The sequence below is a fragment of the Psychrobacter sp. I-STPA10 genome (assembly GCF_021012795.1).
In the GTDB taxonomy this organism is placed as follows: Bacteria; Pseudomonadota; Gammaproteobacteria; order Pseudomonadales; family Moraxellaceae; genus Psychrobacter.
In genome coordinates this window covers 115344-173014 of the sequence record NZ_VFYU01000025.1, presented here as the reverse complement: position 1 = coordinate 173014, position 57671 = coordinate 115344, and the positions used below count along the sequence as shown (strand labels likewise).

General features: G+C 39.9%; 42 protein-coding genes and 5 tRNA genes (1 of these 47 only partly in view). 38 read left to right on the top strand and 9 right to left on the bottom strand.

The annotated features are described in order from the left end of the window. Window positions 1-54 precede the first annotated feature (54 nt). Window positions 55-879: a class D beta-lactamase gene (blaOXA, locus tag FHK89_RS12520; protein ID WP_230659087.1), complete on the top strand. Its 825-nt coding sequence runs from the start codon at window positions 55-57 to the stop codon at window positions 877-879. Window positions 880-1001: 122 nt separating this feature from the next. Here blaOXA and trhO read toward each other — a convergent pair whose 3' ends face one another. The 4 genes from trhO to metX form a co-directional block, all read right to left on the bottom strand. Next, complete coding sequence (gene trhO, locus FHK89_RS12515) at window positions 1002-2072, bottom strand: oxygen-dependent tRNA uridine(34) hydroxylase TrhO (RefSeq protein WP_230659089.1); 1071 nt, start codon at window positions 2070-2072, stop codon at window positions 1002-1004. 334 nt (window positions 2073-2406) lie between these two features. Then, window positions 2407-3021 carry a tetratricopeptide repeat protein gene (locus tag FHK89_RS12510; RefSeq protein ID WP_230659091.1) on the bottom strand — a complete coding sequence of 205 codons (615 nt, stop codon included), beginning with the start codon at window positions 3019-3021 and terminating at the stop codon, window positions 2407-2409. A 459-nt stretch (window positions 3022-3480) separates the two neighbouring features. Beyond that, window positions 3481-4089 (bottom strand): methionine biosynthesis protein MetW, encoded by a 609-nt coding sequence (gene metW, locus FHK89_RS12505; protein ID WP_230659093.1) that lies wholly within the window; start codon window positions 4087-4089, stop codon window positions 3481-3483. Beyond that, window positions 4086-5321, bottom strand: coding sequence for a homoserine O-succinyltransferase MetX (gene metX / locus FHK89_RS12500; protein ID WP_230659102.1), 1236 nt, complete (start codon window positions 5319-5321; stop codon window positions 4086-4088). Before metX ends, metW begins: the two co-directional genes overlap by 4 nt. A gap of 355 nt (window positions 5322-5676) precedes the next feature. On the opposite strand from metX, the gene hemH reads away from it, so the two are divergent. Together hemH and FHK89_RS12490 are read left to right on the top strand one after the other, a co-directional pair. Further along, complete coding sequence (gene hemH / locus FHK89_RS12495) at window positions 5677-6702, top strand: ferrochelatase (protein WP_230659095.1); 1026 nt, start codon at window positions 5677-5679, stop codon at window positions 6700-6702. A 243-nt stretch (window positions 6703-6945) separates the two neighbouring features. Then, window positions 6946-7788: a DUF898 domain-containing protein gene (locus tag FHK89_RS12490; RefSeq protein ID WP_230659097.1), complete on the top strand. Its 843-nt coding sequence runs from the start codon at window positions 6946-6948 to the stop codon at window positions 7786-7788. A 185-nt stretch (window positions 7789-7973) separates the two neighbouring features. Here FHK89_RS12490 and FHK89_RS12485 read toward each other — a convergent pair whose 3' ends face one another. Beyond that, the gene (locus FHK89_RS12485) at window positions 7974-8201 is read right to left on the bottom strand and encodes a hypothetical protein (protein WP_230659099.1); all 228 of its coding nucleotides are present in this window, start codon (window positions 8199-8201) and stop codon (window positions 7974-7976) included. A 1037-nt stretch (window positions 8202-9238) separates the two neighbouring features. On the opposite strand from FHK89_RS12485, the gene FHK89_RS12480 reads away from it, so the two are divergent. From FHK89_RS12480 to FHK89_RS12460, 5 genes are all read left to right on the top strand, one after another. Beyond that, window positions 9239-10621, top strand: a complete 1383-nt coding sequence (locus FHK89_RS12480; protein WP_230660932.1) for a glutamate decarboxylase — start codon at window positions 9239-9241, stop codon at window positions 10619-10621. A gap of 30 nt (window positions 10622-10651) precedes the next feature. Continuing rightward, window positions 10652-12181: a putative glutamine/gamma-aminobutyrate antiporter GadC gene (gene gadC, locus FHK89_RS12475; RefSeq protein ID WP_230660929.1), complete on the top strand. Its 1530-nt coding sequence runs from the start codon at window positions 10652-10654 to the stop codon at window positions 12179-12181. A 66-nt stretch (window positions 12182-12247) separates the two neighbouring features. Next, entirely contained in the window at window positions 12248-13180 is a 933-nt protein-coding gene (glsA, locus tag FHK89_RS12470) for a glutaminase A (protein ID WP_230660927.1), read from the top strand. Between the two features lie 142 nt (window positions 13181-13322). Next, the gene (locus FHK89_RS12465; RefSeq protein WP_230660924.1) at window positions 13323-14603 is read left to right on the top strand and encodes a right-handed parallel beta-helix repeat-containing protein; all 1281 of its coding nucleotides are present in this window, start codon (window positions 13323-13325) and stop codon (window positions 14601-14603) included. 151 nt (window positions 14604-14754) lie between these two features. Then, window positions 14755-15774: a hypothetical protein gene (locus FHK89_RS12460; protein ID WP_230660921.1), complete on the top strand. Its 1020-nt coding sequence runs from the start codon at window positions 14755-14757 to the stop codon at window positions 15772-15774. A 93-nt stretch (window positions 15775-15867) separates the two neighbouring features. Here FHK89_RS12460 and FHK89_RS12455 read toward each other — a convergent pair whose 3' ends face one another. Further along, window positions 15868-16653: an SDR family NAD(P)-dependent oxidoreductase gene (locus tag FHK89_RS12455; RefSeq protein WP_230660919.1), complete on the bottom strand. Its 786-nt coding sequence runs from the start codon at window positions 16651-16653 to the stop codon at window positions 15868-15870. 100 nt (window positions 16654-16753) lie between these two features. Continuing rightward, a complete protein-coding gene (gene polA / locus FHK89_RS12450; protein WP_442966595.1) occupies window positions 16754-19750 on the bottom strand; it encodes a DNA polymerase I in 2997 nt (998 codons plus the stop codon). Window positions 19751-20264: 514 nt separating this feature from the next. Here polA and FHK89_RS12445 point away from each other — a divergent pair. From FHK89_RS12445 to FHK89_RS12405, 9 genes are all read left to right on the top strand, one after another. After that, window positions 20265-21875: a helix-turn-helix transcriptional regulator gene (locus FHK89_RS12445; RefSeq protein ID WP_230660913.1), complete on the top strand. Its 1611-nt coding sequence runs from the start codon at window positions 20265-20267 to the stop codon at window positions 21873-21875. 126 nt (window positions 21876-22001) lie between these two features. After that, complete coding sequence (locus FHK89_RS12440; protein WP_230660911.1) at window positions 22002-22799, top strand: SH3 domain-containing protein; 798 nt, start codon at window positions 22002-22004, stop codon at window positions 22797-22799. Between the two features lie 228 nt (window positions 22800-23027). Beyond that, window positions 23028-24875 (top strand): hypothetical protein, encoded by a 1848-nt coding sequence (locus tag FHK89_RS12435; RefSeq protein ID WP_230660909.1) that lies wholly within the window; start codon window positions 23028-23030, stop codon window positions 24873-24875. A 243-nt stretch (window positions 24876-25118) separates the two neighbouring features. Further along, on the top strand, window positions 25119-26666 hold the full coding sequence (locus FHK89_RS12430) for a carboxypeptidase-like regulatory domain-containing protein (RefSeq protein WP_230660907.1): 1548 nt from the start codon (window positions 25119-25121) through the stop codon (window positions 26664-26666). A gap of 220 nt (window positions 26667-26886) precedes the next feature. Further along, a complete protein-coding gene (locus FHK89_RS12425; protein ID WP_230660904.1) occupies window positions 26887-28401 on the top strand; it encodes a hypothetical protein in 1515 nt (504 codons plus the stop codon). A gap of 458 nt (window positions 28402-28859) precedes the next feature. Next, a complete protein-coding gene (locus FHK89_RS12420) occupies window positions 28860-29366 on the top strand; it encodes a hypothetical protein (RefSeq protein ID WP_230660902.1) in 507 nt (168 codons plus the stop codon). A 61-nt stretch (window positions 29367-29427) separates the two neighbouring features. Beyond that, complete coding sequence (locus FHK89_RS12415) at window positions 29428-29925, top strand: hypothetical protein (protein ID WP_230660900.1); 498 nt, start codon at window positions 29428-29430, stop codon at window positions 29923-29925. 119 nt (window positions 29926-30044) lie between these two features. Further along, window positions 30045-30545, top strand: a complete 501-nt coding sequence (locus FHK89_RS12410) for a hypothetical protein (protein ID WP_230660898.1) — start codon at window positions 30045-30047, stop codon at window positions 30543-30545. Window positions 30546-30601: 56 nt separating this feature from the next. Beyond that, window positions 30602-31435 (top strand): hypothetical protein, encoded by an 834-nt coding sequence (locus FHK89_RS12405; RefSeq protein WP_230660895.1) that lies wholly within the window; start codon window positions 30602-30604, stop codon window positions 31433-31435. Window positions 31436-31569: 134 nt separating this feature from the next. Here FHK89_RS12405 and FHK89_RS12400 read toward each other — a convergent pair whose 3' ends face one another. Next, the gene (locus FHK89_RS12400) at window positions 31570-31974 is read right to left on the bottom strand and encodes an Ohr family peroxiredoxin (protein WP_230660893.1); all 405 of its coding nucleotides are present in this window, start codon (window positions 31972-31974) and stop codon (window positions 31570-31572) included. Window positions 31975-32268: 294 nt separating this feature from the next. On the opposite strand from FHK89_RS12400, the gene FHK89_RS12395 reads away from it, so the two are divergent. The 18 genes from FHK89_RS12395 (at window position 32269) to FHK89_RS12310 (ending at window position 52562) form a co-directional block, all read left to right on the top strand. Beyond that, window positions 32269-33864 (top strand): peptide chain release factor 3, encoded by a 1596-nt coding sequence (locus FHK89_RS12395; RefSeq protein ID WP_230660891.1) that lies wholly within the window; start codon window positions 32269-32271, stop codon window positions 33862-33864. 45 nt (window positions 33865-33909) lie between these two features. Then, window positions 33910-34761 carry an RsiV family protein gene (locus FHK89_RS12390; RefSeq protein ID WP_230660889.1) on the top strand — a complete coding sequence of 284 codons (852 nt, stop codon included), beginning with the start codon at window positions 33910-33912 and terminating at the stop codon, window positions 34759-34761. Window positions 34762-34850: 89 nt separating this feature from the next. Further along, window positions 34851-35981 (top strand): FHA domain-containing protein, encoded by a 1131-nt coding sequence (locus tag FHK89_RS12385; RefSeq protein ID WP_230660887.1) that lies wholly within the window; start codon window positions 34851-34853, stop codon window positions 35979-35981. A 164-nt stretch (window positions 35982-36145) separates the two neighbouring features. Next, window positions 36146-36221: transfer RNA gene (locus tag FHK89_RS12380), tRNA-Thr, on the top strand. Between the two features lie 67 nt (window positions 36222-36288). Further along, window positions 36289-36372: transfer RNA gene (locus FHK89_RS12375), tRNA-Tyr, on the top strand. A 65-nt stretch (window positions 36373-36437) separates the two neighbouring features. Continuing rightward, window positions 36438-36511 (top strand) — tRNA-Gly (locus tag FHK89_RS12370). Between the two features lie 105 nt (window positions 36512-36616). After that, window positions 36617-36691, top strand: a tRNA-Thr gene (locus FHK89_RS12365). Between the two features lie 456 nt (window positions 36692-37147). Continuing rightward, the gene (tuf, locus tag FHK89_RS12360; protein ID WP_230657875.1) at window positions 37148-38338 is read left to right on the top strand and encodes an elongation factor Tu; all 1191 of its coding nucleotides are present in this window, start codon (window positions 37148-37150) and stop codon (window positions 38336-38338) included. Window positions 38339-38587: 249 nt separating this feature from the next. Then, a tRNA-Trp gene (locus tag FHK89_RS12355) sits at window positions 38588-38663 on the top strand. 161 nt (window positions 38664-38824) lie between these two features. After that, window positions 38825-39298 (top strand): preprotein translocase subunit SecE, encoded by a 474-nt coding sequence (gene secE, locus FHK89_RS12350; RefSeq protein ID WP_230660885.1) that lies wholly within the window; start codon window positions 38825-38827, stop codon window positions 39296-39298. Between the two features lie 107 nt (window positions 39299-39405). Then, window positions 39406-39936, top strand: coding sequence for a transcription termination/antitermination protein NusG (gene nusG, locus FHK89_RS12345; protein ID WP_230660883.1), 531 nt, complete (start codon window positions 39406-39408; stop codon window positions 39934-39936). 113 nt (window positions 39937-40049) lie between these two features. Then, the gene (gene rplK, locus FHK89_RS12340; RefSeq protein WP_230660879.1) at window positions 40050-40481 is read left to right on the top strand and encodes a 50S ribosomal protein L11; all 432 of its coding nucleotides are present in this window, start codon (window positions 40050-40052) and stop codon (window positions 40479-40481) included. Then, window positions 40482-41183 carry a 50S ribosomal protein L1 gene (gene rplA / locus FHK89_RS12335; RefSeq protein WP_230660876.1) on the top strand — a complete coding sequence of 234 codons (702 nt, stop codon included), beginning with the start codon at window positions 40482-40484 and terminating at the stop codon, window positions 41181-41183. Between the two features lie 396 nt (window positions 41184-41579). Further along, window positions 41580-42107: a 50S ribosomal protein L10 gene (gene rplJ, locus FHK89_RS12330; protein ID WP_230660874.1), complete on the top strand. Its 528-nt coding sequence runs from the start codon at window positions 41580-41582 to the stop codon at window positions 42105-42107. 107 nt (window positions 42108-42214) lie between these two features. After that, complete coding sequence (rplL, locus tag FHK89_RS12325; protein ID WP_230660871.1) at window positions 42215-42592, top strand: 50S ribosomal protein L7/L12; 378 nt, start codon at window positions 42215-42217, stop codon at window positions 42590-42592. A gap of 667 nt (window positions 42593-43259) precedes the next feature. Further along, entirely contained in the window at window positions 43260-47372 is a 4113-nt protein-coding gene (gene rpoB, locus FHK89_RS12320) for a DNA-directed RNA polymerase subunit beta (protein WP_230660868.1), read from the top strand. A 323-nt stretch (window positions 47373-47695) separates the two neighbouring features. Continuing rightward, window positions 47696-51916: a DNA-directed RNA polymerase subunit beta' gene (gene rpoC / locus FHK89_RS12315; RefSeq protein ID WP_230660865.1), complete on the top strand. Its 4221-nt coding sequence runs from the start codon at window positions 47696-47698 to the stop codon at window positions 51914-51916. A gap of 133 nt (window positions 51917-52049) precedes the next feature. Next, window positions 52050-52562 (top strand): DUF6586 family protein, encoded by a 513-nt coding sequence (locus FHK89_RS12310; RefSeq protein WP_230660862.1) that lies wholly within the window; start codon window positions 52050-52052, stop codon window positions 52560-52562. Window positions 52563-52722: 160 nt separating this feature from the next. Here FHK89_RS12310 and FHK89_RS12305 read toward each other — a convergent pair whose 3' ends face one another. Next, complete coding sequence (locus FHK89_RS12305) at window positions 52723-55446, bottom strand: penicillin-binding protein 1A (RefSeq protein ID WP_230660860.1); 2724 nt, start codon at window positions 55444-55446, stop codon at window positions 52723-52725. A gap of 304 nt (window positions 55447-55750) precedes the next feature. On the opposite strand from FHK89_RS12305, the gene FHK89_RS12300 reads away from it, so the two are divergent. The 3 genes in view from FHK89_RS12300 to FHK89_RS12290 are tightly spaced (at most 2 nt apart) and all read left to right on the top strand, a layout consistent with a single transcriptional unit that may run on beyond the window. After that, the gene (locus FHK89_RS12300; protein WP_230660857.1) at window positions 55751-56806 is read left to right on the top strand and encodes a pilus assembly protein PilM; all 1056 of its coding nucleotides are present in this window, start codon (window positions 55751-55753) and stop codon (window positions 56804-56806) included. Next, the gene (locus tag FHK89_RS12295) at window positions 56806-57465 is read left to right on the top strand and encodes a PilN domain-containing protein (RefSeq protein WP_230660854.1); all 660 of its coding nucleotides are present in this window, start codon (window positions 56806-56808) and stop codon (window positions 57463-57465) included. Before FHK89_RS12300 ends, FHK89_RS12295 begins: the two co-directional genes overlap by 1 nt. A gap of 2 nt (window positions 57466-57467) precedes the next feature. Next, window positions 57468-57671 carry the 5' portion of a type 4a pilus biogenesis protein PilO gene (locus tag FHK89_RS12290; RefSeq protein WP_442966594.1) on the top strand. The gene runs 519 nt beyond the window's last position, so the window shows 204 of its 723 coding nt (coding positions 1-204); its start codon is at window positions 57468-57470; its stop codon lies off the right edge, out of view.

The window sequence follows — 57671 nt, the reverse complement described above, 5'->3', positions numbered from 1 at the left end:
ATCACTTATCTATGTAAGTTATACTATATAAGAAACCAACTTAAGTGACGCACCATGAACGCATTAAAATCTTTACTCATCTTATTTGCCATTTTTAACCTGACTGCGTGTCAAACTTTAATTATTCAACAAAAAGAAATCACTACGTCTCAACAGCAGATAAATAACTCAATTATCAGTAACTTATTTACTGAAGCCAAAACCAATGGGGTAATTACCATTTATGATGGTAATCATTACGCCTCTTATGGCAATAATGTTGCTAGAGCCAATACTTACTATGTACCAGCTTCGACCTTTAAAATGCTCAATGCCGTTATTGGCATAGAAAGTGGACTGACCAATCCAAATGAAGTGTTTAAATGGAATGGGGAGAAAAGACCTTTAAAGGCTTGGGAAAAAGACTTAACCTTAACAGAGGCAATCAAGGTATCAGCAGTACCAGTTTATCAACAGCTTGCTCGAAGAATAGGCTTAGAGAAAATGCGTTTGGAAGTAGAGCGTATCGGGTTTGGTAATTCTAATATTGGTAATAAGGTCGATGATTTTTGGTTGGTAGGACCTTTAGAAATTACGCCTAAGCAAGAGGCTGAATTTGCATTTAGATTGGCGAATAAAGAATTGCCTGTTTCTTACCAGACTCAAAAGCAGGTCAATGAGATGTTATTTGATGATGTCATCAACGGTAGCAGAATTTATGGAAAAACTGGTTTAGCCATCAATACAGAGCCAAAGATTGGTTGGTTTACAGGTTGGGTGGTTAAACCTAACAATCAAGTTATTTCATTTTCTTTAAATATGGATATGACACAAGATATTGCATTTTCTAAAAGAAAAGAAATCGCTTATGAGAGCTTAAAGCAATTAGGAATTATCTAGTTTTCACCCTTTTTAGTGCGTTGCTAATTTTAGCAAGGAATAATAAATAATATAGGGCAGATTAGTAATAGCATAACCCACCCTACAAAACTATTTTTTCAGTACAAAAACTATCTATTTAACTACTCACCCGCATTTTCCAAACTTGCCTCTAGTTTCTTTTGCAGTTTTTCTTGACGGCGGGCTTCAATAATTTCATTCACCTCACCGCCAATATGTGCTTCACCACGGGCTTTTGCCAGTTGTACTTGGCGTTCACGCTCACGGAAGCGTTCTTTTTGCTCTTCGGTGGCTTTGTCGATGCAATGTGGGCAAGACTCTCCTTTGACATACGCAGGGCTTTGCTTGTCCTCATCGGTGATGGGCATACGGCAGGCATAGCATTGGTCATATTCACCTTTTTCAAGGTTGTGATTGACCGCCACGCGATTATCAAACACAAAACATTCCCCTTGCCACAAAGACTCTTCGGCTGGGATTTCCTCTAAGTATTTGAGAATACCGCCTTCAAGATGATACACCTCATCAAAGCCTTGCTCACGCAAATAAGCGGTGGATTTCTCACAGCGAATACCACCTGTACAAAACATCGCTACTTTTTTATGTTTATTTGGGTCAAGCTCTTGCTGCACATACTCAGGAAATTCACGGAAGGTTTGTGTTTTGGGGTTGACCGCATTTTTAAATGTGCCAATTTGTACTTCATAGTCGTTACGAGTGTCGATAAGTAATACATCTGGGTCGCTAATTAAATCATTCCATTCGCTAGGTTTTACATAGCGTCCGACAGATTCTAATGGGTCGATGCCTTCGACGCCCATGGTGACTATCTCTTTTTTGAGCTTTACTTTGGTGCGATAAAATGGCGCAACATCGGTATAAGATTCTTTGTATTCAAACTCGCCAATTGCAGGCAAGGTACGCAGATATTTTAGTACCGCATCAATACCTTCACGGCTGCCTGCAATTGTGCCATTAATACCTTCAGATGCCAGTAATAACGTGCCTTTGACATCATTATCTAGCATGATGTTTAAGATGGGCTCACGATACTGCTCAAAGTCATCAAAACGGATGAATTTGTAAAGGGCAGCAACGACAATGTTATTGACTTCACTATCGTATGCGACAGGGTTTTTGTTCGGGTTGGTGTTGCTTGTATTATCTGTTGTATTGCTCGTTGTGTTACTCATATTGCTATCTCCTGCTGGCTAGGACGTAAACCTAGTGCGTTTATGATAAATAAAAAACAATGTTATGGCTGATGGAATCTCTGCTATGTAGTCTCTGAAGATATTAGCTTGACTATATTTAACCATAACCTGACTATTTTATAAGATTTGAGTAGATTTTATAAGGGGAGAGAGGATATTAGTATTCGCTTTTAGGTTTTATAGGTAAAGATATAGATAAAGTACCTGTCCAAACCAACTAAGTTAAAGCCGTAATGTGAAATATATAAAAAAACCCAGCATGATACTGGGTTTTGTTTTCTTAAATTGATATTAAAAGTATGGTAATGGAGTGTTACTGTGTTTGAAACCAACTTTCAGCTTGAGTACGGGCTCTTTCCATATCTGAACTAGATAAGTTCAGTGCCAATCGACCAATTCTACCACGTGCTTTGTTACGTATTTGTTCATTAAGCATACCATCACGTGTTGCCAAGTCATACCATTTATAGGCATCGACAAGTTTTTGTTGTTTCTCATCAATTAAGGCAAGTGCATAGCTGGCACGATTATCACTACGTTTTGCTGCTCTCTCTAGCCAATAGCGGGCTTTTTGTTCATTAACAGCAACGCCATCTCCCTTAGCATACATAAGACCTAAGTTAAGTTGCGCAGGTGTGATGTCTTCATTGGCTGCTAGTGTGTACCATTCGATGGCTTTTTGGGTATTTTGAGCGACACCATTGCCTTTATGGTAACGTCGTCCTAGGTAAAATTTGGCTTCGTTATAGGCTCTTTGCTGAGTTGCATTAGTAGATGTTTGCAGTGCCATGTTTGTTAGGGAACTAATGTTCATTAACTCAAAGCGTGAGGTGTCAAGTGGTACATTTGAGATAAGTTCAGCGTTAGCAGCACTAATCGCACCACAGGATAACATGGTGGTAAATAAGGCGGCTTTTAACAATTTCATAGCAACAGCTCCAGTTTAGAATTTGTTTCAGATGGATAGAGTAGGTAGTTGAAGTATTAGTTAAGTCTATTTAATAAATATAAAAGTAAAAACTGGCTCAATTAGCTGTCATATTGCCACTATCACTATTGAGTAGGCTCATTAAAAAACACAACAATTAACATGATATTATGTTAACAAGTTGCGTGAGTTTTGGTCGCACTTTTATTTATTTGATAGTGTGACAGCAAAGTGTTATCTAAGCCATAAATATAACAGGTAAAAATAAACAGTAATTGAATTAGCTTAACATCACTATTTACGAAACTCAAATATTAATTACCCAAGCTAACCCATGTTTATGGGTGACTTTGCTAGATAGTTTGTAAGTGAATATGACAGCAAGACTATGGTGATATTAAAGTAATAAATTGGTAACAATATACGTATCTGAATAGTAGATATGATAAATACAGCGTCTTAAACTTTCGTTACTCGATAAATCGCCACATCTGCCAGCAAGTTTGGCATACGTCTTATTAATGAAGACTTTAACGGGTGATACGTTTGCAAGCTATCACTGACGGCAAAGCGATTTAGAATACGGATATCATTGTTTGTGCACAGTTTTTCAAAATCTTTAAAGGTGCATAGATGAATGTTTGGTGTGTCATACCACTCATAAGGCAATGCTTCAGAGACAGGCATCAGTCCTTTGATGCCTAAATGGATACGGTTTTGCCAATGCGCAAAGTTAGGAAAGGTAATGACGGCTTCTCGTCCCACTCGTAGCATATCTAGCAGTAGGGTATCAGGGGATTTTACTGCTTGTAGCGCCCGTGCCATCACTACAGTATCAAAGCTATTGTCGGCAAATCTCGCCAGCCCATCATTGAGGTCTTGCTCGATGATATTTAAGCCTTTGCTGATACCTTGATTAATTTTATCTGTATCCAGCTCCAGTCCATAGCCTGTGACTCCAAGCGTCTTTTGTAGGTGTGCCAATAATGCGCCATCCCCACAGCCTAAGTCTAAGATACGTGAGCCTTGTTTAATCCAGCGTTCTGCAAGTATGTGATCCATTCTCATAGAGCATCTCCTGAATCAGCTGCCAGTGCAGTATCGTGACACTTTTTAGCGTCTGCTGTGGTGGCATGGTTGGTGTTATGGGATTGATTCGTTTGTGTCGTCAAAAAAGGAGCTGTCAAAAAACCATGTACCGCTGCCATATAGCGTGGAATATCAAACAAAAATGAATCATGACCATGTGGGGCATCAACATTCACATAGCTGACAGGTTTGTTGTTTGCGATGAGGGCATCGACAATCTCTTGTGAGCATTCAGGAGCAAAACGCCAATCAGTAGTAAATGACACCAGCAAAAACTGACATTGGGTATGTGCCAGTGTCTGTTTCAGCGCATCAATATCCGACATACTATCGGCTTCTACATAACCTCGAGTCGGATCAAAATAATCGAGTGCTTTGGTCATTAGTAAGTAAGTGTTGGCATCAAAGTTTTCACTAAAACGCTCACCTTGATAACGCAGATAGCTTTCTACCTGAAACTCAACATCATAGCCATACATAAATTTGCCAGATTTGAGGTCACGACCAAACTTAGATTTCATCGCCTCATCGGTGAGATAAGTAATATGCCCAACCATACGGGCTAAGACTAGCCCTCGCTTGGGATAGGTGTTGGCTTCAAGATAGCGTCCTTTTTTGAAGTTGGGGTCAGATAATATCGATTGACGTGCCACCTCATTAAAAGCAATATTTTGTGCTGAGAGTTTGGGTGTACTGGCGATAATGACGCAGCGTTTAAGTCTATCAGGGTAATCCACTGCCCATTGTAAGGCTTGCATACCACCCATTGAGCCACCGACCACCGCATGCCATACATTGATGCCTAAGCGGTCGGATAACAGTGCTTGTGTGCTTACCCAATCTTTGATGGTAATCAGCGGAAAATCTGGACCATACGGTGCGCCAGTTGCGCTATCAGGATTGGGAGAAGTAGGGCCTGTTGAGCCGTGACAACTGCCAATGTTATTAAGACACACCACAAAAAAGTGATTGGTATCGATGGCTTTGTTAGGGCCAATCATATTGTCCCACCAACCAGGTTTTTTATCATCAGCACTGTGGTAGCCAGCAGCGTGATGGCTACCAGAGAGTGCGTGGCAGATGAGTATGGCATTGGATTTATCGCTATTTAATGTGCCATAAGTCTCTACCATCAAATCAAATGCTGGTAGGATGCGGTTACATTCTAGTGTCAGCGGAGTGTCAAAGTGCAAACACTTTGGGGTGACAATACCGACAGAAGTTTCTGTACTAGCGTGACTATTGTTATCACTATTAGCATCACGGGTTGTATCAGTATTAGCGTCAGTGTCAGAAAGTTTGGAATACGTACTCAAAACCACCTCATACAATCTCATAGTTGAGTTAGGTTATTGTTAGGGTAGTATTGTAGGTTGATAGACGCAGAAGTACAACTTGATTACGTCAGTTCCTCTTGATGATTGCATAAAAATGTTAAACTAATGCCCAATCTATCTATTTAAACCTTGTCTTGATAAATGAAATTAATCTTGATGAAGGTGATGACATAAAAAGTTAAATGATGGCTGCATAATAGAAAATAAATGTTAACAATATGGGGTCTATATGAAATCTGCTCAATCGCCACGCATTGCCGTATTATTGGTCAATCTTGGTACACCCGATGCACCAACCACACCAGCAGTACGTCGCTATTTGCGTCAGTTTTTGTCCGACCCACGTGTGATTGAAATACCGCAATTTTTATGGGCAATTATCCTAAATCTATTTGTTTTGACCACCCGCCCGAAACGGGTCGCCCATGCCTATGCAAGTATCTGGGAAGGGGATTCACCAATTCGTAAGATATTAAATAGCCAAGTTGACTTATTACAAACGAAATTGGATAAATTAGATAATACAACCTTACCTGTCGGGGTGAGTGTACATGCGGCGATGAGCTATGGTAATCCTGCTTTGCCTGAAGTGATGAGCCAATTACAAAATGAGGGCGTAGAGCATTTTGTAATTTTGCCCTTATTTCCACAGTATTCTGCCACCTCGACAGGAGCGGTATATGATGCGGTGAGTAAATGGGCATTGCAGCAGCGTAACTTGCCGAGTATAAGCATTGTTAAAGATTATTTTTCCCATCCGTTATATATTGCAGCGTTGGCAGATTCGATACGTCGTTATCAAGCAGAGCATGGTAAGCCAGATAAATTGATGTTTAGCTTTCATGGTATTCCACAGCCGTATGCTGATAAAGGCGATCCCTATCCTGAGCGTTGTAAACATACTGCCATGCAAGTGGCACAAAGTTTGGAGCTAAGTGATGATGAATGGATCATCAGTTTCCAGTCTCGTTTTGGTAAGCAAGAATGGGTAAAACCTTATACCGATGTCACTTTAAAAGCATGGGGGGCATCAGGTGTGTGCTCAGTACACGTGGTCAGTCCTGCATTTTCTGCAGATTGTCTGGAAACACTTGAGGAGCTGGCAATAGAAAATCGAAAGTATTTTTTAGAGGCAGGCGGGCAAGAGTATCATTATATTCCTGCGCTTAATACCGATGCGGCGCATATTGAATTAATGGCTGCATTGGTGACACCACTGGTGCAAGGATGGTCACAGGTAATGGCGCACACATAAACGATATCTTAAATACCGTTTATATAAGGATAAATACCCACACAATGGACGTTAAAAATATAGTAATAATTTTTAATAATAATAACCTCACTCTCAACTTATTTTACTAATTTGATATATGACCCCTCCCAAACCCTCCCCTTGAAGTAAGGGGAGGACTTAAAAGCCAGTTTCTCCCTCTTTTTTAAGAAGGAGGTTAGGAGAGGGTTGAAGTTGAGAGTGAGGTAATAATAAGGATACTTTATGACTTCGCCGTATGCTCCACCACCCTCGTCTTCATTACAAAAGCCGCCATCCTTGGTTGCTACAGATCAATTTGGCAATCCGTTACCACAGCTATTAGACCAGCCTCGATGCTGCTCGGCAGGATTGGGTTGGACTTGGTTAGTCAATGCATTTGCACTACTTAAACAAGAGTTTTTATTATGGGTAGGCATGGGTTTTGCGCTGTTGCTTATCTTGATTTTTGCTAATTTCATTCCTTTTATTGGTGGTATGGCTGGCTATTTTATATTGATTTTTATCGGTGGTATGATGCAAGGGTGTGCGGCCCAAGCACAAGGAGAAGAGCTGCGGTTTGATCATTTATTTGCGGGCTTTAAAACCCATATAGAGCAACTATTAATATTGTGCTTATTATATTTTGCCGCTTCACTTGCGAGCATTGTGATTGCGCTTATTGTTGTCCTATTATTTGGTGGTTTTTCATTGGCTATGTTTAGTGGTGGCCTCGATAGCATGATGCTAAATATGGACGATCTGAATCTGTTTTTGTTTGTTATGATCATAGTGTTATTTATGTTATTGTTGATGATACCGATCATGATGGCAATATGGTTTGCACCCGCACTGATTGTTTTACATAACATGGATGCCATGACGGCTATGAAAAAAAGCTTTCAAGGCTGTTGGGTTAATATGCTGCCATTTACAGTTTATGGTTTGATATTAATGGTCGCCTTGCCCTTATTGGTGCTATTTACATTGGGACTAGGGTTATTAATCATCACACCTTGGATGATTATTGGCTATTACACCAGTTACCGAGATGTGTGGACAGATCAACCCATGGTTGAGATTTCTTAATATTATTTTCTACGTGTTTTGTAACATTTAATAAAAAGCCCTGATTTTTCAGGGCTTTGTGTTACAGGTAAGTACTGATATCGGAATAATTGTAGGGTGCGTTTTACGCACAGTTAAATAAAAGGTCATGAGATAAAAAATAAGCGTTCTTTTTATAAGAGCAGTTATTGCTATTGCTGGATGGGTTACAACTCCTTTCCAAAGCTGTGCTCGACAGCATCTTCATCAGCAATATCACGGATGGTTGGATAATCTTTATCATCTAAATTATCTTCTACCAATACTTCATCGATACGCGCATCGTCTATGTTTTGTGGTTGTGATGGTGTTAAGCCCTCATTAACCAGATTCTCATCAGTTGCGATGGTTTCTAAATTATTTGTGCTGACATTAGTAGAAGATGGGTGTGTCATGTTGTTCTCCTTGATATATGTGCATGTTAAGGTATGGATTAAAATCTATTGTTAAATGCTATTAAAAACTTTGGGCTGTTAAAATTTTGACTTTAAGGTGTGGGTCTATTTATATCATAGGTAATCAGCATAAAAAAATAGACTGACTTTTGTCGTATCCATGTTGGATTTTGTTTAACTGAGAAAGACTTTGTTTTATTTGATATCGACAACAACAACTTAGCTTAGCATTCACACTCGCAAACCTATATATAATAGTGGATTATGCCTAAAAATATCTCGATTTTTTGGATTATGAATATATATTATTAAAAATAATTAAACAGTAAGTGATATAAAAAGAATTAATGTAGAACTTACGCAAGTTTATAGATAATCGGCGACTGGTAATCATTGTTTTTTGTTTTTCGTTTTTTATCAAGTGGACTGGCTGTACGTAGTTCCAGAGGTTTTGTAAATAACTCCCAGTCGCTTTATAAGACTAATATGACAATTTTACGTAAGTCCTATAATGTTAACAAATTTTAATATTAATAATAAATAAATTATAAAAAATACTATCTATTGATACATATTGTTAAATTAATAAAATTAGAGTATAAATTTTTATAAAAAAATAAACTTATGTTTACTATTTTTCTGCTAGAAATTATTGGGAATCACTTAAAAGTAATGCCAACCTACGTGTTTAATATAATTAACAAAAATTATGAATATTTCAATCTAGTAGAAATAATTTTGTTATGCTATATTAAAAAAGTGATTAAGTAGTTTAAGTTTAAAAATATCACACTCATGAAAATATGATAAAAAGTAAAATAATATTAAATATAAATTAGTACGGGTTAATAATAAAAAAACAGGTTAAGCTAATTTGAATTGAACTAAAAAAATAAAAATATAGAGACTGTTACAAATGACCCTTATTTGTAATTATCGGCTGTTGTTTCATTTTATCTTGTATTAAGTTATATAAAAGTTTTTTTGCTTTTTATCTACATAAACTAATAATAAATAATTGATAAGGAGCTTTTGCCATGAAAAAAGATAACTCACTTTACGACTCTCGTTTTGCCTCTCATTCTATTCGCCTAGCTGCTGAAAAAAATCATTTTCCAAAAGAAGAAACTCGTGATGATGTCGTCTATCAGATGATTGAAGATGAGCTGTTTTTGGACGGTAATGCCCGTCAAAACTTAGCCACGTTTTGTCAGACATGGAACGATGACAACGTGCATAAACTGATGGATTTATCTTTAAGCAAAAACTGGATTGATAAGGAAGAATATCCACAATCTACAGAAATTGATGCCCGTTGTACTCGTATGCTCGCTGATTTATGGCATGCCCCAGTCAAAGATGGTGAGCCTGCGGTGGGAACCAATACCATTGGCTCGTCAGAGGCTTGTATGCTTGGGGGTATGGCGATGAAATGGCGGTGGCGTAAAAAGCGTCAAGCTGAGGGTAAGCCCACCGATAAGCCCAATTTAGTCTGTGGCCCTGTGCAGGTATGCTGGCATAAGTTTGCCCGCTATTGGGACGTAGAGATTCGTGAAATTCCTATGGCTCCTGGCAAGCTATTTATGGATACCGAGCGTATGCTTGCCGCTTGTGATGAAAATACCATCGGCGTTGTGCCGACCTTTGGGGTGACTTATACGGGCAATTATGAGTTTCCAAAAGAGATTTGTGATGCGTTAGATAAGTTGCAAGCTGATACTGGCTTGGATATTGATGTGCATGTCGATGCAGCCAGTGGTGGGTTTTTAGCCCCATTTTGTGCCCCTGATATTGTGTGGGATTTCCGTTTGCCTCGGGTGAAGTCAATCAGTACCTCTGGACATAAGTTTGGCTTAGCACCGCTTGGCTGTGGTTGGGTATTGTGGCGTGATAAAGAGGCATTGCCTGAAGAGTTGATTTTTAATGTGGATTATTTAGGTGGTCAAGTTGGTACGTTTGCGATTAACTTTTCTCGCCCTGCAGGTCAGGTTATTTCACAATATTATGAGTTTTTACGCTTAGGTCATGAGGGCTATCGCAAAGTACATACTGCCTCATATCAAGTGGCACAGTATTTGGGTGAGGAGATTAAAAAGTTAGACCCTTATGAGTTTATCTGTAATGGTAAACCAGAGGAAGGTATTCCTGCGATTTGCTTTAAGATTAAAGATGGCGAAGAGGTGGGCTATACACTTTATGATGTGTCAGAACGTCTGCGTCTGCGTGGCTGGCAAGTACCTGCATTTGCGTTAAGTGGTGAATGCTCTGATGTGGTGGTGATGCGTATTATGTGTCGCCGTGGTTTTGAGATGGATTTTGCTGAGCTGTTTATGAAAGACTTTAAGGCGGTGCTTGAGTTTTTAAAAGCCCACCCTGAAGCGACAGGTCACAGTCAAGCCAGTGGCTTTAAACACACCTAATCCTTCACGCTACCACAAGGAGTTGTCATCATGTCATCTCAATCACCTAGCACTCAGGCGAGTGCCAATAGTAATGCCAAAAAATTGGGCATTACCACGTTAGTGATTATGAACATCGTGGCTGTGGTCAGTCTTAGGGGGTTACCTTCTGAGGCTGAATATGGTCTAAGCTCGATATTCTATTATATTTTTGCGGCGATATTTTTCTTAATTCCTGTGTCATTGGTCGCTGCAGAGTTGGCGACAGGTTGGTCAGAAAAAGGTGGGGTGTTTCGCTGGGTCGGTGAGGCGTTTGGCCCTAAGTTGGCATTTCTTGCCATGTTTATGTTGTGGATCGAGGTGACCGTTTGGTTTCCGACTGCATTAACCTTTGGGGCAGTGTCGCTTGCTTTTATTGGTCCTGACCAGACGTGGGATCAGGCGTTATCCGCCAATAAATTCTTTGTCCTTGCCGTTGTCCTTGCCATTTATTGGCTGGCGACGTTTATTGCCTTTCGGGGGGTAGATGCGTTTGCCAAAGTGTCCAAATGGGGTGGTATTATCGGGACGATTATTCCAGCCATTATCTTAATTGTACTTGGTTTTGCGTATTTGTTTTCTGGACAAAAGCCCCAAATCGACTTGTCGTGGGGCAAGTTGATTCCTGATTTTACCAAGTTTGATAATATTGTGTTGGCAGCCAGTATCTTCCTGTTTTATGCAGGTATGGAGATGAATGCCATTCACGTTAAAGAGGTTGATAATCCAAATAAAACTTACCCCATTGCCATTATGATTGCGGCAGTGTGTACGGTGTCTATCTTTGTGATGGGTACATTGGCGATTGCCTTTGTCATTCCTCATGCTGATATTAACTTAACTCAAAGTTTGCTAGTTGCTTATAACGATATGTTTAAGTGGGCAGGGTTGTCATGGCTAGCTCCGATTGTAGCGATTGCTCTGGCAATTGGTGTCTTGGCTGGCGTGGTGACTTGGGTGGCAGGTCCATCATCAGGTCTGCTGGTCATTGCTAAAGCAGGATATTTGCCTCGTTGGTGGCAGCATACCAATCAGCATGGTATGGCAACACATATTTTATTAGTACAAGCGTCAGCAGTGACCATTTTATCTGTGCTATTTGTGGTCTTACCATCGGTGCAATCGGCGTATCAGATATTAAGTCAATTAACCGTTATCTTATATTTGATTATGTATATGTTGATGTTTGCGGCTGCTATCAAGTTGCGTTATAGCCAACCTGACCGCCCGCGTGCCTATCATATCCCCGGCGGTAAAAAAGCAGGTATGTGGATTGTCGGTGGGGCAGGGTTTGCAGGTTCATTGCTTGCCTTTGTGTTTAGCTTTATTCCACCTTCACAGATTAAAGTGGGTAGCCCAGAGATGTACGTGGGAATTTTGGTGGGATTAACGGTGTTCTTTGTGGTCATTCCATTTATTATTTATGCGATGAAAAAAGCAGACTGGAAAGACCCACAAGCCGACTTTGCCCCCTTTACTTGGGAAGAGGCAAAAACCACCACACAACCTTCAAATCCACCCTCAACAACTGCGAAATCTTAATTAAAAAAGGGGCGATATCAAATAAGATGTCGCCCTTTTTTTAGCAAATTTTTATAGGAAAGTCTTATGAATAAAAATAACTTACAAGAACTGGTCACTAAAATACAGCAAAAACATCACCAAGACAGAGGCGGTAAAAACGCCAGTTATATCCCATATTTGGCAAGTGTACCCGCACAGTTATCTGCATTGGCGGTGGTCACAGCAGAAGGGGATGTTTATGCCAGTGGTGATAGCGATTATGGCTTTGCTATTGAGTCCATCTCAAAAGTGGCAACACTAGCATTGGCATTAGAAGATAAAGGCAGTGAAACCGTTCGCCGAAAAGTCGGGGATAGCCCAACGGGGTTGCCGTTTAATTCTGTCATGGCGTTGGAGCTACACCAAGATAAGCCCTTATCGCCACTGGTGAATGCAGGGGCGATGGCGACCACCAGTATTATTGAGGCAAAGGATAAAGAAGAGCGTTGGGCTAGAATTTTGGATTTTCAACGGCAGATGGCAAGTGAGCGAGTGCGACTCTCTGATGAGGTCAATGAGTCGGAGCAAACCACCAACTTTCATAATCGGGCGATTGCTTGGCTATTGTATTCTGCAGAGCATATGTTTTGCGACCCTATGGAAGCATGTGAGGTTTATACCCGACAATGTTCAACCCTGATTAATACCGTAGATTTGGCAACCATGGCAGCGACTTTGGCGGCAGGAGGCAAAAATCCCATCAGTCAAAAACAGGTGATAAAACCCCAAAATATCCCGCATATTTTGGCGGAAATGATGATGGAAGGCTTTTATGAAAAGTCAGGCGATTGGGCTTATACGGTTGGCTTGCCTAGTAAAAGTGGTGTGGGTGGCGGTATTATGGCAGTCGTCCCCAATGTGATGGGTATTGCTGCCTTTTCGCCACCATTAGATAGTGCAGGTAATAGCGTGCGTGGTCAAAAGATGGTGCATGAATTGGCACATACGTTAGGGCTTAATTTGTTTTTGCCGAAGTGAGTTTTATAGTCAGTTCTTTGTGATTTCTCAATTAGGGTATAAAGATGTATCATCATGATATGTCTTTATAATCTTGAGTTGATAGTTTATGACAGCTTATTCTTTCACACCCTATAGACTGATATCTAAGACTGCAATAATATTGGCAGTTAGCAGTGCTTTTATTGCTTGTGGTCAACTGCCTGTTACCGCTTCTGTTTCAGAAAGTCGGGTAGATGACAGCAGTACACAATCCAAAAATATTGCAAAAGTCGTCAATGCAGGTTTGCCGACTGCTACTACCATTTATAACTGCCAAGAATTTACCCCCAATCAGACGGTGACCATTAGTGGACATAGCAAATTGGCAGATGGTTGTGACTTACAAAATAAAGGTGTGCAGTTTGTTTTGGATAGCTCAAATAGCTCATTAGACTGTCATGGAGCAACATTAAGCCCTGCTCCTGCTACGGATGGACAAAATAATAAATCAGGCAGTGCCATCACCATCAAGCCCAAAATCGACCAAGCCATCAGTCATATCAGTGTGGCAAATTGTCATGTTCAAGGTTATGACCATGCCTTACACATTCGCCAAAAAACCAGCCCTAATCAGCGTTATAGCAAAGGCTTAACCGACCCCAACGCTAATCGTGCTTTAGCACCACATGACATTGATATCATTAATCTAAGTAGTGTTGGTAGCACCAATAGCGGGATTTTTGTTGGTGACCATGTGCACCATGTCAACTTTCAGCATTTACATATACAAGGTTCTGGTACAGTGGGGCTGTATTTAGAGTTTGGCAGTCAGTACAATACCATTAGCGATTCGGTATTTGTTGATAATGGCTTTCGCACCTTTAAGCCTAATCGTGAAGCCATTGCAGTAGATTCATCGGCATATAATGTTATCCGTAATAATCAGTTTATTCATAATGGGGCAGGGGGGATATTTTTATATCGCAACTGTTTTGAGCATGCCGATGACAGCGGTCGTTATAATCACTTTAAACGTACCGAATCAGCACAAGATAACCTCATTGAGAATAATACCTTTGCTAATGAGCCTGTTGGCGTTTGGGTTGCTTCACGACAATCTCGCAATTTAAAAGGCTTTGAGTGTGGGGCATATTTGATTAAAGACAGCTTATTTGCCAGTTATCATTTAGACAGTGCCAAAGATAACCAAATTATTGGCAATCACTTTTATGATGTTACTGAGGCTATTATTGTTGAAGATGACGGCACCAAAATAATGGATAATGAGTTTGGAAAAAATGTCCGTCAAGCCATCAAAGTTGGCTCAGAAATCCGTGAGCAAAGCCAAGCGGGGGCAGTGAGTAATACTTTAATAAAGGGCAATCACTTTGCCCCTGATATACCTGACAGCTCACGTATACAAATACGTCCTGCTAGTCAGGCAACCACAAGGATTCAATAGTCTATAAAGTCGTCAACAGACCCTAGATAAAAAAGAAATAATTAAGAAAAATTAAACACCTAAAAATAAGACATAAGTAAAAATAATGCCCATGATAAAATTATGTTATGAGAATAACTCTCATGATTCTTATTTAGGAGCTAGTATTGTGATGAAAACATTCACTATCACAAAAAAAGTAACTTTATGGGTTGCTCTATTATCTACCTTGTCATTAACCGCTTGTATCACTGATGAAAATCATCAAGTTAAACATAAGGGTTCAAATGGTAATGATGGCACATCGTCAGGGCTTTTTAGTAGTATTAAACTTACTAAGTTTGATGTGCAGTATGATAAAGATGATAATAATAAGGTGTCCGCAATTATTAAAACAGAGGAAACAATTAGGTCAGGTCAAGCAAGTTATACTGACATGCCCATTTTTGGTAAGGTAAATTCTGATACACAAACCAATCCTAAGCCTACCTTATATACATTGGCAGATTTTTTTGACTTTACTATGACACCTAAGATGAAGTTATCTGACTTGTATGTTCCTAAATCTAATTTATCTTATTATTATGACTGGCATGACCAAAAAAATGGCACTAGCATTCGTCATAGCTTTGATTATCAAGGTGTTGATATTGCTCATATCTCTGGTGTAGAGCAAATAGCGACAAAAGGTATTAACACAATATTAAACAACCTACCCAAAACCAAACAGCACAAATTTGACTTTCCTAATGGTGCAAAGTGCTACACTTTAAATCAAAGTGTCAGTCAGCCTTACTTTAGTTTTAGTAGCAATGATATGACAGGTTATACAAACCTTATGGATTGGCAACTATCTATGAGAGAGGATGTACATCAACAAGGCTTTATAACTGCACAAGTTGGTGATGCTAATGCAAGCAGTGCTGTCTATTATAATTTACCATTCGATTCAATGACGATTAAACCAACTACCAGCTCAGGCTTTGTCACCAGCCACTCTCAGCCTAGTATTGGTAATTATCAATACCCTGCGGCGGTGCAGTATCATGGCAAAATCTATCATGCCACTTATACCAAAGCCTATGACATTAGACCTAATCATGACCCTGATAAAGATTTGGTAACTTGTCAGGCTTATAATAAAGTCGCCTCGGATTATATCAGCCAACAGATTGGCAAATATTATCAATAATTTATCCAGTCTTAATACCATTGGGTAACAAGGACAATAAAGCCCTTCTCTTTTGTTAGAGGAGGGCTTTTATATCAGGGGTTAATAGGAATATTAAGCACCAACTTTTTTATTAACCCAGCGTGTGATGGCATCGGGTGTCACTTGTGCTAGACCATTTAGCACTTTGGCAGGCAAGCCTACTGGATAGTGGGTAGCAGATAGTTTCTTGTTAGGTGCCGCTACCAGTTTGCATACAGTTTTGGCGACATCATCGGCAGTGAGTTTAATGCCTAAGCGGTCGATACTGGTGACTTCTATTCCTGATGTCATATCAGTTCTTACCCATAATGGCATCACGTCAACCACGCGTACACCCATTGGTTCATATTCGATATTTAGTGCTTCAGTTAGCCCGCGTACAAAAAATTTGCTGGCAGAATAAGCAGCGATTTCAGGCTGCCCATAAATCGCAGAAGCAGAAGATAAATTTATGATTTTGCTGTATTTATCACCAGTTAATTGTGAGGCGACTTTATGGCAGCCAATCAAAACACCTTTACAGTTAACGTCAATCAATGATAGTTGTTGCTCCAAATCAGTCTTAGGCAGATTACCTGTAATTAAAACCCCTGCATTATTAATCAGTACATCAATACCACCAAGTTGCTTAAACATTAGGCTAATGGCATTATCCCAGTCATCAGCATTGGATACGTCCATTGTGCCGTAAATAATTTTGCCTTTTTTGTGGGCTTTTTTAAAGGCTTTGTCTTTGATAGCCGTGTTTAAGTTATCCTCATCAATAGAAAATAGTCCAATGCTATGTCCTTTGCTGGCAAGTTTTTTAGCGGTGGCAAGTCCAATGCCTCGTGATGCACCAGTAATTAAAATATTCATTGTATTGTCCTTTGATTGTTAAGCTAAAATATAGTTTGTCTATTATAATAGTTATACTTGGTTTTTGTTGTTGATTATATAATTTAATCAACCTAAGTTATCAATGCGCCTCATCCCAATTCTCGCCCATACCCACTTCCACCAATAACGGCACTGCAAAGTCCACATCCCAGCCGTTATCTTTAGCGGTATCACGCAGCACATTTTGCATCGCATCACGAATAAGCGCGCTAATCTCATTGGCTTTATCTGTATCCACCTCAAATACCAATTCATCATGCACCTGTAGTAGCATTTTGGCATGTTCTTGGGGCAGGATTTTATGAACCGCAATCATCGCTAACTTGATGATATCAGCCGCTGAGCCTTGCAGTGGCGCGTTGATGGCGGCACGTTCAGCAGCTTGCTTCACCATACGATTACTACTTTGAATGTCAGGAGTATAGAGCTTACGTCCCAAAATAGTCTGCACATAGCCATTTTCATAGGCGCTGGCTCGGGTATTTTGCATATAGTCTTTGACTTTAGGATAGCGATTAAAATATAAGTTAATGTAATCTTGCGCCTCGCTACGGCTCATCTGTAGCTGTTTAGATAGTCCAAACGAACTCATACCATAAAGTAGTCCAAAGTTAATGGCTTTGGCATTGCGTCGCTCAGTTGGGGTGACATCAGCAACTGCTTTGCCAAGAACTTCAGCAGCAGTGGCAGTGTGAATGTCTAAGCCCCCTTTAAAGGCACGGGTTAGGTTGTCATCACCAGAGAAATGTGCCATCAAGCGTAGCTCAATTTGTGAATAGTCCGCTGCCAATATTACCCGTCCTTTAGGCGCAACGAAAGCTTGACGAATCAGACGTCCAGTGGCAGTACGAATCGGGATATTTTGTAGATTGGGGTCAGTAGAAGACAAACGTCCTGTACTGGTTAACGCTTGATGATAACTGGTATGCACACGGTCGGTGTCGGTGTCAGCGACCGCATCTAAGGCATCGGTATAGGTGTTTTTTAGTTTTGCCAAACTGCGATATTCAAGCACAATGTCAACCAGTGGGTGCTCAATTTTAGACAATACCGCCTCCGAGGTAGAGTACTGCCCTGATTTGGTTTTTTTGCCACCTGTCACCCCAAGTTTATCAAATAACACCTCGCCCAACTGCTTTGGCGAGCCGAGGTTAAACTCTTCATCTGCAATCTCATAGGCTTGTTTTTCTAGGGCGATGATTTCTTCATCAAAGCGTTGTGATAACTCATTTAAAAAGGGACGTTTGATTAAGATGCCATCCGTTTCCATTTGGCATAATATCTGTGCAGTGGGTATTTCAAGTTGATGTAGCAAGCGGTAGTTGTTGTCATCTTCGCTGAGCTTATTTTGGAATAACTCAAATAGCTGATAGGTAATGTCCGCATCTTCACAAGCATAATCACTGGCAATGTCGATGGCAACTTTATCGAAGGTGACTTGTTTTGCGCCTTTGCCTGCTACGTCCTCATAAGTGATGGTTTGCGTATGTAAATAATGACGGGCAAGGTCGTCCATACCATGACGAGTAATGGCAGCGTTGATGACATAGCTGGCTAACATGGTATCCATCGCCCAGTTTCTAGCCTTCCCAGAAACCGCCCTATCTGTGTTGCCTTCGCTTGCTGTACCAGTTGTACTATCTGCGCTCGCCTGCCTTGATAGGACGCTTTCTGAAAAAGCTAGATTTAAGTCTATATTTAAATTGATCCCATAGCGGCTCAGTACGTGCGCATCATATTTAAGATGTTGCCCAACTTTGCCAATCTTAGGGTTTTCTAAAATGGGTTTAAGTTTTGCCAGCACCTTATCACGATTGAGCTGCTTGCCAATCAGAGCATCGTCTTCTAGGCTATGCGTTAGTGGAATGTAATAGGCTTCGTGTGCTTGCAGTGCAAAGGATAGCCCAACAAGCTCAGCCTCACGCCAATTGATGCTGGTGGTTTCGGTATCAATGACAAAATTCTCAGCATTGGCAAGCCTATCGACTAGGGTATCAAACGCAGGCGCATCTAAGATGGTATGCCAAGCTTTGTCGTGGGTTTTACTGTCTTTGATGTGCTCGATAATCGCTGCTTGCTTTTGTGCTTGTAAGCTTTTGGCTGTTTGTGCTTGTGACTCTGTGGCGGCTTTGCTACCTGCCACACTTTGAGCCTGTTGAGTATTGGCAGGGTGGTTTGGGTGGTCAAGCGAGGCAAGCTCATTTTTAAATTCAAGCTCACTATATAGCTCACGTAGCTCATCAATAAAAGCGCAAGGGTCGGTATTGATACGCAAATCTTCCCAATCTTGTCCAATCTCAAGGTCAGTGATGATGGTGGCAAGTTGTGAATTCATCGGTATGTCATCGGCATATTCCACCAAGTTTTTACCTGCTCGCCCTTTGATGTTCTCGACATTTTCTAAAATACCGCCTAGGCTGCCGTATTCTTTCAGCAGTTTTTCAGCGGTTTTTTTACCAATTCCTGGAACACCTTTAATACCATCAGAGCTATCACCCATTAAGGTTAAATAATCGACCATTTGTGTCGGTGTTACCCCAAATTTATCAATCACCCCTTGTACGTCAGTCACTTTACCAGTAAAGCTGTCTTCTAATAACACACAATCATTGACCAGTTGTGCCATGTCTTTATCACCCGTTGAGATGACCACATGATGACCTTGTGCTAAGGCTCGATAAGTCAACGTACCAATAATATCGTCGGCTTCTGCTCCTTCGATACGCAGTAGTGGGATACCAAGTGCTCGCACCAAACGATGAATGTAGGGAATTTGCTGTGATAGCTCGACGTCCATGGTAGGGCGATTGGCTTTATATTCTGGCGATAGCGCATGGCGAAAGGTGGGCGATTTTGTATCAAAGCAGACCGCCATGTGGGTCGGATGATAGCGACGCATTAGCTTGAGTAAGGCATTTAACGTACCCCGTATTGCGTTGGTATGCAGTCCTTGTGTGGTCAGCATATCAGGCAGTGCATGATAGGTGCGAAACAAATAATATGAGCCATCAACTAAGATAAATGGCGGTTCGCTTTTGTTGATGTGACTGGTATCCATTTGGGTGACATCAGGCATGTCAGAGAACTTAGGTAATACATTAGGGTCAATGGCATCGTGCGAAGTATCAGAAGGTGTGGTCATGGAGGTCACTTATTTTATGGGAATATCAGAAATCTAAGAATGGTTTGTTTTGTATATATTGGCAAAGTTTAGCGAATTTGATGCAGCTATTATAACCAAAAATCGAAATAGCTGCTTTTTGAATCAATCGCCAAATATTTCTAAATTACATAAATTTGTATATTTAAGTTAAAATATGTTTCTTTATGTTCTTTTAAATGCCGATTACATGATTTTACAATAGGTTAAAATAAATAATAATAGATGATTTATTTGCATTAAATATATAGAAAAATTAAAAACTTAATTATTTTTTATATAACAAAATAATAATCTCACCAGAGCAATTAAGACACTAAATGTCATGATAGTACTTAATAGTACGACGTAACTTCTTTTTGTTTTTAGCTGTATTATTTATAAAAACTATTTATAAAAAATGTATTGCAATTATTTATAAGGAGCAAACATGAAAGAGGCAGAATATGAGCTATTACATGATTTGCAGCAACTAAACATGGATGATGCGCATTGGTTTGAGCTATATATGAGCTTGTTAAGTTATGGTGATAATCAACATTTAGCCAGTCATAACTTTCATGAGCGATTAGAACAAGCATTGGCATTTCGTCAGCAGCTAATGAGCCAATGGCGATTATTTCATGATGTTTTTGATACATTACCGTTTGCAGTATTATTTTTGGATATTAATGCCCAAGTGGTGCAATGTAATCAAAAAGCCACCCATATCAGCCATCAGTCTGAGCTACAGCGTTTTATACTTAAGCACATTATTCCCAAATTTGAGACAGAAGAGGCAAATAGCTTTGTCACCGCAAAGTGGCAAACAGGGGGCGCTGACTATCATATCGGTGTTCTGATATACCACCAACATCATAAAGTACATTACATTGCCTATATTTATGACCATCATTTGCGAGTCAATACAGACACTCTCAAAAATATGTATCAGCTTTCATCTACAGAAAGTCATATTATACAAGTGATGTTGGAGCATGGTAACAGTAAGACAGCCGCTGAAAATGCCAACATTAATGTGGAGACGTTGCGCTCACACCTAAAGTCGATCATGCGTAAAACCCAAACACACAGTCAAAGCGAATTGATGGTTAAGCTATTGGCAGGCACACATTGGTTGGGTGAAATCAGCAATCAATTGGATGATAAAAACAAAGAAATGCTGGAGGATTTAACCAATAAACCACTGATTAGCTTGGGTTGTCCAAAAGGGCGTATCATTGTTATTTTTCCCAGTTTTTTTGGCATATTGTGGGATATGATTGCTGATAAAGCACTAACTTGGCATCAATGGGGTATGGAGAATCGCTGCCATTTACTCATCTGTAATTCGCATTTGCTGATCGCTAAAAAAGACTGGAAAACACATAATTTAATCAGTCTTTGTCAGCAACTAGCTGAGCCCATTAATCACTATTTGCAAGATTATAGAGCACAAACAAAACAAGGCATTTATTTGTTGGGTATTCACTCTGCCGCCGCTGTCACGCTGAATATGAGTCCTTATTTGGTTGCTCAGGTGCGCCAGATACAACTGGTTTCTCCCATATTGCCCAGTCCATATATGACTCACAGCCATTTTTTGCACAAAGAATATCAAAATGTGGCAAAAGCAAATAAAGTGGGCAAAAAAATCTGGTTTTCTATTACCCCCCAGATTGTGGATGCAGCAGCCAAAAATAAGCATCTATATTTTGCCAAACGCTTATCTTATCAGCGTTATCAAGTGGATAGGCAAAAGGTACAATATTGGATAGAGCATGCGTATTTGGCTGAGTACTTTTGTAAGCATTGCCAACTTGCCAGCCATAAAATTGCCTTTGAATCAGCATTGCTTGATAGTAAATGGCAGTTTGCTCAAGCAGCTTATGATATTCATTGTATTGTCGGTGAATACGATGCTTATTGTAATATTGATAGTGTCAATCACTTTGCTGATAGCTTTGATAACGTACACACACTTATCTTAAAAGATGCCTATTACAGTTTATCACTAGAGCAGTGGCAATGGATTTTGAAGCAAGCAATGGCAGCAAAATAATGAAAAAATAGCAAAAACTTATAAATTAAGCTAAAAGTGACCCATATGGGTGATTTTTTTTGTATTAGAAATTGTTAGATTGAATATTGTTAAGCTAAATAGTAATAATTAATAAGGAGTATCGCCGTGTCAAATAATTCTAATAACACGATAGCAGTTGCTCGTACAAGGCAATTATCTTTAATAGCGGTGGGTATTGGTATTAGTTTGTCAATGCTAAGCCCTGCTCACGCCTTGAGTACCAGTGACCAATGTGATTATCAAGCACAACAAGGTAACTGGAAAGTAACCAATGTTCGTTCTAATGATGTACTTAATATGCGTCGTGACCCCACACCCAAAAGTGCCAAAATTCATACTTTGCCATATAACACTCGTAATCTTGAAGTGATTTGCTGTGTATCAAAGCCAAAAGGTGCAGATTGGTGTCTGGCACAGCAAGTTCCCACAGGCAAATCAGGTTGGGTGTCTAAACGTTATATTGCGCCAGTGAGTGGCAGTAGTTACACGCCACCAGCGAACCAAAGACGCACGACAAGTCGAAGTAATCGTCCAGCAAACTATGTGAGTCCTTATATTAATGATAACTATGCAAGATTATTGATAGAAAAAATGTATCGTGAATATGGTCATGTTAATGCCAATAGTGACCGCAGATTTTTCCGTACCTTTGTGCATTCACAATATCTTGATCAGTATTTAGCAAATATTGCTGGAGCGCATCCTTTATATTTTAACCAAGACACAGCACAGGTTAGCAATTTGCAAGTCGTCAATGACCCAAGCTATCCAACTCAAAATGGCAACTACTATGTCAGAGTAAGTTTTATTCCATCACCATATGTTCCACCCATAGATGTGATTTATCGTCTACGAGTAGATAGCAACCAGCGCTTACGCATTGTTGACTATACTGTACTGTGAACAATTATAGATAACGTACTAGCTAGTTAGTACTATGATAAGAAATAAGTATTATCAGCGCAGAAATATATTAAGTTGTAATTTTTAAAAAAGTCACCCAAATGGGTGATTTTTTTTGTTGCTGTGTTTGCTAGATTAATAAAGTCAGGACATAAATGAAAGAGTAAGGAAACGTGCAGATAAAAAGCGTAAAAACTTGACAAAGAGCCCTCACAAGGAGATAGAAAAATGAAATACACACAGCATAACAAGCGGAAATTAAATCGCCTAACATTGGCAGTTATTTCACTATTATCAGCAATGGCACTTACCGCCTGTGGTGGTGGTGGCGGTGGTAGCGACACTCCAAGTAATAGTGGTAATAATGGTAGTGGTAATGGTGGAAACAATGGCGGTGGTAACAACCCGAATCCAACCCCCACCCAGCCAGTCATCAATGAACTGGTGGTCACCACCTTAAATGACGTAGTCAATGCCAAAGATGACGTTAATTCATTACGTGAGGCAGTGGCATATGCCAAAAATAATGGTGGCACTATCACCTTTAAAAATGACCTAAAAGGTACTATTACCCTAAAAAATCAAATCGACATCGTACAGGGTCGAACCATCATAACCATTGAAGGTCGAGGCGATGATATCAAAATTGATGGTAATGGCAAAACCCGACTATTTAACATTCAAGATAGCAGTGTTGATTTAAATAACTTGGTATTACAAAATGCCAGCATTCCTTCTAATGACTTATATAAAGCAGGTGCGGCAATCCATGTCAAACAAGGTCAGATCAACCTAAATAACGTCAAACTATTAAATAATGACGCCAACCAATATCAAGGTGGTGCTATCTTTGCTCAAGACAGTAGTATTAGTATTACTGGTGGCGAAATAATGGGCAATACTGCCTTTAGTGGTGGGGCGATTTATAATAAAGATGCCACCACCTTATATATTGATGGCGTTAAATTTGAAAATAATGTCTGTGCTTCCACAGCGTCACATGAACACTGTTATGGTGGGGCAATCGCTCATTTAGGGCGTAAGATTGACATCAATAATGCCACCTTTAGCAACAACATGGGCGGTCGTGTCATCAACAAAAGCGATGGCAGTGCTAGCTGGGGTGGGGCAATATTCCTTGACCTAAATTATGGGCTGACCAAAGCGGACAGCACCAAAGCTGGCAATGCCACCATCACCAACAGCACGTTTAGTAACAACGTAGTAGGGCTAAGTAGTGCTGATAAAAGTACATTGGGTGGGGCAATCATGATTAACTCTGATTTGTATAAACAACCAAACTACATCGTCACTGTCAAAGACAGCACCTTTGATGGCAATATATCAACCAATGGTGATGGTGGGGCAATCTATCTCGATGATGGTAATACCCTAAATATCACTGATAGCAAATTTACCAATAACCAAGCCCAGAAATATGTTAATGCTGGTGGTGGGGCGATTAGGATCTCTCAAGGCAACTTAAGTATCAAAGATTCTAGCTTTATAGGTAACAAAGCCACAGGTGGTACAGAGAAGGATAGTGAGAGTAATGGTGGGGCGATTGATGCTGGTACAGCGACTCAAGACAAATATACCTTTAATTTAGATAACATCACCTTTAAAAACAACACTACTAGAATAAGTGGTGGTGCCGTGTCATTAAATGATAGCTATAAATCGGCAGTGATTAGTAACAGCACCTTTGAAGGTAACAAAACCACCAATGACGTAAGTGAAGGTGGTGGTTTGTATGTCTTTGGCTCTGGTGTTGAAGTAAAAAACACCAACTTTATCAATAACAGCAGTCGTTGGGGTGGTGGTATTTTTGTGAGATCACAAAATGCCAATTTAGATACCGTTACCTTTAAAAATAACAAAGTGAGACTTGAAGGTGGTGGTTTATATTATGTCGGTGGTAAAACCAATACCCTAACCATCAAAAACATCACCACTGCAGGTAATACCTCATCTGATAATAGTTCACTTGATAAAGGCGAAGGTATCTACTGCCATTGTGAAAACGTAAGTAATTTGGGTGGTCATAGCTTTGGTGACCCGAATGTGGGTATTTAATAATTTGAGTACAGAATAGTTTGTATCTTAGTTTGCTACCACAGCAAGATAATAGCCTAATTATTATCTTGTGATTGGTGGTTAAACCTAAAATGTATCAAATTGTAATTTAAAAAAAAGTCACCCATATGGGTGATTTTTTTTGTCGCTGTGTTTGCTAGATTAATAGTTACTAAACAATAAGGAAATATTCACCAATAAAGCTTGATAACACAAAAGTAACAACACACAAGGAGATAAAAAATGGCAGATTTATTGATTAACAAACCAAATCGCCTAACATTAGCAGTTGTTAGTATTTTATCTGCGATGGCATTGACCGCTTGTGGAGGTGGTGGTGATGGCGGCGGTGAAAAAGAGATCATACCAGTTATACCAGTCCAACCTAAGAATACTTGGGCAATAAAAGGGACAGTAGTTGATAGCAATGGCAACGGACTTGCTGGTGCTAATGTTCAGCTCGTGATGGACAGAGAATATAATGAGACCACAAAAGCAGATGGGAGTTATACACTCTATTTACCTAAGCAATATAAATATCCAAAGCATTTTGCAGGTGTGGTGACCAAACAAGACTATGTACCGACCACGATCGTCTTTACTTCGACTAACAATCAACCAACAATCAAAACCAAATCTGCTCCTATTCGTGTAGTAGAAGACTTTGATATCTTATTCCCTGCCTCATTGCAAGTGCATCATTTGGGTGACTCAAACTATACTGGTTCAGAGAACTCGCAATTTCAATACTTAAATGCGCATGGTAAACAGTGGTCAGCCACTGCCAAACTAAGTGCTGCCCAAAAAGCCAAATACAATCAATTATGTATTCAAGGCAGCTATAAAGGCATACAACGCCCCAATGAAATCATAGTAAGCAATGGTACAGTGAACAAAGTCAGTATTACTTCAGATACTGACCCATTGGGTGGCTATAGTGAGCTTGAAAACTGCGTCAGTATTGACGAGTTTAAAGCCAATGAAGAGCTGACTTTGAGTATTAAGTCTGTCTATAGTCAAGGCGATTATGACGACTTTGAATTTGTTAACGTGCGTGGTGTACTCAAAAATAGTCATGATAACAATGCTAACACCTACAATCTTGCAGGTATGATATCAGTCGGCAATGGCGGTGCGGGTATAGAAGGCTTTAAAGTAAGTGTGGTACTTGATGGGGTCGAGTACAGTACGGTCACAGGGAAGAATGGTCAATACATCTTACATCTGCCCAAAGATATCAAATATCCGACATACTTTGCAGGAGTGGCAACCAGACAGGGTTATAGACCTGCTACCGTCATCTTTAGTAGCATAAATAACATACCTAAGATCACCTATTCTGATGTTCTTGCAGAGGATATTGACGAAGGCTATGTTGCCATACCTAACTCGCTCAATGTCGTGCATTTGGGTGATTCAAGTTATACAGGTTCAGAAAACTCACAGTTCCAATATGCCAATGCACAAGGTACACAATGGCAAGGAGTGACTCGCCTCAATACTGCACAACAGGGCGATTATTATGAGCTGTGCCTAATGGGTGAATTTAAAGGCGTGCAACTGCGTAACAAAGTCATCTTAAGTACAGATAAAGAAGCAAAACATCAGTTGGCTATACAGACGACTGATGATTCAGCTGCTGATGGTAGCTACACCACCTTATACAACTGCTTTGAAGTAGATAAGTTGCCCGCCAATCAAGATATTTATGTCACCATTAAGGCAGTGGAGAATAGTGATGGTTATGACGACTTTGAATTTATCAATCTACTAGGTCAATTGCGGTATTAGAGTTTTATAGCTCAATACTTATCTTAAGTAGATAAATATCAATATATCAACCTATGCGGTGAATTGCAGTAGAGCAATCATAGTCAATGGTTAGAAAAATAAGTTTATTGTTAAAGTGTGCCATCAATTCAATTGATGGCACACTTTATCCAAAAATTACAATCATTATAACTAGTAATTAATCAATACTCAAATGAATCATAAATAAGGAGATACGCCCATGCAGCGCACGCCTCTTAATTGGGCAGTGGTCTCTTTATTAACGACCTTTTTACCCTTATCCATCCTATCAACTGTGAGTGCCTGTAGTAATAGCAATGGGCATAATGACTCTGATAACAGCTTTGCCAATAGTAGCACTAATACCAACCAGCAAATCACCAACGTAGCCAGTAATGATAGTGGTATAAATAATGGCATGGACAATAGCATGGATAGTGATGCAGACAGCATCATGGACAGTGAAGACAACTGCCCAACCATTACCAACACCGAGCAAAAAGACAGCGATGGTGATGGTGTCGGTGATATTTGTGATGTTGATCCGAATGATCCTAACAACAGCGAGCGCATAGTCGGCATTGTCACCATGCTTTATCGTGATAATAATGAAGGCACGGTAAGCAATATGGTCTATGGTTACAATGCTGATGGCAAAATGATTAGAATTTTAGACAACTTGGATTCTGGAGGTGACTCTGATGATGGGTTTGAAAGTAGCTCTGATAATTATGAGTATACAGTGTATGACCATCGAGGTAATCAAATCCTAAGATATATCAATTTTGAAGGTGAATTTGCAGACTGTGTCAACTGTCGCTATGTCAACCAATATGACAGTAATGACAACCTCACTGCTGAACAAGTAAGCATAAATGGCAAAATATCAGAGACCAGTAATTGGCAATATAACGATCATAGCAAACCCATTTTTTATCAGCATAAATATTATTATCCAGATGAAGATGGTATACGCACATCTTATTTAACCAAATCATGGAACTATGACAATCATGGCAACAAAATACAATTTACTGAAGATAATAATGATGATGGTGAGATTGACACTCGTAAGACGTGGCAATACAACACCACTGGACAGCCAATTTTAGAAACCACTGACTATGATGGTGATGGCAAAATAGACCATAAACAAAGATGGCACTATGATAATCATGGCAATATTACTTATCACGAAGAAGAAGCAAACGGTGATGGTGAGGTGACCTTAGTTGAGTCATGGCAGTATGCTGATAATGCAGGTGCAAATGCGCAGCCTATTTTCTATGAAAAAGATTCAAATGGCAATGGTATCAAAGGCTTACGTATTCGTTATCAATATAATAGTGATGGCAATAAAATCCGTCAAGAGACTGAGTTTGATGACAGCGGTGAAGTCGATATGTATGAAGTGTGGCAATACAATGAGCAAGGTAAGCTGCTACAACAGACAAACCGCTCCAAAGATGACCTTAACTATCGTTTCACCTACCAATATGACAGCCGTAATAACCTAATTGGGCAGCAAACTGAAGAAGCTGGTAGAAAGACCAAAACCATTAATGAATATGACCGTCATAATAATCTAGTTCATTCTCAAACAGATAAAGATGGCGATGGCGTTATAGACACCGTCACCAAGTACAGCATCCAAGGCATTGTCCCAACCAACTGGGGAGAAATCAACAACATGTTTGATGGTGACGGCATGGTCAGCAGTAGTGATGGTGAATGATCAGGCAGACTGATTTTTTATAATATTATGGATTATGGTGACTATTTTTATGTGGGATTTTAGTATTAGCCAATCTTTAGGTATTATGCTAAAAAATGCCCTATGACTGACAGTGACTATCTAGATCTTAAGTTCTAGATATTAAGTTTTGTGGTGTTTTTATTTATGTTAATACCTGCTGCCATAATGGTATATCTGTTGCCCAGTAGCCTAACAATCATGACTCTTATCTTGGTTTTTTTGTTGGCATGGAGTATCAAAGTCACCTTATTTAATCCCTTTGCCATTGCTTACTTAATGCAAGTATATTTTTAGACCATCGAAGGATAGAGTCCAAGTAGAGAGTGGGAAAATCAACTAAATGAGGTATCAGAACAGTTCCGCCAAATACAAAGCAAAGTAGGTAATGTTTAAAAAGCAAGGCAATGTTTAGACTTAACTTAATAAGGATAACTCGTATGACAATAAAATCAATGGCAACTACTTTTATCTTGCTTGGCTCTTTTGTCATGAGTCAGCAAGCCCTTGCCCAATCTAATGGTATCAGCCGTCAGCAAGCAGCAAATCCTAATAACTTTTCTGCAAATACAAACACAAAAGAGCTACCAAAATCTATTAGTCACTGTTCTGGCACCTTATTGTCATGTGCCGTACGAGTGCTAAGTGATGAGTGGTCAGGAATGGATTCTGATGTCCAGTTGGGTAAATATATTAGCATGGCCCAGGTATTCATCTATCCACAAGCACAGTCAAAACCAGATATTGGCGTGGTGGTCATCACCGAGGAGCCATACGGTGAAGAAGGTGGTGATGACTCAGTGTCAGCCACTCGTTATCGCCTTGCCTTTGTTGAGCAAACAAATAGACAAGGCAACCCCTACTGGAAATTTATCAGCCATCGTCAGCAGTGGCAATGTGCTCGTCCTGGTAGTGATGGGAGCTGGTCAAAGAGACTGTGCCCATAATATGTGCCCGTTCTGAGGTAATCTTTAAACTGAATTTTAGACTTATATAAGGATAACTCGTATGACAATAAAATCAATGGTAACGGCTGTCATCTTGCTTGGCTCTCTTGTCATCAGTCCACAAGCCCTTGCTGACTCTGATAGTATCAGCCGTCAACAAGCAGCAAACCCTAATAATTTCGGTGAATACAGGAATGCAAATGATGTACCAAAATCTATCAGCCACTGTTCTGCAAATCTGTTGGTATGTGCTGAACGGGTGCTGAATTATGGGCATTCAGGTCAAGATCAAGATAGAGATCTGGGTAAAAATATCGGCACGGCTGAAATATTTATCTATCCACAAGCAAAGTCAAAACCAGACGTTGGTGTGGTAATTATCACCGAGCAGCCTTACGGTGATGATGGCGATGACTCAGTGGGAGGTGAGCGTTATCGTATCGCCTTTACCCAGCAAAAAAACACACAGGGCAAGCCCTACTGGAAATTTGTTAGCCAGCGTTATCAGGTGTATTGTCTTCGTGGTAGCGAAGGCTGGTCAAAAAAATCGTGCGTGTAATCGTGTCATGATGGTAACTAAATTATGGATGCTGTTACCAATCAGAGGTAGTATTTAAAAGGTAATATAAAGTTTATAAGATAACATTTGTATTGAATAATTAGATAAGGATAACTTATATGACAATAAAATCAATGACAACGGCTGCCATCTTGCTTGGCTCTCTTGCTATCAGTTCACAAGCCCTTGCTGACTCTGATGGTATCAGCCGTCAGCAAGCAGCAAACCCCAATAATTTTTATGCAAATGTAGAATCAGGAGAATCAATATTTCCAAAATCTATCGAACACTGTTATGAAAGACTACTGGTATGTGCTGATAATGTGCAGAAATATTTGGAGGAAGAGCCGGGTATAACTACGGATATGGAACGGGGTAAACACATCGATATTGCTAATATATTTATCTATCCACAAGCAAAGTCAAAACCAGACATTGGCGTGGTCGTTTTCACTGACTACCCAAAAAATGATCGTCTACAAACAGGTGCGCGTTTCCGTATTGCCTTTATTGAGCAAAAAGACAAACAAGGTAACCTCTACTGGAAATTTGTTAGCCATCGTACCCAGACGCAATGTACTCGTGGAGGAAACTGGACAAAAAATTTCTGCCCAGAATGATGGTAACTCAACCATAAATGCTATGACTAATCAGAAATAATAAACAGGAGTACACAATGAATAGGATGAAAACTCACCAAACTACAAAAAATAATCACTGGTTAACACAGTTAGACACATTGAAATTAACATTGCCCTTAGCTTTAGCATTGTCTTTAGCACTGCCTTTTGGCATATCATCTGCCATGGCTGCCCAATCAAAAATAGATGTGGTTGTTAAGCCTGATAAAAATAACCCCAAAATTGAACAAGTCTATGTAAAAAGTTATAAAAATGGCAGATTGGTCGAACAAAACATCAGCCAATTCAAACACCCTCATCATATCACTACCGAAGTGGGCGATTGGCTGGTATCAGATGATGGACGATATGCCATGTTTTCCCACTATGACTATCCCCCCAACAAAATTGTTGTCTATGACCTAAAAAATAACCGCCGAATATCAGAGTTTAAGCCAGAATATGCAGGAGATTTGCGTTGGACGGGCAATAACTTGGTAGTATTGACCTATGGCTGTGGTACGATGTGTGGTTACATGCGTATCTTTAACATCAAAGGCATGCTATTAAATGAGATTTGGCTTAGTGAAACCAGTTACTCACCCGATGGCAAATACGTTGCCATGTATCCAGGGTCATCAATGTCAGGGAGCAGGGAGTTACGTATCTATCGCTTTGACCCAATAAAAGGGGTAAAACAGGTATTTAATAGGGAGAAATTTGCAGGTATTCCAGAAGAGGCTTATATTAGTAATGTAAAATGGCTATCAAATAACCGTTTAACAGCAGAGTTTGAAATCCCATATTACTTGTTAGAGACCGATGAAAATGGTGAGATAGATGAAAGCAACCAACCAAAATATGAAAAAGTGATACAGTTGCCGAAGTAAAGGCTTGTTTATATTATTGGTGGTATTCTAAAAAGTATCTATTATATTGTATGCAATAAAAAACCGCCAAATCCTCTCTATTAGATTTGGCAGTTTTTAAATTTCAAAAACAGTATGTTTTGCAAGCATTTGTTCTATTGAATTTCAGAAGTCACTTCAACTTCAATATTGCCACGGGTCGCTTTAGAATAAGGGCAAACTTCGTGTGCTTTTTCGACCAGTTTTTGTACTTCATCGGCAGATAAGTCAGTATTTTTGGCGACCACATGAATTTTTGCCCCCAGTTTATAGTCATGCCCCTCACCTTGTAGCAAGTCGATGGTCACTTGTATGGTATCATCAAACTGAGCATTTTCACTCTTTTTGACTACCCCTAATGCCCCACCAAAACAAGCACCATAACCCATGGCAAAAAGCTGCTCAGGATTATTGCTGTCTTTATCTGAGCCCATATTGATGGTTAGTTCACTATCATTTACCGTAGCTGTACCAGAGCGACCACCTGTCACCGTAGATTGTGTTGAATATATTGTTTTCATCGTTATTCCTTAATTTATAGTCGTAGTATTGAAAGTTTTTTAAGAAAAAATAAATCAGTGTGTCATTACTTTGGTTCTATCTTTAAGTTATAAATGAGTAAAACCACAAATAGCTTAACAAAAAAAATGTGCAGTTCAATAGCAGCGATGTAAAGTTTTATAAGTCAAATTAAGCGTTATATATTTATTCGTCAAGGATTGAGTCATGGTGTAATAACTCAGCAAAATTGACTTAAATCCGCTACAATATGTGCATTATTTTTCTCTATATTGTTTAAGTTGAAGCCATAAATCATGAGTGTAGATCCTAAAGTATTAGCCACAGAAGTCGCCAAACGTCGTACCTTTGCCATCATCTCCCACCCCGATGCGGGTAAAACCACCATGACCGAAAAGCTGCTGCTTTGGGGACAAGCCATTCAAGTAGCAGGGGAAGTCAAAAGCCGTAAATCAGATCGGCATGCTACTTCAGATTGGATGAGTATGGAGCAAGAGCGAGGAATTTCTATTACCACCTCCGTGATGCAGTTTCCATATAAAGAGCATATCGTAAACCTATTAGACACCCCAGGTCACGCTGACTTTAGTGAAGACACCTACCGTACGTTAACCGCAGTGGATAGTGCGTTAATGGTGATTGATGGGGCAAAAGGGGTGGAGGCACGTACCATCAAGTTGATGGAAGTGTGTCGTATGCGTGACACACCGATCATCTCTTTTGTCAACAAGCTTGATCGTCAGATTCGTGATCCCCTAGAGCTGCTCGATGAAATTGAAACCGTACTTGGCATTAAGTGTGTACCGCTTACATGGCCTGTTGGTATGGGGCAGGACTTTGTTGGTGTCTATCATCTCACCGAAGATAAGACGTATTTTTATCAAAAAGGTCATGGTGGTGAGATTACCGAAATTGAAACACGAGATGGCTATGATTACCCTGATGTACGTGAACGCTTAGGAAATTTGGCTTTTGCTGCATTTGAGGAGTCTCTTGAACTGGTACAAATGGCATTGGAAGATTTTGAAGTTGATGCTTTTTTAAAAGGCGAGATGACGCCAGTGTTATTTGGTACTGCATTGGGTAACTTTGGCATCAATATGGTGCTTGATACCTTAGTGCAATATGCACCGCCACCCAAAGATCATCCCACTGAGGAGCGGCAAGTATTGGCACAAGAGCCAGATTTTAGTGGCTTTGTGTTTAAAATTCAGGCAAATATGGATCCACGCCACCGTGACCGCATTGCCTTTTTGCGTGTCTGCTCAGGTAAATACGAAAAAGGCATGAAACTCAACCATGTGCGCCTTGGCAAAGAAGTGCGTATCTCTGATGCGCTGACATTTTTGGCAGGTGACCGTGAGGCGTTAGAAGAGGCGTATCCAGGCGATATTATTGGTTTGCACAATCACGGTACGATTAGTATCGGTGATAGTTTTACCGAAGGTGAAACGCTGAATTTCACCGGCATTCCACATTTTGCGCCTGAGCTATTTCGGCGGGTGGTATTAAAAGATCCACTTAAATCCAAAGCCTTACAAAAAGGCTTGCAGCAGCTAAGTGAAGAGGGGGCAACCCAAGTATTTATGCCACAGATTAATAATGATTTAATTTTGGGCGCAGTGGGGGTATTGCAGTTTGAAGTGGTGGCACACCGCCTGAAAGAAGAATATAAAGTGCAGTGTAGTTTTGAACCAGTTTCTATTGCTACGGTGCGCTGGATACACTGTGATGATGAAGTGGCATTGGCTAAGTTTAAGAAAAAAGCACATGACCAATTATCACTAGATGGGGGTGGTTATCTTACCTATCTTGCGCCATCACGGGTGAATCTACAGTTAATGCAAGAGCGTTATCCTGAGGTCACTTTTAGCAACACTCGTGAGCATTGATAGCAATAGCTAAATATAAATAATAGCCAAATAATAGGAAAGTATATGTTTAGCAAAATCATTACCCATCAAAAAACAACAAGCCAATCTGCCATTAAGCGGCTGCTAATGGTTGCTACATTGACAATCACTGCTGGTTTAACTATATCAGCTTGTGCCCAGCCTACTACTACTGCTAGTAGTAGCAAGAATAACAGCTTTTTAAATGGTATCGACTATCTGGACTATCAAATACCCAAAAAAGTGACTGATAGTTGCTACCAGCTTGATAATTGCCCAACCATAGACGTGCGATATTTAGATAGCAATCAAACATGGATCAATACAATTATCAATCAGCAAATTGATAAAATCACCATTGGTAGTGCCAGTTCGTTTATAGAAAATCTACCCAAAAATTTGACTGTTAAACAAGCTCTTGATGCCTTTATTGCAGACCAGCCAGAAGATACAACGTTAGCTTATAGCCTAGAAGTTAGCCCAGATTATATGGGGCATATCAATGACTTTGAACTACTTGCCATTGACTCTTATATTTACACAGGCGGTGCTCATGGTATGCCCTATAGAGAAAATTTTATCTTTGATAGCAAGACTCAGCAGCAATTAACCCTAGATAATATCTTACTTGCCAATCAAAAAAAGCAATTTGAAAAGCTAGCATACAATGCCTACAAACAATGGGTGAAAGATAACATAGAGCAAGATGTTCAAAGCTATGAGCAAAGCTGGAAGTTTTTTTTAAGTGACAACATTACCTTTACAGACAAGGGTATTGAGCTTCTTTATCAGCCTTATGACATCGCAGCATATGCCTATGGTATGCCAACATTGAGTATTTCTTATGAGCAGCTTAGCGGTATCATCGACCCACGCTATATACCAAATAGTAAATGACATATGACTTAACTAGATTTTAAATCTAAGAATGAATACATTCATTATTGACAAATTAATGCAGCCTATTAGAAATTAGGAGAAAGATTGTGATAAATAAGCTCAGTGATAAAAATAACTCACAGTGGCAGTTAAATGCCGTGAGTGAAGCATTAGGTGATTTATCATTAACCATCAATGATAGTTTAACTGTGGGTCGTGGGAGTGATAATGATTTGGTTCTAGGCAGTAAACAAGTCTCTCGTGAACATGCAAAGCTTTATGTGGTTAACGGGCAGCTTTATATTAAAGATTTAGCATCATCAAATGGTACTTACATCAATGATGTGGCATTGACTGCACATAAATCAACCAATATCAAAGCGGATGATATGGTGGCATTTGCAAACTTTCAATTTCAGGCGAAAAAGCCGACAGTAGCAGCAAAGACAACCACATCTAAGCCAGATGCTGATGATACAAAACCGCAAGTAGCGGATACACAGGTCATGGATACTAATACCAAAGCAGATGATGACATTCATACTACTAAAGTCAGTACTGATGACAGCAAGCCTACCGTAACGGATGTAGATACAACAGCACAACCTCAACCTACTGTTTCAAGTGACAAACCAGTAACACCTGTAAATCCAATTGTTGATGAAATCAAACCAGAAGTATCAGACTTGCAAGAACCATCTGCCGCTCAACCAACAACGGATATACAGGTGGAAGCCACGCAAGATACGATATCGCAAAAACAAGACAAGGATACAGCAGCAAAAAATATAGACAGTGAATCCATCACATCTACAGAGCAAAATCCACAAGCGGCTAATACCAAAATAGAAGCACCTGTCAATCCATTAGATACAAGTTTAGAAAACAACTTTGATAAACAGAGTGGAAGTAGCGTAGGTAATGTAGAGAGCAATGAGACAGCTCAAATTGAGAAGCCTACAGAAGATAAAACCACTCAGACCACACTACAGCAAGAAGCAGATCCAGATGTGCTGCGTGCTAAGCAAGCGGCTACGGGACAATTTGCACCTGCTGAAAATAATGATATTGGTACGAATGATAATAAAGCTATTGATCAAGCTGCCACAAACCCTGCGACTCATCCTGAGCAACGAGATAACAAAAAGGCGAGTGGTGGTTGGTTTATTTGGGTGTTTTTATTGATTATTATCATCGCTATTGGCATTTGGATGATGTCAGGTGGGCAGACAGCATAGTTAAAAAATGTGCCGTTAAAAAAAAGTAGCGTAGTGATCAGGCATCATATTTGAGCTAAATTGTAAAAATTTGCCTTTATTTGCAATAAAAAGCAAAAAAAATGAAAAAAGGGGTTGTGTTTTAAAATATATTTGTTAGAATACTCCCCACTTTGAAGCAACACGCCGACTTAGCTCAGTTGGTAGAGCAACTGACTTGTAATCAGTAGGTCGCCAGTTCGATCCCGGCAGTCGGCACCATGCTTTGAAGTAATATATTTGACCAATAGTTAGTTGATAAAACTAATTATGAATAGTAAAACCCTTAGGTGGGGTTGGGGAGCGGTCAAACCCATCAGACTGTAAATCTGACGCGAAAGCTTCGAAGGTTCGAATCCTTCCCCCACCACCATTTTTTCTAACCTTTTTGGTATATCTGTACCAATCAAGTTAGAGCTGCTGAAACTACATAGCATTGCGGGTGTGGTTTAATGGTAGAACCTCAGCCTTCCAAGCTGATGGCGCGGGTTCGATTCCCGCCACCCGCTCCATTTATTAATTATCTTATCTCTAACTTTCCTTTTTCTATACTAATAAACTATTTTATTAAATAGGATATAGAGAATGGCAGATGTTAGACAGAAAATCTTTACTTTGCTCATATAGCTCAGCGGTAGAGCACTCCCTTGGTAAGGGAGAGGTCTCGAGTTCAATTCTCGATATGAGCTCCACTTTTTGATGTTCATCACTTATTTTTTTTATCATGATGTAATAAAATAACCATAGTGTTAAATTAAAATAAGAAACGCATCATAAAGAAATCATATTGATACACTATCAACAAATGCTAAGTGAATATTAATATTTGATATGAGTGTAGAGGTTTGAATTATCTTATCAATATTGTATGATTATTTAATTTAAGGCAGCACTCATAGGTGTTGTCTTTTTGTGCTTACTTAATTTTAATATTAAGCGAATGTGTTGATGGTCTATCATTATGGACTTATTTTGATTATAATCTAACGTTCAAAATATTATTGTCTCATAAGATAGATAATAGTAAACTTATAAACCCCCTAAATTTTAATAGAAACTTTATTTATAGAAGCATTGTATAAACAACTGTATCTTAACATTTCAATAAAGTCTCAAAATTTTAAAATCACAATAAAAGAGGAAATATCATGGCAAAGGCCAAGTTTGAACGTAACAAGCCGCACGTTAACGTAGGTACCATTGGACACGTTGACCACGGAAAAACAACCCTAACAGCAGCAATTGCAACCGTAGCAGCAAAAACTTCAGGCGGCGAAGCCAAAGACTACGCGTCAATTGACTCAGCCCCAGAAGAAAAAGCACGTGGTATCACCATTAACACCAGTCACATCGAATATGACACTGAAGCACGTCACTACGCTCACGTAGACTGTCCCGGTCACGCTGACTATGTTAAAAACATGATTACTGGTGCAGCACAGATGGACGGCGCTATTTTAGTTGTATCAGCAACAGACGGTCCAATGCCACAAACCCGTGAACACATCCTACTATCACGTCAGGTAGGTGTACCATACATCATGGTATTCATGAACAAATGTGACATGGTAGATGACGAAGAACTACTAGAACTAGTAGAAATGGAAGTACGTGAATTGTTATCAGACTACGACTTTCCAGGTGATGACACCCCAATCATCAAAGGTTCAGCCCTAGAAGCCTTAAACGGTGGCGAAGGTCCTTATGGTGAGCCAGCAGTATTAGAACTACTAAACACTTTAGACACCTACATTCCAGAGCCAGAGCGTGACATCGACAAGCCATTCTTGATGCCTATCGAAGACGTATTCTCAATCTCAGGACGTGGTACCGTAGTAACAGGACGTGTTGAATCAGGTATCGTAAAAGTTGGTGACGAAATTGAAATCGTTGGTATTAAACCAACCAGCAAAACAACCTGTACTGGTGTAGAGATGTTCCGCAAACTGCTAGACGAAGGTCGTGCAGGTGAGAACTGTGGCGTATTGTTACGTGGTACAAAGCGTGAAGACGTACAACGTGGACAAGTATTGGCTAAGCCTGGCTCAATCACTCCACATACCAAATTTGACGCAGAAGTATACGTACTAAGCAAAGAAGAAGGTGGACGTCACACCCCATTCTTAAATGGATATCGTCCACAGTTTTACTTCCGTACTACTGACGTAACTGGTGCCATCAGCCTACAAGAAGGTACAGAGATGGTTATGCCTGGTGATAACGTAGAGATGAGCGTAGAGCTAATCCACCCAATCGCTATGGACAAAGGCTTACGCTTCGCTATCCGTGAAGGTGGTCGTACTGTTGGTGCTGGTGTTGTTGCAGCAGTTAAAGACTAATACAGTCGTAAAAATAGTAAGATTTGGATAGTTTAGTATGATTTTATGTTAGTAATGCTGATTATAATATTATAAATAAGCTACTTTAATCAAAAAGACCGCATCACCCAATAATAGGGGTGATGCGGTTTTTTTATACATGCTATTTGCATTTAAATATAACTATGACTATTTTTTATTACAATAAATTCATCTAAAGCCTTGCATTATTAGTAAAAACTTGTATAATTATCAGCCTTAAACTCTTATAGGCGATTGGCTCAATTGGTAGAGCATCGGTCTCCAAAACCGAGGGTTGTAGGTTCGAGTCCTACATCGCCTGCCATTATAAGCAGTATAATCATAAGTAATATTAATTAAGCAGCAGCATTGAAGCATTAGATAATAGTAAAACATCAATTAATAGCTTTAATTATAAGCCCCCCTCATCTGATATGATAGCGGCAAACTTCATCTGGTCGATCTTAGTCATAAGGCAAGTTCATTATGAGCAAGAATAAAGATAACCTCGAAACTAAGTTATCTGAGGCAAAGATGACAGCAAATGCGCTACTTAGTAAACATAAAAAAAATGCCACTGCGGTTGAAGTTGCAAAGACGCGCTCAACTAAAGATATTGTATTATGGCTTGTAGCATTGGTGGCATTGTTATCTGCGACACTGGTCAATGAGCACCTACCCGCTTATTGGCAGCTAGCAAATGATATGTGGGTGCGCATCGGTATTATCGTTGTGCTTATTGTGTTTGCTTTTGTATGTTTGGCTTTAACCAATCAAGGCAGTGCCTTTAAAGTACTGTTAAAAGATGCCAGTGTTGAGCTACGCCGAGTAACTTGGCCATCCAAGCAAGAGACATTTCAATATACGTGGCAAGTTTTATTAGTAATTGGCATCGTTGCTGTCTTTGTTTGGTTACTAGATAATATATTTAATTGGTTAGTAGGGCTATTTATTGGTTAGTGATGAGTCTAGGCTTACAAACTATTAAATGAATAAAATAGCATAAAAATCTTGGTGGCATGAGTGCCACTTTTTGTGTGTTATATGGATTATTGCTGGAGAAAGATATGCGTTGGTACATAGTACAAGCATTTTCAGGTTATGAAAAGCAAGTTCAACGGTCATTGACTGAACGTATCAACCGTAGCGAACACGCAGATAAATTTGGTCAAGTATTGGTACCGACCGAAGAAGTCGTTGAGATGAAAGAAGGGAAAAAACGCAAAAGTGAGCGTAAGTTTTTTCCAGGTTATGTTCTCATTGAAATGGAAATGAATGATGATACGTGGCACATTGTCAATGAATGTCCGCGTATTACTGGTTTTATTGGTGGTACGCCTGAGCATCCAGCACCCATTACTCAAGTAGAAGCGGATCGTATATTAAACCGCTTACAACAAAATGAAGCAACACCACGTCCGAAAACATTATTTGAGCCCGGTGAAGAAGTATTGGTCATTGATGGACCTTTCACCGACTTTAAAGGCTTAGTTGAGAAAGTGGATTATGAAAAATCCAAACTACAACTCACTGTCAACGTATTTAATCGACCCACACAGGTCGAACTAGAGTTTGGTAAAGTTGAAAAACTAGACTAAACATTCACCCACTGGGGAGCTGAGTTTGGCTTAGCTTATAAATAAGATTGATCGATAATAGATTAATAGCTGCTAAGCAAAAATAGGCGTTATTACCCATAAAGGAGTAAATCATGGCTAAAAAGATTGATGGTTACATCAAACTACAAGTGCCCGCTGGTAAAGCGAATCCTTCACCGCCAATTGGTCCTGCTTTGGGTCAAAAAGGTGTGAACATCATGGCATTCTGTAAAGAATTCAATGCAGCAACTTCAAATATGGAACCAGGTTTACCGATTCCTACTGAAATTACTGTATTTAGTGATAAATCATTTACATTTATCATGAAATCACCACCTGCTGCCTTCTTGCTTCGTCAAGCTGCGGGTATTGCAAAAGGTTCTGGTACACCAAATACCACCAAAGTTGGTACTGTGACTCGTGCTCAATTAGAAGAGATTGTGCAAACCAAGCAAGCAGATTTAACTGCTGCTGATATGGACGCTGCTGTGCGTACCATCGCTGGTACAGCACGTTCAATGGGCATTACCGTGGAGGGTGTGTAGATGGCTAAGTTAACCAAACGTCAAAAAGTTATTAAAGAGCGTGTTGAGAACGAAAAATTGTATACGCTTGAAGAAGCTGTAGAGATTTTGAATAATTTGCCACCTGCAAAATTCAAAGAATCTATTGATATCGCCATCAACTTAGGGGTAGATCCACGTAAATCTGACCAAGTTGTACGTGGTGCAACCAATCTTCCTGCAGGTACTGGTAAAACTAAGCGTGTGGCAGTATTTGCCCAAGGCGCTGCTGCTGAAGCTGCAAAAGAAGCGGGTGCTGATGTGGTTGGTTTTGAAGATCTAGCAGAAGATATCAAAGCAGGTAACATGGACTTTGATGTTGTTATCGCTGCTCCTGATGCTATGCGTGTGGTAGGTCAGTTGGGTACTATTTTAGGTCCTCGTGGTCTAATGCCTAACCCAAAAGTGGGTACAGTAACACCAAATGTTGCCGAAGCTGTTGCCAATACTAAAGCTGGTCAAGCACAATATCGTGTAGATAAAGCAGGTATTATCCATACTACTATTGGACAAATTGGTTTTACTCCAGAGCAAGTTGTAGAAAATGCCAAAGCACTGCTAAGTGATCTTAAGCGTGCTAAGCCTGCAACTTCTAAAGGTATTTATATCAAAAAAATTACTTTATCTAGCACCATGGGTCCTGGTATTTCTATCGACCCCGTACCACATCGTGTTGCTAAGTAAGTAATTCATACATAGATTATTTATTCATATTTTTCAAATTAGGTCAGCGTAGCATCGCTTAATAGACAACAAAAAAGCTACGCTGTCTAAGACCGTAGGTAGAAACTTCACTAATATACAATTATTTGTATATTTAGTGAGTTTTGTTAATTGATAATAGATGTAAATCTATATTGGCCTACGCAGACGGTGACCCATACAGTATAAGACCTGAGAAAAACTTATTTTTCTATTACTATCAAATCTTTGATGGTTTTAATATAGCAAGATAAGTCCATTCGATGTGATTTCTGATAATGGTGCCGTAAATAGTCATTATCCATAGGTATTTGATATGGGTAATATGTCGTATCAAGTCGATCATATATGTGATTGATAAGATTAAGGAGTCAACTCATGGCATTAACGCTAGAACAGAAACAAAAAGTTGTGGCTGAAGTGTCTGAAGTTGCTGCGATTGCATACTCAGCCGTAGCTGCCGAATATCATGGCATGGAAGTATCTCAGATGACTGAGCTACGTAACCGTGCGCGTGAAAAAGGTGTGGTTTTGAAAGTGGTAAAAAATACACTGGCAAAACGCGCTTTTGAAGGCACTAAGTTTGAGTGCATGTCAGACAGTATGACTGGTCCATTACTTTTGGCTTTTTCAATGGAAGATTTGGGTTCTGCTGCTAGAGTCATTTATGACTTTAGCAAAGAAAACAAAGCCCTTGAAACCAAATTGGTCTCAGTTGGTGGTGAACTATTTGGTCCTAACGAGCTTGAGCGTGTCTCAAAGCTTCCAACAAGAGACGAAGCATTGTCTATCTTGATGGCGACCATGAAAGCACCAGTTACCAAACTTGCTCGTACTATGAAAGAAGTACCTGGCAAGTTTGTTCGCACTGTCGCAGCAGTCAAAGACGCAAAAGACGCCGCATAAGTGTTTTACTTAACTATTTAGGATTTTTGCTGCCTAAACAGAAGATAAATTATGCAGCTTAAAAGTCCTTTACATTAAATTATTTTATCAGATAACGGAGAGTTCTCATGGCACTATCTAAAGAAGATGTGTTAAACGCAATCGCTGAAATGTCAGTAATGGACATCGTTGAACTTATTAGCGATATGGAAGAAAAATTCGGCGTAACAGCTGCTGCTGCTGTTGCTGCTGCACCTGTTGCTACTGATGGTGGTCCTGCTGCTGCTGAAGAAAAAGACGAGTTTGACGTTGTTCTTGCTAGCTTTGGCGATAAGAAAGTTGCAGTTATTAAAGCTGTTCGTGAAGCTACTGGTCTTGGTCTTAAAGAAGCAAAAGAATTGGTTGAAGGCGCTCCAGCTGCAATCAAAGAAGCTGCTCCTAAAGCTGAAGCAGAAGAGCTTAAGAAAAAGCTTGAAGAAGCAGGTGCAACTGTTGAATTAAAATAGTCATTATTTAATGTCTAATTCAATAATATTGACTGAGTAAGTATATTTAAACTATATTTTTATATTTAGTGAACTAGATATTTATCAGTCATATAAGCTATAGAAAAGGTCGGTAATGATTTGCATTACCGACCTTTTTGTATTATAATGCTTCACTTGACCTTTTGTATATGCTAGTAATTGTTGTATACAGTGATGTTTAATACTGAATTTTTCGTCGTTATTTTATTGTGATTAAGGTAACAGGTACTCAGTTATTTGATGATTCTTTATTAAACCATTTTATATTTAACAGTGCTCAGCACATACAAGCTAAAGGACAGGCAATATACATGCACATGACGATTTCTTTGGTAAATCTAACTTTCTACCTTTAAGCTAAACATAGCCTATGTTTGGCGTTTTGTCGTGCCTGTAAATGTTATACCCGTTACTTAATAGTGTTGTAATACTTGTTGAGCAATACTTAAGTTGTTTGATGATTGAGTTATCTGGCTGAGTATTGCAGGTTATATATTCTCGGGTTCCTAATTTCTAGGTCGTTCTCGTATTTTCGTTTCTGTTGTTTTTTTGCTGGTTGCTGTTAATTAAATAAATATACATAAATTAATAGTCACTAGAAAATTTGCAACCTTCTAATTCTGACTGTCTACTGTAAGGACTCTCGATGGCATACTCTTATACTGAAAAAAAGCGAATTCGCAAAAGTTTTGCCCAATTGCCCAATGTCATGGACATACCCTATTTGTTGGCAATCCAAGTGGATTCTTACGAGCAATTTTTACAGGAGCATAAAAAGCCAAAAGGTCGTGAGAATACTGGATTGCAAGCTGCATTTTCTTCAATTTTTCCAATTGAAAGTCATACTGGTAATGCTGAGCTGCAATTTGTTGAGTACTATTTAGGTGAGCCTGAGTTTGATGAGCGTGAGTGTATCTTACGTGGTTCAACTTTTGCTGCCCCCATGCGAGTAAAAATCCGTTTGGTTATCAAAGATAAAGATAGCAAAGATAAAAATAGTAAAGCGGCAATTAAAGATATTCGTGAGCAAAATGTGTATATGGGTGAAATGCCCTTAATGACTCAAAATGGTACCTTTATTATCAATGGTACTGAGCGTGTGATTGTGTCGCAGTTGCACCGTTCTCCTGGTGTTTTCTTTGACCATGATAAAGGTAAGTCGCATTCTAGTGGTAAGGTGCTATATAACGCTCGTATCATTCCTTATCGTGGTTCATGGTTAGATTTTGAGTTTGATGCCAAAGATTTGGTTTATGCACGTATTGACCGTCGTCGTAAATTATTAGCGTCTATTATTTTACGTGCGCTGGGTTTAGATACCAATGAAATTTTAGACATCTTCTTTGATAAAGTATCTGTTTATAAAGGTGCAGAGCAATTTGAGATTGACCTTGTACCTGACCGCTTGCGTGGTGAGATGGCACAATTTGATATTGTCTCACCAGAAGGTGATGTGATTGTTGAGCAGGGAAAACGTATCAACGCTCGTCGTATCCGCCAAATTGAAGAAGCGGGTATGAAAAAACTGGCAGTGCCAGATGAATATTTGTATGAGCGTATTTTGGCAGAAGATATTGTGGTTGATGATGAAGTCATTGCTCGAGCCAATACCTTGATTGATCATGAGCTGTTGGTTAAGCTCAGTGCTCTTGACGATGATTTTAAAGAATTTAGTATTTTATTTACCAATGATATCGACCATGGTACTTACATTGCGGATACGCTACGTGCTGATACAACTGCTAGCCGTGAAGAAGCATTGGTTGAGATTTATAAAGTGATGCGTCCCGGTGAGCCACCAACGCTAGATACCGCAGAAAAATTATTTGAAAGCATGTTCTTTAATGCTGATCGCTATGATTTGTCTAATGTTGGCCGTATGAAATTCAACCGTCGTTTGGGTCGTCCGTTTGAAAATACTGATGATCCCAATATACAGCGTGAGCAAAGTGTGCTGTCAAACCAAGACATTATTGATGTGCTTAAAGAGCTGATTGAGATTCGTAATGGCCGTGGTGAAGTCGATGATATCGACCACTTGGGTAACCGCCGTATTCGCTCGGTAGGTGAGATGGCAGAAAACCAATTCCGTGTGGGTTTAGTGCGTGTTGAGCGTGCAGTCAAAGAGCGTTTAAGCTCGGCTGAATCTGATAATTTATCACCACAAGATTTGATCAACTCAAAACCTGTGGCAGCGGCGGTTAAAGAATTCTTTGGCTCAAGCCAGTTATCACAGTTTATGGATCAAAATAACCCATTATCTGAGATTACCCATAAGCGTCGTGTTTCAGCATTAGGGCCTGGTGGTCTAACACGTGAACGTGCAGGCTTTGAGGTTCGTGACGTACATGATACCCATTATGGTCGTGTGTGTCCGATTGAGACACCAGAGGGTCCAAACATTGGTTTGATTAACTCGTTGGCAGTTTATGCGCGTACCAATAGCTTTGGTTTCTTAGAAACACCTTACCGTAAAGTTATTGATGGCAAAGTAACCGATGATATCGAATATTTATCTGCCATTGAAGAAGTGGGTACAGTGATTGCACAGGCGGATTCACCCATGAATGATCAAGGTGAATTGTCTGAAGATATGGTGATGGTACGTAGCTATGGTGAATCTGTACGTATGCCAAGTGAGAAAGTAACTCACATGGATGTATCACCACGTCAGGTTGTATCAGTTGCTGCAAGCTTAATTCCATTCTTGGAGCATGATGATGCGAACCGTGCCTTGATGGGGTCAAACATGCAGCGTCAGGCGGTTCCAACCTTGCGTACAGATAAGCCATTAGTCGGTACAGGTATGGAGCGTCACGTTGCTCGTGACTCAGGTGTGTGTGTGATCGCCAAACGTGGTGGTGTCATTGAAGATGTGGACGCTTCACGTATTGTGGTACGTGTGCATGAAGAAGAGATGCAAGCTGGTGAAGCAGGTATTGATATTTATAACTTAATTAAATATACCCGCTCAAACCAAAATACCTGTATTAACCAGCGTATTATTGTCAATCAAGGCGATGAAATTGCTTCAGGTGACATTTTGGCAGATGGTCCATCAACTGACTTAGGTGAGTTGGCACTCGGTCAAAACATGCGTGTGGCATTCATGCCTTGGAATGGTTACAACTTCGAGGATTCGATTTTGTTATCAGAGCGTGTAGTAAAAGAAGATCGCTTTACTACCATTCATATTCAAGAATTAACTTGTGTGGCTCGTGATACCAAATTAGGTACCGAAGAAATTACCGCTGATATTCCAAACGTTGGTGAAGCAGCACTATCAAGTCTAGATGAAGCAGGTATTGTGTATATCGGTGCGGAAGTTGATGCAGGTGATATTCTGGTTGGTAAGGTGACACCAAAAGGTGAAACACAGCTTACGCCAGAAGAGAAACTATTGCGTGCCATCTTTGGTGAGAAAGCCGCTGATGTAAAAGATACGTCACTGCGTGTACCATCTTCAACCAAAGGTACGGTTATTGATGTGCAAGTATTTACTCGTGATGGTATTGAAAAAGACAGCCGTGCGCGTGCCATTGAAAAATCACAGCTAGACAGCTATCGCAAAGATTTAAAAGAAGAGCTTAGAATCTTTGAAGAAGCTGCCCGTAGCCGTATTGGAACCCTACTTGATGGTCAAAAAATCAGTGGTGGAGCAGGTCTAAAATCAGGCACAGTCTTAGGTCTTGATGAGCTTAAAGAAATGAGCTTGGAGACACTGCTTGATATCCAGCCTGTTGAAGAAGAAATCGCTGAGCGTTTAACACAGATTGCTGAGTTTTTAAGTGACAAACAAGATGATATCGATACTAAGTTTGCTGAGAAAAAACGTAAGCTAACCTCAGGTGATGAATTGGCACATGGCGTACAAAAAATTGTCAAAGTGTATTTGGCAGTAAAACGTCGTATTCAGCCAGGTGATAAAATGGCGGGTCGTCATGGTAACAAAGGGGTGGTATCACGTATCATGCCAGTTGAAGACATGCCTTATGATGAGCATGGTAACCCTGTTGATATCGTGTTGAACCCACTGGGTGTACCATCACGTATGAATATCGGTCAGGTACTAGAAACCCATTTAGGTATGGCTGCCAAAGGTTTGGGCGATAAAATAGATGGTATGCTCAAAGCACAAGCTGCGGTGACAGATTTACGTGAATTTTTAGATAAAATCTATAATCAAGTGGGTGGTGAGCCAGTAGATTTAGACAGCTTAAGTGATGAAGATATTTTGACACTTGCTAATAATCTACGTGGTGGCGTACCTATGGGTACGGCTGTATTTGATGGTGCTAAAGAAAGCCAAATCAAAGACTTACTTGAGTTAGCAGACTTATCAAGAACGGGTCAGCAAACATTATACGATGGTCGTACTGGGAAAAAATTCGACCGTCCTGTAACCGTTGGCTATATGTATATGCTGAAGCTTAACCACTTGGTTGATGATAAGATGCATGCGCGTTCAACAGGATCTTACTCACTAGTAACTCAGCAACCTCTCGGTGGTAAAGCACAGTTTGGTGGTCAGCGTTTTGGTGAGATGGAAGTGTGGGCATTAGAAGCTTATGGTGCTACTTATACCTTACAAGAGATGCTTACTGTGAAGTCAGATGATGTTGAAGGTCGTACGCGTATGTACAAAAACATTGTCGATGGTGAGCAGTATATGGATCCTGGTATGCCTGAGTCATTTAACGTATTGACCAAAGAAATCAAATCACTGGGTATTAATATTGAGCTAAAAGACAACAAATAAAAATTGGCTGATTGATTAGTAAAGATGATGTGTTGCAAAGTGAGAATGCATAATAAAGCTTACTTTAATTTACATCATCTTTATAGCCAGTGTATTGATTGTCGGGTAGAAAACACGCAAATATATTCAAACCCCATTCCATTCATAGCCTTCATTGGTCTTATAAATTGGAGTAGGTAAGCGTTACTTATATCATATAGATTAAATCTGGCTGTTCTCAATGTAATTAGCAGTAATTTAATAGTAAGTTAGTATCTATAGATAAAAATTAGCAGCCATACTACAAAGCAATAAGACTAAAACACAGATAACGGAGAAGCCGCTTGAAAGATTTACTCGATATTATGAAAAGCCCTGCCGATAATGGCAAACGTGAATTTGATAGCATTCAAATCTCATTAGCAGCACCTGAGACCATCAAATCATGGTCGCACGGTGAAGTTAAAAAACCAGAAACCATTAATTATCGTACCTTTAAACCTGAGCGTGACGGTCTTTTCTGTGCCAAAATCTTTGGTCCAGTAAAAGATTTTGAATGTCTATGTGGTAAGTACAAGCGTCGTAAGTTCCAAGGTGTTATCTGCGAAAAATGTGGCGTAGAAGTGACCACCGCAAAAGTACGCCGTGACCGTATGGGACATATTGACCTTGCTAGCCCTGTGGCACATATTTGGTTTTTAAAATCATTACCAAGCCGTATTGGTCTATTATTAGATATGACCTTGCGTGATATTGAGCGTGTATTGTATTTTGAAAGCTATATCGTGACTGATCCTGGCATGACTAGCCTTGAGAAGTATCAGTTGCTTGATGATGAAGACTATTACAAAGCACTTGAAGAATTTGGTGATGAATTTATCGCTAAGATGGGTGCAGAAGCGGTTCAAGACTTATTAAAAGATATTGATATTGATGTTGAGATTGATGAGTTGCGTGAAGCCATTCCACAAACTGGCTCAGAAACCAAGCTCAAAAAAATGTCAAAACGCTTAAAGCTGCTTGAAGCATTCCGTGACTCTAATAACAAACCTGAGTGGATGGTAATGACCGTGTTACCAGTATTACCACCTGATTTGCGCCCATTAGTACCACTAGAAGGTGGTCGTTTTGCTACCTCAGACTTAAATGATTTGTATCGCCGAGTCATCAACCGTAATAACCGTTTAAAACGTCTGCTGGAGTTAAATGCCCCTGACATTATTGTGCGTAACGAAAAACGTATGCTACAAGAATCAGTCGATGCGCTACTAGATAACGGTCGTCGTGGACGTGCGATTACAGGTAGTAACAAACGTCCATTGAAATCTTTGGCAGATATGATCAAAGGTAAGCAGGGTCGTTTCCGTCAGAACTTATTGGGTAAACGTGTTGACTACTCTGGTCGTTCAGTAATCGTGGTTGGTCCTACACTGCGCTTGCATCAGTGTGGTCTACCGAAAAAAATGGCATTAGAGCTATTTAAGCCATTTACCTATGCAAAACTACTTTCACATGGTATTGCAACCACCATTAAGCAAGCCAAAAAAATGGTTGAACGTGAAGAGCCACCTGTATGGGATATGTTGGCGATGGTGATTCGTGAACACCCTGTACTGCTAAACCGTGCACCAACGTTGCACCGTTTGGGTCTACAAGCATTTGAGCCCGTATTAATTGAAGGTAAAGCCATTCAGTTGCACCCCTTGGTTTGTACAGCATTTAACGCCGACTTTGATGGCGACCAAATGGCAGTGCACGTACCATTAACGCTAGAAGCTCAGCTTGAGTCACGAGCTTTGATGATGTCAACTAATAACATCTTATCTCCTGCAAATGGTGATCCCATCATCGTACCATCGCAGGACGTTGTATTGGGTCTGTATTATATTAGTCGTTCGTCAATCAATGCCAAAGGCGAAGGCATGATATTCTCGACTGTTAATGAAGCCCTACGTGCCATTGGTTCTAATGATTTACATGTGAATGCCAAGATTAAAGTACGTGTGACTGAAACCGTTGTTGATGAAGAAGGTAATGAAACAAAGCAAACCAGCTTAAAAGATACAGTGGCTGGACGTTTGTTGATTTGGAACATCATGCCAAAAGGTATGGCGTTTGATGAGTGTAATAAAGAGATGACCAAAAAGAACATCTCTGGACTATTAAACTCTTGCTATCGTAAATTGGGCGTAAAAGACAGTGTTATGTTTGCTGACCAATTGATGTACCTTGGGTTTGCACAAGCAACCTTGTCAGGTGTGTCTATTGGTATGGAAGATATGGTTATTCCACCTGCCAAAAAAGCAATTATTGAAGCAGCTGATGAAGAAGTACGTGAAATTGAAGAACAATTTGCCCAAGGTTTTGTGACTGCGGGTGAGCGTTATAACAAAGTTGTTGATATCTGGTCACGTACCAATGATAAAGTCGCTAAAGCGATGATGGATAACCTAGCCACAGATAAAGTCATCAATGCGCAAGGTGAAGAAGAAGAGCAAAAATCATTTAACTCTATCTATATCATGTCAGACTCTGGTGCTCGTGGTAGTGCAGCACAGATTCGTCAGTTAGCAGGTATGCGTGGTTTGATGGCAAAACCAGATGGTTCTATCATCGAGACACCCATTAAAGCAAACTTCCGTGAAGGTTTGACGGTACTACAGTACTTTATTTCAACGCACGGTGCACGTAAAGGCTTGGCAGATACAGCATTGAAAACGGCCAACTCAGGTTATTTGACTCGTCGTTTGGTCGATGTCGCACAAGATTTGGTTATTACTCAAGATGATTGTGGTACGGATAAAGGCGTGTTAATGACACCACACATTCAAGGTGGTGAAGTAATCGAGAAGTTAGGCGATCGTGTGTTGGGTCGTGTTTCTGCCCAAGATGCAATTAATAAAGCAGGGGAAGTGGTTGTTCCTGCGGGCACATTGATTGATGAGCATTGGGTTGAAGTGTTGAACCATCAAGGTATTGATGAAGTTTGGGTACGCTCAGTGATTACTTGTGATGTTGCACATGGCGTATGTTCACAGTGTTATGGTCGTGACCTTGCTCGTGGTCATAAAGTTAATATTGGTGAGTCTGTTGGTGTTATGGCAGCGCAATCAATTGGTGAGCCAGGTACTCAGTTGACCATGCGTACCTTCCACGTGGGTGGTGCGGCAAGTTCTACTTCAGTGGATAACAGCGTGGCAGTACGTAATGCAGGTCAAGTGCGCTTCCATAATATGAAAACGGTAGAGCATGCTGATGGTCATTTAGTGGTGGTCTCTCGTTCAGCTGAGATTGGTGTTGCTGATGACCTAGGTCGTGAGCGTGAGCGTTATAAAGTACCTTATGGCTCATCTGTGACCGTTAAAGATGAAGATATGGTAGACAGTGGACAAACCATTGCTAAATGGGATCCACATACGCATCCAATTATCACAGAATTTGCGGGTAAGGCACGCTTTAGTGACATTACAGAAGGTGTTACCGCCACTGTGAAAATTGATGATGCCACTGGTATGAGTTCATTTGAGATCTTAGGTGCAAAAGATAGAACCAGTGCGGGTAAAGATTTGCGTCCTGCTGTTATCTTAGATACACCAGAAGGTAAAGAAGTGGTTTACTTCCTACCTGCTGATACCATCATTCGTGTTAGCGATGGTCAAGATGTCACCGCTGGCTCAGTTTTAGGTCGTGTACCACAGGCAACCTCAGGTACCAAAGACATTACTGGTGGTTTGCCTCGTGTTGCAGATTTATTTGAAGCCCGTCGTCCAAAAGATCATGCGATTATGGCTGAGATGTCTGGTGTGGTGAGTTTTGGTACTGCTACAAAAGGGAAAAATCGCTTTGTCATTACCAATGAAGATGGTGAAGTGCATGAAGAGCTTATCCCTAAATGGCGTCAAATTAACGTCTTTGAAAATGAGACAGTTGAACGTGGCGAGGTCATCTCAGATGGTCCATTAAACCCACATGATATTTTACGTCTAAAAGGTGAAACTGCACTGGCTAACTACATCGTCAATGAAGTACAAGATGTATATCGTTTGCAAGGGGTGAAAATCAACGATAAGCACATCGAAGTTATCATTCGCCAGATGCTACGCAAAGTAGAAGTAACTGATGGTGGTGATTCAAGCTACTTTAAAGGTGATCAAGTTGAATATGCAGACATCAAAGCGCTCAATGAAAAACTGATCAGTGAAGATAAATTCCCTGTGCAGTTTGAGCGTCAGCTGCTGGGTATTACCAAAGCAAGTCTTGCCACAGAAAGCTTTATTTCAGCCGCTTCTTTCCAAGAGACAACCCGTGTGTTAACGGCTGCTGCGGTGACTGGTAAAGTCGATGATCTACGTGGCTTAAAAGAAAACGTTGTCGTTGGTCGCTTGATACCAGCAGGTACGGGTCTTGCGTATCATGAAGCCCGTAAGCAAAAAGCGGAAGCTTATGATGTTGATAGTGCCATTGATACCGCATTTGATGATGTGATGAGCACGACAACACAAGACTTTAGTAGCTTTGATGAAGCCTTTGCTCAAGAGCTAAGTCAAGACAAAAATGCTGACTAAGCTGTAGTAAAACTTATCGGATTGAAGTGATTAAAAAGCCAGTATTGATGATGCTGGCTTTTTTTATGGATTCTATTTTAAGATACTATTGAAATTCAAATGAATAACATGTAAAGCAATGAAAGGGTGAGTTATGTCAAAGAAAAATCGGGTAGCCCGTTATCAGGCAGATCGGACCAATCAAAAATTCTACTTTTGCCGCTTAGCGTGTAAGCAAGCAGCGCAAATACAAGATAAACAACAATATCAAGCCAGTTGTGAGACCGCAATTTTTCATCTGCAAGGGGCATATTATGCATTTTTGCAAGAGTTGGCACAGTTTTATGCTATTGATACACCCACACCAAGTATTGAGTATTTACAGGAACAACTCGCTGCCAAAACGCTTATTTCACCAGAGCTTGAGCGATTAAAACAAATTAGGCAAGATGGAGTATTGGCAAATATTCTCAATGCTTATCAGCGTTGTCAGTATATGCCAAAGCCAGAGCTGGCTGCTATTGAGCAGTCTACAAGCACTGATTTGATTGTTAATGTGGTCACGTTATCTAATCAATGGCTACCAGATGAACAAACCATACGAGAATGGCGACAGGAATTTATGGCTTTTATTGATTCGCTACGAGCAGGTATGGCGGAATATTAGAGCCTTTTAGATAGTTAACCAAAAAACAGTGTGGGCAATACTGGTAGGGTTATTTATGGCTTATAACAGCTATATTTGAGCAGTGACATTAAAAAAAAGGCTAATACCAACTGTGTCAAGTTAGTATAAGCCTGTAATAAAATGTCAAACTAACCCTTCATTAATCACCTAAAGGCGGTAGTTCATCTACCTTTTTTACTGTTAAAGGTGTACTGCGAGCGGGTGATTGTGCTTGCTCATCCTCAGATGGTTTACTTTTCTTTGTAGGCTTAGGTTGCTGCTCAGTGGTTGAGGTTGCTGCTGGAGTAGGGCGCTTTTTAGCAGTTGCTTTTGGTGGTTTTATATTTGGATCGACTAATGGGATTGGAGCCTCTTTTTGTTCTTCTTCTAGCTGCTTTTCACCATCTTCTGTGATATCGACAATTTTCTGTTCTTGTTTCTCAGATTTGGCTTCATTGTTGATAGACACCCATTGGCGAGGACGATCTTTGAGCTGGGTACGCATAAAATCAATCCATATAGGTAAAGCGGCAACACCACCATATTCATGATAACCTAAAGAAGTGGGTGTATCAAAGCCAACCCATACAATGGTAACAAGAGAGGGTTGGAAGCCTGCAAACCAAGCATCACGATAATCATTTGTTGTCCCTGTTTTGCCACCGATGTCATCACGTTTGAGAGTTTTGGCTCGTACTGCTGTACCTCGTTGTACCACGTCACGTAATATATCTGCCATTTCATAGGCAACAGAAGCAGATAGAATTCTTGGTGCTTGTTCAGCTTCGCTATATTGAACAGTGGGTGGTCTGAGTCGATCAGACTGCGGTCCTGCATCATAGATAGGATCTTGGTTATGTTGTTGTGCAGTTGTCAAGGTTTGAGCAGGAGGTGTCGCATTACTGTCATCGCTTAAATTATCTTGGGATTCTGTATTATCATCTTCTAAGCTTAATACCTGTTCATCACTTTTTTGTGGCGCATCACTGGATTGCTCAGATTCAGACTGTTTTAGTAATTTTTCATTAAGCTTATCAAGAGAGTTGTTAAAACAAAGTGCACATGCCTGTGCAGGATTGGCTTGATACAGTAATTTGTTATCAAAATTATAAATTTGAGCAATAAAATAAGGTTGAATACGATGACCACCATTGGCAAAAGTTGCATAGGCAGTTGCCATTTGTAACGGTGTTGCTTGTCCTGAGCCTAAAGCCAAAGATAATGTGGTTGGTGTTTTATCTTTGTCCAAACCAAACTGTTCTAATAAATTACGTGCATTTGGTATACCGACTGCACTTAATAGGCGAATTGAAACCAGATTGCGTGATAAATATAAGCCTTTACGTAGAGGAATGTTGCCATAATAACGACCATCTGAATTTTTTGGCTTCCAGCTACCAACTTGTAGTGGGCTGTCAGATACCAGCGTATCAGGACGATAGCCTTTTTCTAAAGCGGCTGAATAGATTAAGGGCTTAATGGTAGAGCCAGGTTGACGCCAACCTTGTATGGCTCGATTAAATTTACTTTGGCGAAAATCAAAACCACCTACCAAAGCTTCAATACCACCTGTTTCTGGATTGAGCGCAACAATACTACCTTGCACATCAGGCAGTTGCATCAACTTCCAAGAAGATTTGTCTTTATTGGGTAATAAATAAACAATGTCATCTTTTTTGACTAGCTGTGAAGCATTTGAAGGATAGCCACCTGTACGGTTTACAGAGTAATATTTTTTTGCCCACTGCATCCCTGACCAGTTGACAGTGACTTTTTCATCTGATGCTAAAGTGGCCTCAAAGCTGCGAGAAGAGACTTTGGTCACTTTGGCAGGTTGTATGCTACCATAAGATTTAAACTTATTTAGTGGTTCACCATTGGCAACTGCACCACGCCAACCGTGACGCTGATCATAATTAATTAAGCCACGTTTTAGTGCAGTTTCGGCTTGTTGTTGGGTATTACTATTAACGGTTAAACGTACTCGCCAACCAGAATTAACAACATTAGCACCATATTGAGAAACTAAGGTATATCGGGTCATCTCAGCCAAATAAGGCATATTGACATCAAGTTTTTCTTTATAAATATTGAGCCCTATTGGTGAAGCAACAGCTTGGTCATATTGTTGTTGGTTGATATATTGATGCTTAAGCATTTGCCCTAATATCCAGTCGCGACGCTCTAAAGCGCGTTCAGGATTGACCACTGGATTATATCTTGAGGGTGCTTTGGGCAGACCTGCAAGCATTGCCATTTCAGCAATACTGAGATTTTCTAATGATTTACTATAGTATTTTTTTGCTGCAGCACGAATACCATAAGCACCTTCACCCAAATAGATTTTATTGACATACAAGGTTAAAATGTCTTTTTTACTCAGTTCATCTTCAATTTTGCGTGCTAAGAATAATTCTGTTAATTTACGGTTTAAAGTACGTTCTGGAGATAAAAAGTAATTTTTTGCTACTTGCATGGTGATGGTAGAGCCACCCGTTTGCTGTTCATCGCTATTGGAGACAACTTCGGTAACAGCGCGACCTAGCCCTTTGATACTGATGCCACTGTGTTCAAAAAAACTAGAGTCTTCTGCTGCCAAAAAAGCATTGACTAAGTTTGTAGGGATATCATCGTAAGAAACGGGCAATGACATACGATTGCCGTATTGTCCAATTAATTTATTGTCTTGACTATAAATTTGTAAAGGCATTTCAAAATGAGCCGCTGTCATGTCATCTGTGCTTGGCAGGCTCGGAGCGATATACATTGCCATGCCATAAAAACCAATTGGCACAGCCAGTGCTAGTACGACAGCAAAAGCTAGAATCGCCAGCAACAAATTTAAAAAATAATAGAGATGCGAAGAAACCGCTTTTTTTGACATAAGTACTCAAATGATAAAAATAAAATGTCAGTAATGAACGACATATCAAGCTTAAAATGGTAGCATAACCTAAAAGACTAGTATAAATATTCTAGAATTCTAGAAAAATATGCAAGAAAAAAAATATTTAATGACAATATTATAACCTGAACTATGCCAAGATTTAGAAATAATTGTATAATTGTCAAAAAATATGTATTAGGATACTTGAATCTATCTTACAAGTAACATATTGTATCCTTGTACAGAACAAGGATTGAATAATAACTATATTTCATTTTCATTTTTAAGAGGAATTTGGTTTGTGAGGCTATTTACCCCCAAAGGTCGTCAACTTATTGGAGTAGATGTTAGCTCAACATCTGTGAAAATAGTGGAGATACAACGTCAACAAGGTTTATTCCATCTAGCATCCTATGGTATAGAGCCATTGCCTCCTGGGCAAGTGGTAGAAAAATCCATAGTCGATATTGAGGCAATTGGAGATGCCATATCCCGTCTTACTAGGAGGCTAAAGCTTAGTAGTAAAAATGCTGCTACGGCAGTCTCTGGTGCTGCGGTTATTACGAAAGTGATAGACATGGATGCAAAGTTAAACGATACAGAGCGTGAAGCTTTGATACGTTTAGATGCGGAACAATATATTCCATATCCTTTGTCAGAAGTTAATATGGATTTTGAAGTACTCGGTCCTTCAACCCTAGATGATGAATTGGTACAGGTGTTGTTAGTTGCTTCAAGATCAGAAAATGTTGATCAAAGAGTGGATGCGTTAGCATTTGGTGGTTTATCAACAAAAGTTGTAGATATTGAGTCACATGCCATGGAGCGTGCGTTTGGACTGATTGCTGATACCCTACCAAATCAGCCTGAAATCACTGCATTGATTGATATTGGGCATACACAGACGACACTTTATATTGTAAAAGATGGTGAGTTTGTCTATAGTCGTGAGCAGTTATTTGGTGGTATACAACTGACAGAAGCCATTCAAAATCGCTATGGTGTCAATTATGAAGAGGCTTATTATCATAAGCGTGATCAGACACTACCAGAAGATTATCGAAGCGAAGTGCTGCTGCCATTTGTAGATGATCTCATTCAGCAAATGACACGTTCACTACAATTTTATTTTTCCTCTAGTCAGTATAACAATGTAGATTATATTATGTTGTGTGGTGGCAGTGCAGCGATACCAGATTTAACCAATTTAGTAGCACAAAAGTTAGGTGCGACGGTGTCAATAGCCGATCCCTTCACTAATATGTCAATTGCACCCCAAATAAATGCAGAACAGCTAGCAGTTGATGCACCAAGCTTGATGGTAGCATGTGGTTTGGCATTAAGGAGTTTTGACTAATGGCACGCATTAACTTATTACCTTGGCGTGAAGAAGAGCGAGAGCGCAAAAATAAAGAGTTTATTACTCAGGTGATTGCGGTTGTCTTATTTTCTTTACTGGCAGCATTTGCCGTTTGGTCATTTTATAATCGTGAGTTAGAACAACAACAACAGGCAAATGAGCTTATCCGTACTGCCAATACCAGCTTGGATGCAGATCTGAAACAAATTGATGATTTGGAAGTGCGTCGTGATGCAATCATCTCACGTATGCGTGTTATTCAAGATTTACAAGGGCGTCGACCTGTACCTGTTAGAATTTGGGATGACATTGCAAAAGCAGTTCCTTCAGCAATGTATTTGACCAACTTAAAAAGAGAGGGAGATTTAATCACCTTTACTGGTCGGGCGGACAATCCAAATATTGTATCAAGCTTAGTGCGTAACTTAAATGCCAGTGATTGGATGCATGATTCTAAGCTTAAGTCTATCCAAGATGATATTCAGGCATATCAGCCTAAAGTGAATCCCACAGTTGTCGATCAGACAACAAGACCTGTTTATCCTGAAGATAGCTATATACAGTTTGTAGTGACCACTCAAGTAGTTGCCGGTACACCTGATGAGAGTGGTTTGGATAACGCTCCTGAGAATCAAGCTGACGCAGGAGGACAATAATGGTGAAGCTTACAAAGAAAAAATCGGCAAAAGCTGCTAGTAAAACAAAAACGCCAAAAAAATCATTTAATTTTCAAGATTTTCGACGTAGTTTTGAGTCTCTTGATTCACAAAATTATGGCTCATGGCCAACTCCTGTTAAAGTCACTGTCTTTTTATTATTAGTGGGTGTCATTGCCGCCTTGGTATATGCTTTTCCTGTTAGT

Excerpts from the sequence above, each read along its gene's own strand:
- metW (WP_230659093.1), bottom strand. The coding sequence starts at position 4,089 with ATGAGAATGGATCACATACTTGCAGAACGCTGGATTAAACAAGGCTCA.
- hemH (WP_230659095.1), top strand. The coding sequence starts at position 5,677 with ATGAAATCTGCTCAATCGCCACGCATTGCCGTATTATTGGTCAATCTT.
- FHK89_RS12400 (WP_230660893.1), bottom strand. The coding sequence starts at position 31,974 with ATGAAAACAATATATTCAACACAATCTACGGTGACAGGTGGTCGCTCT.
- FHK89_RS12485 (WP_230659099.1), bottom strand. The coding sequence starts at position 8,201 with ATGACACACCCATCTTCTACTAATGTCAGCACAAATAATTTAGAAACC.
- polA (WP_442966595.1), bottom strand. The coding sequence starts at position 19,750 with ATGCCTGATGTCACCCAAATGGATACCAGTCACATCAACAAAAGCGAA.
- nusG (WP_230660883.1), top strand. The coding sequence starts at position 39,406 with ATGCGTTGGTACATAGTACAAGCATTTTCAGGTTATGAAAAGCAAGTT.
- glsA (WP_230660927.1), top strand. The coding sequence starts at position 12,248 with ATGAATAAAAATAACTTACAAGAACTGGTCACTAAAATACAGCAAAAA.
- FHK89_RS12405 (WP_230660895.1), top strand. The coding sequence starts at position 30,602 with ATGAATAGGATGAAAACTCACCAAACTACAAAAAATAATCACTGGTTA.
- gadC (WP_230660929.1), top strand. The coding sequence starts at position 10,652 with ATGTCATCTCAATCACCTAGCACTCAGGCGAGTGCCAATAGTAATGCC.
- FHK89_RS12410 (WP_230660898.1), top strand. The coding sequence starts at position 30,045 with ATGACAATAAAATCAATGACAACGGCTGCCATCTTGCTTGGCTCTCTT.
- secE (WP_230660885.1), top strand. The coding sequence starts at position 38,825 with ATGAGCAAGAATAAAGATAACCTCGAAACTAAGTTATCTGAGGCAAAG.
- rplK (WP_230660879.1), top strand. The coding sequence starts at position 40,050 with ATGGCTAAAAAGATTGATGGTTACATCAAACTACAAGTGCCCGCTGGT.
- rpoB (WP_230660868.1), top strand. The coding sequence starts at position 43,260 with ATGGCATACTCTTATACTGAAAAAAAGCGAATTCGCAAAAGTTTTGCC.
- FHK89_RS12305 (WP_230660860.1), bottom strand. The coding sequence starts at position 55,446 with ATGTCAAAAAAAGCGGTTTCTTCGCATCTCTATTATTTTTTAAATTTG.
- FHK89_RS12425 (WP_230660904.1), top strand. The coding sequence starts at position 26,887 with ATGCAGCGCACGCCTCTTAATTGGGCAGTGGTCTCTTTATTAACGACC.
- FHK89_RS12395 (WP_230660891.1), top strand. The coding sequence starts at position 32,269 with ATGAGTGTAGATCCTAAAGTATTAGCCACAGAAGTCGCCAAACGTCGT.
- FHK89_RS12430 (WP_230660907.1), top strand. The coding sequence starts at position 25,119 with ATGGCAGATTTATTGATTAACAAACCAAATCGCCTAACATTAGCAGTT.
- FHK89_RS12445 (WP_230660913.1), top strand. The coding sequence starts at position 20,265 with ATGAAAGAGGCAGAATATGAGCTATTACATGATTTGCAGCAACTAAAC.
- FHK89_RS12415 (WP_230660900.1), top strand. The coding sequence starts at position 29,428 with ATGACAATAAAATCAATGGTAACGGCTGTCATCTTGCTTGGCTCTCTT.
- FHK89_RS12435 (WP_230660909.1), top strand. The coding sequence starts at position 23,028 with ATGAAATACACACAGCATAACAAGCGGAAATTAAATCGCCTAACATTG.
- FHK89_RS12390 (WP_230660889.1), top strand. The coding sequence starts at position 33,910 with ATGTTTAGCAAAATCATTACCCATCAAAAAACAACAAGCCAATCTGCC.
- blaOXA (WP_230659087.1), top strand. The coding sequence starts at position 55 with ATGAACGCATTAAAATCTTTACTCATCTTATTTGCCATTTTTAACCTG.
- FHK89_RS12295 (WP_230660854.1), top strand. The coding sequence starts at position 56,806 with ATGGCACGCATTAACTTATTACCTTGGCGTGAAGAAGAGCGAGAGCGC.
- rplA (WP_230660876.1), top strand. The coding sequence starts at position 40,482 with ATGGCTAAGTTAACCAAACGTCAAAAAGTTATTAAAGAGCGTGTTGAG.
- FHK89_RS12460 (WP_230660921.1), top strand. The coding sequence starts at position 14,755 with ATGAAAACATTCACTATCACAAAAAAAGTAACTTTATGGGTTGCTCTA.
- FHK89_RS12310 (WP_230660862.1), top strand. The coding sequence starts at position 52,050 with ATGTCAAAGAAAAATCGGGTAGCCCGTTATCAGGCAGATCGGACCAAT.
- trhO (WP_230659089.1), bottom strand. The coding sequence starts at position 2,072 with ATGAGTAACACAACGAGCAATACAACAGATAATACAAGCAACACCAAC.
- FHK89_RS12490 (WP_230659097.1), top strand. The coding sequence starts at position 6,946 with ATGACTTCGCCGTATGCTCCACCACCCTCGTCTTCATTACAAAAGCCG.
- FHK89_RS12420 (WP_230660902.1), top strand. The coding sequence starts at position 28,860 with ATGACAATAAAATCAATGGCAACTACTTTTATCTTGCTTGGCTCTTTT.
- rplJ (WP_230660874.1), top strand. The coding sequence starts at position 41,580 with ATGGCATTAACGCTAGAACAGAAACAAAAAGTTGTGGCTGAAGTGTCT.
- FHK89_RS12455 (WP_230660919.1), bottom strand. The coding sequence starts at position 16,653 with ATGAATATTTTAATTACTGGTGCATCACGAGGCATTGGACTTGCCACC.
- FHK89_RS12510 (WP_230659091.1), bottom strand. The coding sequence starts at position 3,021 with ATGAAATTGTTAAAAGCCGCCTTATTTACCACCATGTTATCCTGTGGT.
- rplL (WP_230660871.1), top strand. The coding sequence starts at position 42,215 with ATGGCACTATCTAAAGAAGATGTGTTAAACGCAATCGCTGAAATGTCA.
- tuf (WP_230657875.1), top strand. The coding sequence starts at position 37,148 with ATGGCAAAGGCCAAGTTTGAACGTAACAAGCCGCACGTTAACGTAGGT.
- FHK89_RS12480 (WP_230660932.1), top strand. The coding sequence starts at position 9,239 with ATGAAAAAAGATAACTCACTTTACGACTCTCGTTTTGCCTCTCATTCT.